We start from the raw sequence: 56402 nt of genomic DNA, 5'->3' as shown, positions 1-56402 counted from the left end.
CCGGCCAGTCTACGGAGGGTCCCTGAGAGTCTTCCGTCCGCCGCGTCACGGGTCACATGTCAGAAAATCACCACTCGGCACCCGACGGTGTGAACATGGTCTCTTTTGCCAAGTAGCGGTCACGTCGGGTGGCCGTAATAATCGCTGATCGACGGTTGAGCAGGAGCCGGTTGCGGAGGGCTTGATGGCGGACTTTTTCATCGATGGCGAGTGGGTCGACGCGGTCGGCGGTGGTCGCCGGGAGATCCGCTGCCCCGCGGACGGATCGCTGGTCGCGGAAGTCGCCGAAGGCACCCGTGAAGACACCGAAGCGGCCATCGCCGCCGCGAGGAAGGCGTTCGACTCCGGCCCGTGGCCGGGCACGCCCGCTCCCCAGCGCGGTGACCTGCTGTTGAAGGCCGCGGACCTGCTCGATCGCGACGCATCGGCCTTCGCCCGCGCCGAATCGCTCGACACCGGGAAACGGCTGGTCGAGAGCGAATACGACATGGCCGACATCGCCGCGTGCCTGCGCTACTTCGGCAAGCTCGCCGCCAACGACGCCGGTCGCGTGGTCGACACCGGCAACCCGGACGCGTTCAGCCGGATCGTGCACGAGCCGGTCGGCGTCTGCGGGCTGATCACGCCGTGGAACTACCCGCTCCTGCAGACCATCTGGAAGGTCGCCCCCGCGCTCGCGGCGGGCAACACGTTCGTCCTCAAGCCCAGCGAGCTGACCCCGCACACGTCGATCATGCTGATGAAGCTGCTGACCGAGGCCGGGCTGCCCGGCGGCGTCGCGAACCTGGTGCTCGGGGCGGGCGCGCAGGCCGGGGCTCCTCTTTCGGAGCATCCGGATGTCGATCTCGTCTCGTTCACCGGCGGCCTCGCGACCGGCAAGATCATCGCCGCCTCGGCCGCCGCGACCATCAAGAAGGTCGCGCTGGAGCTGGGCGGGAAGAACCCGAACGTCGTCTTCGCCGACTCGGATTTCGACACCGCCGTCGACTACGCGCTGACCGCGGTGTTCCTGCACTCCGGGCAGGTCTGCTCGGCGGGCGCGCGGCTGATCGTCCAAGAGGAGTGGCACGAGGAGTTCGTCGGCGAACTCGTCCGCCGCGCCGAACTGATCCGACTGGGTGGACCTTTCGACCCGAAGGCTGAAACCGGTCCGCTGATCTCGGCCGCCCATTTGGAAAAGATCGAACGCTACGTCGCGGCGGCGCTGGAAGAGGGCGCCGTCCTGCGCACCGGCGGCAAACGACCCGACGATCGCGAGCTCGCGAAGGGCCACTACTACCTGCCGACCATCCTCGACAACGTGAAGCAGGGCAGCAGCGCCGTCGTTGACGAATCGTTCGGCCCGGTGCTCACCGTCGAGACCTTCACCGACGAGGACGACGCCGTCCGCATCGCCAACGACACGCACTACGGCCTCGCGGGCGCGGTGTTCACCTCGGACGCCTCCCGCGCGCAGCGGGTCGCGAACCGGCTGCGGCACGGCACGATCTGGATCAACGACTTCCACCCGTACCTGCCGCAGGCGGAATGGGGCGGCTACAAGCAGTCCGGCTTCGGGCGTGAGCTCGGCCCGACCGGGCTCGCCGAGTACACGGAGGCGAAGCACATCTACCAGAACCTCCGGCCCGCACCACAGCGCTGGTTCTCCGGGGAGCCCGCGTCCAACTAAAGAGGGGAAATTGCCGATGAGCAATCCTTCCGACGACGGCCTCGCCGGTTTCGGCTACAAACAGGAACTCGAAAGAACGCTCGGCAATTTCCACACCTTCGCCGCCGGGATCAGCTACATCTCGATCCTGACCGGGACCTTCCAGCTGTTCTACTTCGGCTTCAGCTTCGGCGGGCCGGCGTACTGGTGGTCGTGGCCGATGGTGTTCGTCGGCCAGCTGATGGTGGCGTTGTCGTTCGCCGAACTGGCCGCGCACTATCCGGTCGCCGGTTCGATCTACAACTGGTCGAAACGGCTCGGCAGCCCGCACGTCGCCTGGATGGCCGGGTGGATGATGCTGACCGCCTCGATCGTCAGCATCGCCGCGGTCGCGCTGGCGTATCAGATCACGCTCCCGCAGATCTCGTCGTTCTTCTCCTTCTCCGGCGACAGCGCGGTGAACGCGGTCATCCTCGGCACCGTCCTGATCCTGTTCACCACGCTGGTGAACGCCTGGGGCGTCAAACTGATGGCGCGGATCAACAGCGCCGGGGTGTTCATCGAACTGATCGCCGCGGTCCTGCTGATCGTCGCGCTCGCGGTGAACATCACGCGCGGCCCCGAGGTCGTCATGCAGACCAACAACACCGGCGCCGACCAGCCCTGGGGGTATTTCGGAGCGTTCCTGGTCGCCTCGCTCGCGTCGACCTACGTCATGTACGGCTTCGACACCGCCAGCTCGCTCGGCGAGGAATCCCACGACCCGCGCAAGAACGCGCCCAAGGCGATCCTGCGCGCGCTGATCGCGTCGTTCGTCATCGGCGGGCTGATCCTGATCCTGGCGCTGATGGCCGTCGGCGACATCAACAACCCGCAGATCGCGACCGGCGGGCTCCAGTTCATCGTGCTCGACGTCCTCGGCAGCACGATCGGCACGATCTTCCTGCTCGCGGTCGTCATCGCGATCACCGTGTGCAACCTGGCCGTGCAGTCGGCGGCGATCCGGATGATGTTCGCGATGGGCCGCGACAACAACCTGCCCGCCGGGAAGCATCTGGCGCGGGTGTCGCCGAAGACCAAGACGCCCGTGATCCCCGCGATCGTGTCCGGCGTCATCGCGGTCCTGATCCTGGTGGTCAACGTCGGCCAGCCGCAGATCTTCACGGTGATCACCAGTATCGGCATCATCATGATCTACCTGGCGTACCTGCTGGTCACCGTGCCGATGCTGGTCAAACGCCTGCGCGGGCAATGGCCGCCGCCGAAGGTGGCAGGCACCAAGTACTTCTCGCTCGGCAAACTGGGACTGCCGGTCAACATCCTCGGCGTGCTGTGGGGCGGCGCGATCGTGGTGAACCTGGCGTGGCCGCGGCGTGAGGTCTACAACGCGACCGAGCCGTATCACTGGTACCTCGAATGGGGGGCCGTGCTGTTCGTCGGCGCGGTGGCCGTCGTCGGTTTCGCGTATTACTGGTTCGTCCTGCGGCACAAGAGCGGCGTCCTGGCCGATCACGCCGCGGAAGCACTTCCCGAGGAGGCAGCACAGTGACCGGAGAGTTCGACTACATCGTCGTCGGCGGCGGGACGGCGGGTTCGGTGGTCGCGGCGAGACTCTCGGAAGACCCGGACGTCACCGTGGCGCTCCTCGAAGCCGGTCCGTCCGATGTGGACGATCCGGCGGTGCTGGAACTGACGAAGTGGATGGCACTGCTGGAATCCGGCTACGACTGGGACTACCTGGTCGAACCGCAGGAGTCCGGCAACTCCTTCCTGCGCCACGCCCGCGCGCGGGTGCTCGGCGGCTGCTCGTCGCACAACTCGTGCATCGCCTTCTGGGCGCCGGCGGAAGACCTCGACGAATGGTCGTCGCTCGGCCTGCCCGGCTGGTCGGCCAAGGATGTTTTCCCGCTATACCAACGCCTCGAGACCAACGACGGCCCCGGAAACCACCACGGCCGTTCCGGTCCGGTGACCATCCGCTCGGTGCCGCCGAACGACCCGACCGGCGTCGCGCTGCTGCAGGCATGCGAGCAGGCGGGCATCCCGAGGACGCAGTTCAACTCGGGCAAGACCGTGACACACGGGGCGAACTGGTTCCAGATCAACGCGCGCGAAGACGGCACGCGGTCGTCTGCGTCGGTCTCGTATCTGCATCCGATCATCGGCAAGCGGCCGAACCTGGAGATCATCACCGGCGCCCGCGTCCGGCGGCTGCTGTTCGACGGCAAACGCTGCACCGGCGCGGAGTACCTCGCCGACGACCTGATCCACGGTGTCCCGCTGCGGGCGCGGCGCGAGGTCATCCTGTCCTCCGGCGCGATCGACACCCCGAAACTCCTGATGCTGTCGGGAATCGGCCCCGCCGAGCATCTGCGCGAGGTCGGAGTGGAAGTTCTGGTGGACTCCCCCGGCGTCGGCGAGAACCTGCAGGATCACCCGGAAGGCGTCATCCAGTGGGACGCCCTGCAACCGATGACGACCGAGTCCACGCAATGGTGGGAGATCGGCATCTTCACCACCACCGAGGAAGGGCTCGACCGGCCGGACCTGATGTTCCACTACGGCTCGGTGCCGTTCGACATGAACACCCTCCGGCAGGGCTATCCCACCACGGAGAACGGCTTCTGCCTGACCCCGAACGTCACCCGGTCACGGTCGACCGGCACCGTGCGGCTGCGCAGCCGGGACTATCGGGACAAGCCGAAGGTGGACCCGCGCTACTTCAGCGACGAGCACGACATGCGCGTGATGACCTACGGCATCAAACTGGCGCGCAAGATCGCCGAGCAGCCCGCACTGGACGAATGGGCGGGCACGGAACTGGCGCCCGGCAAGGACGTCAAGACCGACGACGAGATCGCCGACTACCTGCGCAAGACGCACAACACGGTCTACCACCCTTCGTGCACCGCGAAAATGGGCGGCGACGGGGATCCGCTGGCCGTACTGGACGCGCGGCTGCGGGTGCGGGGCGTCGAAGGCCTGCGCGTCGCGGACGGTTCGGCGATGCCGTTCCTGGTCGCCGTCAACCCGTGCATCACGACGATGGCGATCGGTGAGAAGTGCGCGGACATGCTGAAGGAGGACGCGCGCTCCTAGCGCTCGCTTGAGTGAGGCCCCCTTCGACCGGAGGGGGCCTTCGCTTTGCCCGGAAACCGGTGGAGCGGCCACCCTCAGGCCATTACCGTGCTGCCGGACCATGTGTCGAGCCCGAGGGCCTGCCTGCCTTTCGTCCTCCGCCGTTGCCACGCTTGCGTGTCCGGGCGTTTCCGGGCGAACGGCAAGTTCCGCGTCAACGCCGACCACAAACTCCTCGACGTCTGGCTCCTCGTGCGCTGCATCGGATGCGGGGACACCGCGAAGCTCACGATCCTGGAGCGGGTGGCCGTGCGCTCCGTCCGGCCTGAACTGCTGAACCGCCTGCACGAGAACGACCTCGCCTTGGCGGCGGAACTGCTCCAAGATCCGGTCGTGCGGCGCCGTAACCGCATCGCCCTCGATTGGGAGGGTGCCTGGCGCCTCGACACCGGCTCCTCGGGTGCCCGCGACTTTCGCGACGTCTCGGTTCACTTCGACGCTCGGATCCCGGTCCGGCCGGCGCGGCTGATCGCCGAGGGGTGCGGTCTTTCGCGAGGTGAGGTCGAGAGACTGATCGAGGAAGGGAAGGTGGTTTCGGCGGTGCGGTTGACCGGGAAGGTTTCCGGGGACTTCACTTTCACACTGAAACGCTGAGCTTGGGCTTGTGAGTGGTAAGGACGGTTAGAACCAAGGCCTGCACGCGCAAAACCCAGTACATGAAGGACCCCATCCTTGCGCCTAGGTACAGGAAGGGGTCCTTCATGTACTTCAGGCATCACGCAAGGAGCGCCGCAGGTCACGCAGTAGGCAACCAAGAGGGGCCTCGCCAGAACCGCCCTTACCACTCACGAGCGTCACGATGCACGGCACCCATATCACCCATCAGTGGTAAATGTGCAATTACCGTTGTTGCTTAAAATTACGAATGATTTCACGCACATTTTTCGGTAATATGGAGACGTGCCCGAGACGACCATTCCCCCGCTGCCGCAGGAACTGTGGCGCGCCGGCAAGCTGGAGCTTGCCCACGGCGTGACGCACCTGCTGCAGGCGATGAGGGTGGCCTCGGCCGGGTTGGGGAAGTACCTGGCTGAAGTCGAGTCGCGGGGCGCGGAAGACTTGTTCGGCTACGGGAGCGCGGCATCGTGGCTCGCCGATGTCGCCCGGATCTCCCGGGGTGACGCGCAAGACATGGTGGACCGGGCCCAGGCCCTGAACCCCGCACCGGGTGTCGGTGGTGAGGGGGCCGTGTTCGCGCCCGCGACCGCCGCCGCGGCCGAGGACGGCGCGCTCGGGGAGCAGCACATCGACCTGATCCTGGAGATCCTCCGCAAGATCCCCTCCGATGTGCCTGCGGAGGAACGAGCCGGGGCGGAGAAGATCCTCGCCGATCTCGCCCGCGAGGCCGGGCCGAAAGAGATCGCCGACGCAGGCGTGAACCTTCTCGCGCATCTCGACCCCGATGGCAACGAGCCGAAGGACCCCGAACCCACGCCGCCGAGGCGGGAGGTGTTCGTCGAGCGCCGCAAGGACGGCTTCTGGAAACTGTCCGGGCTCCTGGACCCCGAGACCGGTGCCCGCACCGCGGCCGCGCTGGACGCCTACGGGGCGAAGCGGCCGGTCGACGAGTTCGGCCAGGCCGACCACCGCACCCTGCCCCAACGCCGAGGAGACGCGTGGACCGACCTCGTCGACCTCGCCATCGCCTGCCCCGACCAACCGGGCACCTCCGGCTACCGCACGCTGGTGCATGTCACCGTCGGACTCGAAGCCTTGGAGACCGGACTCGGGACCGCGTGCCTCGACTTCGTCGGGAAGATCACCGCCCGCGAAGCCCGTTTGGCAGCTTGCGACTGCCTGATGATCCCCGTCGTGCTCAACGCCGCCGGTGAACCTCTCGATGTCGGACGGATGAAACGGTTCGTCACCCCAGGCCAACGCCGGGCCTTGAACATCCGCGACGGTGGCTGTGCGTTCCCTGGCTGCCATCGGGCGCCGAAGCACTGTCACGCCCACCATGTTCACCACTGGGCGGACGGCGGACCGACCGACCTGCGGAACCTGGTCCTGCTCTGCGGCTTCCACCATCGGCTCATCCACCATGGCGACTGGCAGGTTCGTATGGCGCCGGACGGGATACCGGAATTCGTGCCGCCCCAATACCTCGACCCGCTACAAGTGCCACGGCGCAACACACTCCATCGCGTCGTGACTTGATCCCGCACAACCCGAGGAGCCCGCCGTCCGCACCGGCGACGGGCTCCTCGGCATGCCCACGTTCAAAAGCGCCGTGCGTTCCCACGCCATTTACCACTCACGAGGGCTTGGCCGTCTCGGGCCTTGCCCGCCTGAGTACATGAAGGCCCCTTTATGTACCGAGTGTCCCGAGTCGGAAGTTCGTGTGGTAATTCGGCGTGGTGCCGAAGGATCTTGTTCTTGCTTCGCGCGGTGAAGATGCTGTCGCCTGAGGCCGTGAGCATTCCGCTGATTCAAGGTGTCGAGTCGCGGGGATTCGCTCGCGGGCCGTGGGGCGACCGTGCCGCGAAAGCCACTTTCGCGACCCCAGGCGTCGCGAAAGTGGCTTTCGCGACACACCTCATGCCCCCCGGTCCAGGCGCGAAACGGCCGGCTATCGATACGGATTAACGGCGCGAACTTCCGGTGCAGGACGCTAGGTACAGGAAGGGGTCCTCCATGTACTCAGCGTGGCGTGAAGCCTGGGAGCAACCGGCCGGAATCCGGCTTCCTTTCCCGAGAAGGTCAAATGGAAACGACGGCCGGGGTGCCCCGATTTCCGGACATCTGCTGCAGCGCCCACGCCTGCCCGAATTCCGCCAGCGCCGGACCCGACCAGTACGCCGAAATGCCGACTCCCTTCCACAACGGCATCGTCGGTCCGCTCAGCGTTCCGTGACCGACCTGCACCTGGACCGCGCCTTCCACCCACGTGAAGACGAAATGCGCGTACATGAACATCCACGCTTGCCTGCCCAGCAGATCCCGCGCGAGCACCGGCCCCTCTGACGGATAGGGCGCCGTGTAGATGACTTGTTTCCGGCCGTTCCGGTAACTGATCTCCTGCGCCGTGACACCGGGAGGAAGAACTGACGGTTCCATTCGTCAGTCCTCCACGATGGTGATCGTGCCGTGCCCGTCACAGCCGGCACAGCCTTTACCGTCACAATCACCGCATACCGAAGTGAGATAATCCATGATTCGGAAGTCCGTTCGCGTCGAATTGAGCTCAAGTTAGCGAGCACTCCGACACCCGGACAAGCCAAACGAAGCCAATCCATTCCGATGGATTACCGATAAGCCGTTATTGCAGCAAAGCAACGCATTCGACGTGGTGCGTCATCGGGAAAGCGTCGAAAGCGCGGAGATCCACCAACCCGTACCCGTGCCCCGCGAACAGCGCGATGTCGCGGGCCAAGGCGGCCGGGTCGCACGCCACGTAGACGATCCTGTCGGGTGAGCCTTCCACGATGGAATCGACGACGGCCTTGCCCGCACCCTTGCGCGGCGGGTCGAGGACGACGACGTCGACCGGTTTCGGTGCATCGGCCAGCAGGTGCTCGACGCGGCCGGAGCGCCAGCGGACCTGCGGGAGGTCGGCCAGGTTCTCCTCGCCGTCGGCGACGGCGCGACGGCCGGATTCGATGGCGAGCACGCGGCCACCCGGGCCGACCTGCTCGGCTAGCACCGACGCGAAGAGGCCGACGCCGGCGTACAGGTCCCAGGCCACGCCGTCGCGCGGCGCCTCGGCCCATTCGGTGACGACGGCGGCCAGCGTGTCGGCGGCGGCCGGGTGGACCTGCCAGAAGCCGTGGGCGTCGAGGCGCCAGTCGCGCCCGGCGGCGTGCTGGACGGCGAGGCCGCCCGCCAGCTGCCGCGACTTGGTCTTCCCGTGGACCGTCGACAGGTCACGGACGTGCACGTGCCCCGCGCCGTCCTTGGTGACCTCGATTTCACTGCCGGGGCGCCAGTTCCGCGACACGACGTCGTCGAGCGCGCCGGGGACGGTGATCGGGCAGTCGTCGATGGCGATCACGCGGTGACTGTGGTGCGCCCGGAAGCCCGCCTTGCCGTCCTTGCCCGCGACGAGCCGGACGCGGCTGCGCCAGTCCAGCGGTCCACCGTCGAGCGCTTCGACGACGACATCGCGCTCGATCCCGGCCAGCCTCTTCAGCTGTTCCGCGACGACCGCGGCCTTGAGTTCACGCTGGTGACCGGGAGTGGCGTGCTGCCAGTCGCAACCACCGCACTCCCCCGGCGCCGCGAGCGGGCACGGCGGCTCCACCCGTTCCGGGGATGCCTCCAGGACCTCGATCGCGTCGGCACGGCAGAACGACCCGCCCTTGTCCTCGGTGACCGAGGCGAGGACCCGCTCGCCGGGCAGCGCGTGCCGCACGAACACGACCCGCCCCTCCGCCCGCGCGACACAGTGCCCGCCGTGGGCGACCGCGCCGACCTCCAGCTCGATCGTTCGCCCGAGCCAGGTGCCGGTCGACGCGTCCACACTCATTCTGATTTTTCCTTGTCCTTCGTTTTTTCGATCTGCTTGACCACGGGGGAGAATCCACGCCGGACGTCGCCGGCCGCGGGCCGTGCCTTCCGGTCGCGTTTGATCGCCTTTTCCGACGATTCGAGCTGCCACGGCACGCTCGTCACCATGACGCCGGGCTGGAACAGGAGCCGCCCCTTGAGACGCAGCGCGCTCTGGTTGTGCAGTACCTGCTCCCACCAGTGCCCGACCACGTACTCGGGGATGAACACGGTCACCACGTTGCGCGGATTGTCGCCGCGGACGCGCTTCACGTAGTCCAGCACGGGTTTCGTGATCTCGCGGTACGGCGATTCGATCACCTTCAGTGGCACCTTGAAATTGTGGTCGTCCCATTCCTGGACGAGTTTGCGCGTCTCGACGTCGTCGACGTTCACCGTGACCGCTTCGAGGACGTCCGGCCGCACGGCCTTGGCGTAGGACAGCGCGCGCAGGGTCGGCAGGTGCAGTTTCGAAATCAGCACGATCGCGTGGTTGCGCGAAGGCAATACGGTCGGTTTGCGGTCCATCTCGCGCAATTCCTCCGCGACCCGGTCGTAATGCTTCCGGATCGCGGTCATCAGGATGTAGATCGCCACCATGGCCGCGATCGCGATCCAGGCGCCGAGCAGGAACTTCGTGACCAGCACGATGATCAGCACGGTGCCGGTCATGGTGAGGCCGATCGCGTTGACCGTCTGCGATCGCCGCATCCGCCGCCGCACCGCCGGATCGGTTTCCCTTGCCAGCAACCGGTTCCAATGCCGGATCATGCCCGCTTGGCTGATCGTGAAGGAGACGAACACGCCCACGATGTAGAGCTGGATGAGCTTCGTGACCTCCGCGTCGAACGCGATGATCAGCACCAGCGCGAACGCCGAGAGGAACAGGATGCCGTTGGAGAAGGCCAGCCGGTCGCCACGCGTGTGCAGCTGACGTGGCAGGTAACGGTCCTGGGCGAGGATCGAGCCGAGCACCGGGAAGCCGTTGAACGCGGTGTTCGCGGCCAGCAGCAGGATGATGCCGGTGGCGAAGGAGATGTAGTAGAACGCGGGGGTGAAGTCGGCGAACACCGCCTGCGCGATCTGCGCGACGATCGTCTTCTGCTCGTAGCCCGCCGGAGTGCCGGTGAGCTGCGTTTGCGGATGCTCGGCGAATTTGACGTCGGTGATGATCGCCAGCGTGATGATGCCGACCAGCATCGTCACCGCGAGCACGCCCATCATCAGCAGCGTGGTCGCCGCGTTCTTCGACTTCGGCTTCTGGAACGCCGGGACACCGTTGCTGATCGCCTCGACCCCGGTCAGCGCCGCCGCGCCGGAGGAGAACGTGCGCAGCAACAGGAAGAAAAAGGCGAAACCGGTCAAAGAGGCTTCTTCGTGCAATTGGAAGTCCGCGCTCTCGGCCCGCATGTCGGCGCCGGAGGCGGCCTCGATCAGGCCCCAGATCACCATGCCGAGGATGCCGATGATGAACCCGTAGGTCGGGATCGCGAACGCTTTGCCCGATTCGCGCACTCCGCGCAGGTTCAGCGCGGTCAGCACGACCACGATCACGACCGCGGCGATCACCTTGTGCTGCGCCACCCACGGAATGGCGGAACCGATGTTCGCCACGCCGGACGACGTCGACACCGCCACGGTGAGCACGTAGTCCACCAGCAGGGCGCTGGCGACGGTGAGCCCGAATTTGCCGCCGAGGTTGGTATTGGCGACTTCGTAGTCACCGCCGCCACTGGGATAGGCGTGCACGTTCTGCCGGTAGGAGGCGACCACGACCAGCATGACGAGGGCGACGGCGACGCCGATCCACGGCGCGAAGGCGTACGCGGACAGGCCCGCGACGCTGAGGGTCAGAAAGATCTCCTCAGGCGCGTAGGCGACGCTCGACAACGCGTCGGACGCGAAAATCGGCAGCGCGATGCGCTTCGGCAGGAGCGTATGCGAGAGGCGGTCACTCCGGAATGGACGTCCGAGGACGAGCCGCTTCAATACGGTCGGGAACTTCGACACCGCAGAAGCGTAACGGGCGGCCCTCACGGTAGGTTCGGCGCTGGTGTGTCTGGGTACCTGCGGACGGGTGAAACGTTCGCTGACTAAGGAGGCAGTGCGTGCACGTGGTGATCATGGGATGCGGCCGGGTCGGCGCATCCCTGGCCGCGGCGCTGGAGCGGCTGGGGCACGACGTCGCCGTCATCGACAAGAGCAGGCAGGCGTTCCGGCGGCTCGGCAGTGATTTCCACGGTCAGCAGGTGGTCGGCGTCGGCTTCGACCGGCAAGTACTGATCGAGGCCGGAATCGAACGCGCGGGGGCCTTCGCGGCGGTATCCAGCGGCGACAACTCCAACATCATCTCGGCGCGCGTGGCCAGGGAGAACTTCGGCATCGACAAGGTCGTCGCCAGGATCTACGACCACAAGCGCGCGGCGGTCTACGAACGGCTCGGCATCCCGACCGTGGCGACCGTGCCGTGGACGACCGACCGGTTCCTGCGCACCCTCCTCCCCGACGGCGTCGCCTCGGTGTGGCGGGACCCGTCCGGCAGCGTGGCGCTCCTGCAACTCCCGCTGCACGAGGGCTGGGTCGGGCGCAGCGTGCGCGAACTGCAGGACACCACCGGCGCCCGGGTCGCGTTCATGATGCGGTTCGGCACCGCCGTGCTGCCCGACACCAAGGCCGTGATCCAGGCCGACGACGTCGTGTACGTCGCCGCGAAATCGGGCACTGTCAGCGACGTGACCACCGTCGCCGCTCGCGAACCGGAAGAGGAGAACTGATGCGGGTCGCGATTGCCGGGGCCGGCGCGGTGGGCCGGTCGATCGCCGCGGAGCTGATCGACGGGCGCCACCAGGTGATGCTCATCGAACGTGAGGCAGACCAGTTCGAGCCGCACACCGTGGAGCAGGCGGATTGGGTGCTCGGTGACGCGTGCGAGGTGTCGATCCTGGAGGAGTCCGGGATCGAGGAATGCGACGTCGTGATCGCCGCGACCGGCGACGACAAGGCGAACCTGGTGGTGTCGCTGCTGGCGAAGACCGAGTTCGCGGTGCGCCGGGTGGTGGCGCGGGTGAACAACCCGGCCAACGAATGGCTGTTCAACGACGCCTGGGGGGTCGATGTCGCCGTGTCGACCCCGCGGATGCTCGCGGCGATGGTCGAGGAGGCGGTGAGCGTCGGCGATCTGGTGCGGCTGATGACGTTCCGGCAGAGCCAGGCGAACCTCGTCGAACTCACCCTCCCGGAGGAGACGCCGCTGGCGGGCAAGGCGGTCAGCGAGCTCAACCTGCCGCGTGACGCGGCGCTGGTGACGATCCTCCGCGGGGACCGGGTGATCGTGCCGCAGCCGGAGGATCCGCTCGAGCCGGGTGACGAACTGCTGTTCGTGGCGACCTCGGACGTGGAGCCGGAGATCCGGACCGCGCTGGGTTACTAGAACGACCCTTTCACTCCTCCTCGAACGCTATGAAAGGTCCTTTCCTTGCAAATTTCGCAAGGAAAGGACCTTTCATAGCACGCGGGGCTTGACGGAAGAGGCTAGTTCTCCACACCGGGCGCCTGCGCGTACTTCTCGCGCAGGCGGGCCTCGACCTCGGCGTCGGTCTCTTCACGCGGGGCCTCTTCGGCCTGCGCCTTGAGGTGCTTGTCCGATCGCCGCACCGCCCACACGACGGTGAGCAGGCCGAGCGCGTACAGCGGGTATCCCATCGCGATCTTGGCGAAGGCCAGCCAGCCGGTGTAGTCCTCGTCGTACAGCCAGCGCTGCACGACGAACCGGGCACCGAAGATCAGCGCCATGGCGCCGGTCGCGATCGAATAGGCGATCAGGGACTTCTTGTCCTTGCGCCAGGCGTGGCCGGTGCCGTTGAGCGCGTTCCACACCACCCCGGCGAGCGGCCAGCGGACGACGATCGAGAGCACGAAGACGCCGCAGTAGACCAGGCTCGTCCAGATGCCGAACAGGAAGAAACCCTTGGCCGATCCGGTCCGGTAGGCGATGAACGCCGCGATCGCCACCCCGAAGAATCCGGAGATGGCGGGCTGGAGCGGCTCCTTGCGCACGATCCGCAGCACGGTGATCGCCACCGCGCTGCCCACGGCGGCCCAGATGCCCACCGTGAGCCCGAAGATCGCGTTCGCGATCACGAACACGATGACCGGCAGCGAGGAATAGAACAGTCCTGACAGCCCGCCCATCTGTTCCAACAGGGTGGGCTGGGGCTTCTTGTCGTCGGTCTTCTGCTCGCCGCCGGCGGGTTCAGTCACGATGCGGGATCAACTCACAGGGCTCTGAAGTTCGTAATAGGGGTTGTACAGCACCTTCTGACCATCACGTTCGGCCATCCGGCCGCGCACCTTGATGGTTCGCCCGGGTTCGATTCCGGGGATCCGGCGGCGTCCGAGCCAGATTAGCGTCACACCCTGTGTGCCGTCGAACAGCTCGGCCTGCAGTGTCGCGGCCTCGTTGGTCGGGCAGAGCTCCACGCTGCGGAGTCTCCCGAGCACCGTCACCTCTTGACCCGACCGGCAGTCGCAGGCCCGCTGCGCTCCGCCGGCCTCGGATTTTTCGGACAGGTCGTCGGCGTCGAGATCCTCGACGTCGCTGGTCAGCTTGCGGACCAGCCGGCTGAAGTAGCCGCCGTCTTTGGCGGACATAACGGTGCTCCTGTGCTCCGGGGCCCCCGACTTGAACGGCCCGTGCGTAATCCAGCGTAACTGTGCTCCGACCAGGAGAACGGGTTTAGGGGAATATCGCAACGTGACCTCCGCTATTCCGCCTACGACGGCAGTAGTACTCCCCGGCACCGGGTCCGACGAAGTGTTCGTGCGCGCCGTGTTCGCCGGTCCGCTGCGGGCGCTCGGCATCCGGCTGCTCGCCCCGCCCCCGCCCCCCGGGGTCCGTCTCGCGGACGGCTATCTCCAGGAGCTGGACAGGCTGGCCGACGAGCACGGTCCGCTGCTCGTCGGCGGAATCTCGTTCGGCGCGCATCTGTCGGCGGAGTGGGCGGCCCGCAATCCGGGCCGCTGCACCGGCCTGCTGGCCGCGCTCCCGGCCTGGAACGGCCCGGCCGGACAAGCACCCGCGTCGCGCGCCGCACGGCTGTCAGCGGATCTGGTGGCCGAAAACGGGGTCGAGGGCGCGCTGGCGAAATCGGCGGACGGCGTCCCCGGCTGGCTCTCGGCGGAACTCGGCCGCGCGTGGCGGCGACATGGCGACGGCCTCGCGGCGAGCCTGCGGACGGCGGCGAGCCATCCCGCCCCCACGCTCGAAGACCTGAAGGGCCTCGACGTGCCCGCGGGGATCGGCGCTTGCGTGGACGACCCGATCCACCCGGCCGCGGTCGCGCACGCCTGGGCGGACGCCCTCCCCCACGCCGAAGTCGGCGAGTCGACCCTCACCGCCCTCGGCGCCGACCGGGAATCCCTGGGCCACACAACCGTCCAAGCCTGGCTGACCGCAACCAACGCTTAGCCCCGGCATGCACCACAGGTTTCCCGACCCGAACGACGCCACCGAACGGTCTCCCAAAGGGCGCCCCGCGCCCGACGGAGACTTCACCCGTCGCGCGCCCTCTCTTGGGCCGAAGGCCCACGGAAACGTGATGAAGGGGCGCCCTCCGCACCCAACCTGAGTTGCAAGCGGCCCCGGCGCCCCTTCGGCACGTTTACGTCAGCGCGCGACAGATCAACTCTGCTCGGCGATGTGCTGCGCGACGGCGTCGGGCAGCGTGATGGTGAGCGGGGTGCGGACCGGCATCGGCGCGTCGCCGCGGTCGACGATGGTGTGCCGCACGATCTCGCGCAGCACCGCGGGCGCCTGGGACGCCTGCGACTGGGGGCCGGCGATGACGCCGCGGAGCATCCAGCGGGGCCCGTCGACCCCGACGAACCGCAGTGCGACGTCGCCGACGATCGCGGACAGCTCCAGGCCCCATTCCCCCATGCCGACCGAGACTTTGGCGCCGTCGGCGCGCAGTTGCTCGGTGAGTTCGGTGCTGACGTCCTTCCACAGGCCGCCGGACCGCGGTGCCGCGTAGCCGCTCACGGTGATCTGGCCCTGTTCGGTGACGACGTGCACCGCGCGGACGCCGCCGCTCTCCGGGTCCATCTCGACCTGGACCTGGGAGCCGTCGGGTACCGGCACCTTCACCGAACCGAGGTCGATCCTCGGGATGCCGTCCTCGGGCGCGTCGGCGAGGTCGAAGGGGCCGTCGGAGGTCTCCGACAGCTGCGACTCGATCTCGTCGGCGCCGTCGTCACCGGGACGGTCTTCGACCTCGGGCGCGGCGTGCCGTCCGCTCGGCTTGGCCTCGCGCTTGCGTCCGAAAATCCCCACTAGTTCTCCGTTCCTTCCCTGGCTCCGGCTCCCAGTGTGGCGTGTCCGCCCGTGGAGCCATACCCGCCCTCGCCGCGCTCGGACGGCTCGAGTTCGGCGACCTCGACGAAGTCGGCCTGTTCGACCCGTTGCACGACCAGCTGCGCGATCCGGTCGCCGCGGGTGAGCACGACCTTCTCGGAGAGATCATGGTTGATCAGGCAGACGCGGATCTCACCGCGGTACCCGGAGTCGATGGTGCCCGGCGTGTTGACGACCGAGAGGCCGACGCGGGCGGCGAGACCCGAGCGCGGGTGGACGAAGCCCGCGTACCCGGGCGGCAGCGCGATCGCGACGCCCGTTCCGACGACGCCGCGTTCGCCGGGCGCGAGCACGAGATCCGAGGTGGTGACGAGGTCGGCGCCCGCGTCGCCGGGGCGCGCGTAGGCGGGGAGTGGGACCGAAGGATCGATCCGGGAAAGCAGTACCTGAACGGTGGACACGGGCGGCGAGACTACCCTGAAGGCGTGGGTGAAAGCGTGAACACGGCCGAAGGCGGCGCCGTCAAGCATTCAGAGCGGCTCTACGTCCCGTGGTGGGGCTGGCCGTTGCCGCTGCTGGGCGGCGGGCTGCTGGCGGCGGAGATCGACATGGGCTATCCGGGGCTCCGCGGCTGGCTGCCGTACGTGGTGCTGATCCCCGCGGTGATCGCGCTGATGGTTTCGCTCGGCCGGTCCCGCGTCCGGGTGACCGGTGGCGCCGAGCCGGAGCTGTGGCTGCGCGACGCGCATCTGCCGCTCAAGTTCGTCGGCGACGTCGACGTCATCGACAAGGAAGCGAAGCGCAAGGCGCTCGGCCGCGACGCCGATCCGGCGGCCTTCGTGCTGCACCGGGGCTGGGTCGGCCCGGTCGTGCGGGTCTGGCTCACCGACCCCGAAGACCCGACGCCGTACTGGCTGTTCAGCACCCGGCATCCGGAGAAGGTGGCCGCACTGCTGCGGCAGACCGCCTCGAAGTCCTGAGCACAGGAAAGGGGGCCGGCCACTCGGCCGGCCCCCTTATTCCTGTTCGAACCCCGAAACCCCTGTCGCGCCGTCCCCTGTGCCCGTAGGCTCAGGCGCAGTCGCGGCAGATGAGCCGTCCGCCACTCTCTTCCGCCAGCCTGCTGCGGTGGTGCACCAGGAAGCAGACGGAGCAGGTGAACTCGTCGGCCTGCTTGGGCACGACCTTGACGGTCAGGTCCTCCCCGGAAAGTCCGGAGAGGTCCGCGCCCGGCAGCTCGAAGTTCTCGGCGGTCGCGTCCTCGTCGACGTCCACGACGCCGGACTGGTTTTCGTTGCGCCGTGCCTTGAGCTCTTCCAACGAGTCTTCGGCCAGCTCGTCGGCTTCGCTGCGGCGCGGAGCGTCGTAGTCGGTCGCCATTTGTCCCTCACCCCTGCGATGCTTTCGATGTCAGATGGCCCGGACCCAAGAGCGCGCGGCTCGTGAGTCCTTCGTGCCGCTGGTTAACGTCCCAGCGCCCCTGTTTGTGCCCGGCTGGGCAGTGAGCGAGGTCTCTCTTTTGCGCCTCTTACTGCCGCCTGAGCCCGCGAAGGGTAGCTCACGTCGATACCGGCTCTGCAACGAGTCAGACATAGCCGGGATTACGTCACCCAACAGGGGGAACCCTGCTGTCAAGACGCCTGTCGTCCGAATGGGTTGCGCCTCCGTCGGGTACCTCACCCCTTGGGCCCGGCCGCTTGCCCGGAGTGGCCATCGCGTGGTGCTATCCGGAGGCCCGCGCCGATCGCCTTCGCCACAACGCATAGGCTGATCGGACACGATGGTGAGATGAAGCACCGTCCGGGGATCCGGGCTTTGGGGAAGGGACTGGCAGGTGGCGTCGGGGAACGGCATCGGGGACCGCGGGGCGAGGCCGTATCGCAAACGCAAGCCGCTGCCCGCGCTCATCGTCATCGGCGTGATGGCACTCGGCGCGGTCATCGTCTGGGTGAACGTCGTGGCGAGCAACGCCGACATCGATGCCAAGATCCGCTGCGATCCGCCGCCCGTCCCGCAGCAAGGCGTCACCTACACGCCGCTGGCGCACGACGGGCTCGACGACCGGGCGCCGGTCCCGCCGGACAAGGTCGCCGTCCAGGTGCTCAACGGATCCCAGGTCCGCGGCCAAGGCGGCATCGTCACCAGCACGCTCCGGGAACTCGGTTTCTCCCAGGTGCTCGAGCCGGACGTCGACCCGGCCTACAAGAACGCGGAAGCCAAGTGCCGCGGCCAGATCCGCTTCGGCGAGAACGGCGCGGCCGCGGCCCGCACGCTGAGCCTGGTGGTCCCGTGCGCCGAACTGGTCAAGGACAACCGCAAGGACGCCTCGGTCACGTTCACCACCGGCACCCTGCTCGGCGACGTCCGCCCGAAGGCGGAAGCGCGCCAGGTGCTCGACCAGCTCACGCGGTGGTCGAAGGCGCAGCAGGGCAGCGGCGGCGGTGAGCAGTCGGCGGGCGGCGGTGCCCCGGTGATCGACCAGACGCTGCTGAAGGCCGCTCGCGAAGCTCCCTGCTGACACCCCTTTCAAGCGCTATGAAGGACGCTTTCATTGCAAAATTTGCAATGAAAGCGTCCTTCATAGCGTGTGCCGGACCGGCTCAGATAGCGCCCACACCCGAGTCGAGCAGCGCCTGACGCAACGGAGCCTCGATCGACGGCGCGACCGCGAAGGTCGCGTCCGGCCCCAGTTCGGTGTCCTCCCCCGGCAGCGACACTCGCGCGCCCGCCTCGGCGGCGATGAGCGCCCCCGCGGCCCAGTCCCAATGCCCGAGGCCGTGTTCGACGTAGGCGTCCAGCCAGCCCGCCGCGACCGCGCACAGATCGAGCGAGGCGGCCCCGTTGCGCCGCACGTCCCGAACCCTGGTCGCCAGTTCCGCGACGAACCGGGCCTGCTTGGTCCGCCGTTCGACCTTGTAGGCGAACCCGGTGCCGACGAGGGTCAGGTCGAGTCGCCGCGGGGCGTTGACCGACAGCCGCCGCCCGTCGAGGAACGCGCCCTGTCCGCGCGCGGCGGTCCAGCGGCGGCCGCTGACCGGTTCGACGACGGCGCCCGCCACTGACACCCCGCCGACCTGCGCGGCCACCGACACGGCGAACCACGGCAGCCCGTAGAGGAAGTTCACCGTCCCGTCGATCGGGTCGACCACCCAGGTCACCCCGTCGCCGGCGATCCCGCCGCCCTCCTCGCCGAGCACGGCGTCGTCGGGCCGCAGTTCGGCGAGCCGGGCGCGCACCAGCCGTTCCGACTCGTGGTCCACCGCGGTCACCACATCGGTGTCGGCGGATTTGGTGTCCACCCGCACCTCGCGCCCCGCGTTCATCCCGGTCCAGGCCTCTCGGACCAGTTCGGCGGCCTCGCCCGCGACACGCTCGGCGACACTCTTCAGCAACGTCTCGTCAACTCCCACGTCCGCCATGTCACCACATCCGGTTAAAGTCTCCGAGGCAGGCTTCTGAATCGTGCGAGAAGGGACCACGTCCGTGGTGGAGGCGACCCGAGGTTTCGGTATCGACATCGGCGGCAGCGGGATCAAGGGCGCGCTGGTCGATTTGGCGGAGGGACAGCTGATCGGCGACCGGATCCGCATCGACACGCCGAAGCCGTCGACCCCGGAGGCGGTGGCGGACGTCGTCGCCGAGATCACCGGCCAGGCCGGCTGGGACGGCCCGGTGGGCGTCACGCTGCCCGCGGTGGTCAAGAAGGGTGTCGCGCGCACCGCGGCGAACATCGACCGCAAATGGATCGGCACCGACGCCGACGCCCTGTTCGCGAAACGCCTCGGCCGCGGCGTGGACGACATCGCGATGCTCAACGACGCCGACGCCGCCGGGATGGCCGAGATCCGCTGGGGCGACCCGATCGCGAAACGCGGTGTGACGGCGCTGCTGACCTTCGGCACCGGCATCGGCAGCGCGGTCTTCCAGGACGGCAAGCTCGTGCCCAACACCGAGTTCGGCCACATCGAGGTCGACGGTTTCGACGCGGAGAAGAAGGCCGCGGCGTCGGTGAAGGACAACGAGGACCTCTCGTATCCCGAATGGGCGGAACGGGTGAACAGGTATCTCTCCGTGCTGGAAAACCTGATCTGGCCGGATCTGTTCATCGTCGGCGGCGGGGTCAGCAAGAAGTCGCACAAATGGGTCCCGCTGCTGGACATCCGCACGCCGGTGATCGTCGCGTCCTTGCAGAACAACGCGGGCATCGTCGGCGCGGCGGCCGCCGCCGCGGAGGGCATCGAGCACTGACGCGCCCACGCTGACATCCGCGCCGCGGATGTCACTTCGGCGGGTCGCACGGCGTGTCGCGCCCGCCGGGTGGTGGTCCGCGCCGCGACGCTGTCACGTATCGTCGTTACAATGGAACACGGCCCCCGGCGGCGGCACCCACGAGAACGAGGGAAACCGCAGGCCGAGGGGTGTTCCCCGAAGTTTGAGGCAGCCGAGACCATCACGCCTCGGCTCGTCATGATCGACCGCTGCGAAAGGGCGTAAGTGGCAGCCGCAAGAACCGCAACCCGAAGCGGGACGAAGACAGCGACCGCAGCCGGCGAGCCGGCCGACGAGGCAGCCACCGACGCGGCGAAGCCCGCGGCGCGCAAGACCGCCGCCAAGGCGGCAGGCGCGAAGAAGGCCCCGGCGAAGAAGGCTCCGGCCAAGAAACCCACCACCAAGGGCGCCAAGACCGAAGACGGCGATCCGGAAGACGGTCCGGTAGAGCTCGACGAAGCCGACCTCGAAACCCCGGATCTGTCCGACCTGGAAGAGGTCGAGGTGGACGTCGTCGACGCGACGGTCACCGAGGACACGGAAGAGGACGCGGAGTCCGAGGAGGACGTCGAAGAGACGCCCCCGCGCGGGCGCCGCACGACGGCCGACAAGAACGCCGGAAAGACCTCCGACAACCCGGACTTCGTCTGGGACGAGGAAGAGTCCGAGGCGCTTCGCCAGGCCCGCAAGGACGCCGAGCTCACCGCTTCGGCCGACTCGGTCCGCGCGTACCTCAAGCAGATCGGCAAGGTCGCCCTGCTGAACGCGGAGGAGGAGGTGGAGCTCGCCAAGCGCATCGAGGCCGGGCTCTACGCCGCCGAACGCGTCCGCAACGCCGAGGAGGAGGGCGAGAAACTCGTCACCCAGATGCGGCGCGACCTCAAGTGGATCGTGCGCGACGGTGAGCGGGCGAAGAACCACCTCCTGGAGGCGAACCTCCGGCTCGTGGTCTCGCTGGCCAAGCGCTACACCGGCCGTGGCATGGCGTTCCTGGACCTGATCCAGGAGGGCAACCTCGGTCTGATCCGCGCGGTCGAGAAGTTCGACTACACCAAGGGCTACAAGTTCTCCACGTACGCCACCTGGTGGATCCGTCAGGCGATCACCCGCGCGATGGCCGACCAGGCCCGCACCATCCGTATCCCGGTGCACATGGTCGAGGTCATCAACAAGCTCGGCCGCATACAGCGTGAACTCCTGCAGGACCTCGGTCGCGAACCCACCCCCGAAGAGCTCGCGAAGGAAATGGACATCTCCCCGGAGAAGGTCCTCGAGATCCAGCAGTACGCCCGCGAGCCGATCTCGCTCGACCAGACTATCGGCGACGAGGGCGACTCGCAGCTCGGTGACTTCATCGAGGACTCCGAGGCCGTCGTCGCGGTCGACGCGGTGTCGTTCACGCTGCTGCAGGACCAGCTCCAGTCGGTGCTGCAGACGCTGTCCGAACGTGAGGCGGGTGTGGTGCGGCTGCGGTTCGGCCTCACCGACGGCCAGCCGCGCACGCTCGACGAGATCGGCCAGGTGTACGGGGTGACCCGTGAGCGCATCCGGCAGATCGAGTCGAAGACGATGTCGAAGCTGCGTCACCCGTCGCGTTCGCAGGTGCTGCGCGACTACCTGGACTGATCCCAGGTTCACGTCACGGAAGACCCCGTCACCGTTCGGTGGCGGGGTTTTTCGCGTCCGGTGTCGAATCGCGGCTCGCCCGTTCGACGCGTGGGTATGACGACGAACCCGATTTCGACCAGGAACCTCGACCGCTACGGCTCCGCGGAGCTGCCGTGGAGCCGCCCTCGCGACATCCTCGCCGAAGACACGCCCACGGCCGACCTGACCTTCTTCGTGTCGACCGTGCGCCCCGGCGGACGCCCGCATTCGGCGGGTGTCGGTGCCGTCTGGGTGGACGACGCCCTGTACTTCAAAGGCGGGCCGGGCACCCGTCGGTCCCGCAACCTTGCCGCGAACCCAGCGTGCGCGGTTTCGGTGCGCCTGCGGGGAATCGACCTCACGATGGAGGGTGAGGGGTACCGGGTCACCGACCCGGCGACGCTGGAGCGGGTGGCGGCGGTCTACCGGACGGGCGGCTGGCCCGCGTCGGTGGAGGGCGACGCGCTCACGGCCCCCTTCAGCGCGCCCAGCGCGGGACCGCCGCCCTGGTACCTGTACCGCCTCACCCTGCGCCGCGCGATCGGCGTGGCCGGCGGCGAACCGCACGGCGCCACGCGCTGGGACTTCGCCCCTTGATCTCGTGACTGGTCAGGCCGGTCAGGAACCGACCGTGTCTTATTGAGGGGTAAGCAAAGGTGGCGTGGTCGGTGCCGGGGGTCGTGAGTGGCGATTCTCTCTCAACAAGTACCTACTGCAGGTGCACGGATGGCGCTTTCGCGTGCCTGAACGGACGACACACGTGATGGGATGGACGACACGCGTGATCAGGTGGACGCCTCGCGGCGGAACCCGGCCGCGGTCGTGTCGTCCGTCCAGTCACGCGTGTCGTCCATCAGATCACGCGTGCCGTCCCTCCGATCACGTGACATCGCCGGTGCTGGACCTCATGAGTGGTAAGGACGGTTATTGAGGGGTGAGGCAAGGTGGCGTGATGCCAAGGCGTGTCGCGAAAGCCACTTTCGCGACGCCTACCGTCCCGAAAGTGGCTTTCGCGACACGGCCGCGGGGGGGGGCGGGGGCGGGGCGGCCGGGGCGGGGGGGGCCCCCCCCCCCGGCGCCCCCCCCCCCCCCCCCCCCCCCCCCCCCCCCCCCCGCGCCCCCCCCCCCCCCACGGCCGCTGGGTGGTCCGGGTCAGGGCCTGCCGGTCAGGGTCGTCCACGGCACGTGCACCGTCACCCGCTCCCGGAGCTGTTCGTTCATCAGCCACAGCTCCCCCGTCGCCGGCCAGTACGACAGGTTCTGCGAGTTCACCGGCGCCCGGCCGCTCAGCCTCGACGTCGAGGTCCCGCCGACCCCGCCGTGCAGGCACGACGGGTGGTCGCCCGCCACCCCGGCGTACTCGGGGCACACGCCGGTCATCACGAAGTACCCGTTGCGTGCCACCGCTCCCTGCATGCCCCACACCGGCGACACGAATCCTTCCTTCGCGTGCACGGTCCCGTCGGCCGACACCTTGGGCAGGCCGGTCGCGCGGTCGAACGGCCACCTCAGCACGCGGCCGCCCGCGGCATTCGGAATGTGCTCCGCGGTCACGATCGAACCGTCGCTGTGGTCGAACGACATCGTCGCGAGACACGGCCGCGTCCCGGGGGCGTTGGTGCAGGTTCCGCCGCCGGGATACCAATAGGCGCCGATCTGCGGCATCGCGTAGTCGTAGAACGCCGCGTGGTACTTGCCGTCCGGGCCCTTCCCGACGACGCCGGAGCTGTCGTCGACCTTCCAGAAGTGCGTCGTGTCGAAGACCCGCACCACTCCCCCGGTGGTCGCGACGAACAGCCGGTTCCCGATCCAGGTCATCCCGTGCCCGTGCCCCTGCACGACGGCGAAGTTGTCGTTCGACGTCGGTTCCACGAGCAGCACGTGCCGGTAGCCGAGGCCGGTGGCGTCCACAAAGGACAGCCGGACCATGGTGTCGCCGGGGGTGTGCCAGGAGGCCGCCACGACCCGTTTCCCGCCGACCTTCCCGGTCGCCGCGTCGGCGTCGCCGGAACCGGTCAGCCCCTGCGGGATCCAGTCGTTGGTCTTGTCGTCATTGGCGTCCTCCCAGCAGAATCCCGCCGGTTTCAGCGCCGCCGCGAGATACGTGCCATGGCACAGCGGGCGCGCCTTCCGGTTCGCCGACGACAGGATCTCCGGCAGGCCGCGCGGCGGGAGGTGTTTCTCCAGCGCGGCGATCCGGGCGCCGTAGGTGTCGAAGGACGAACCGGACGTCCAGCGGAAGCCGTCGACCGTGGCCGCGTCCATCTTCGGGAAGGCGGCCGCGGCGGAGGCGACCCCGGGGATGAACGCGAACACCAGCAGCAGCAGCAGCAGTGAAGCGAGTAGTCCCAGCCTCTTCATGTCCGCGAGCCTCCCGGCCACGCGTATACATTCGATACAAAACCCGCGTCAGGACACCGAAAGCCCACGCTCGGCCAGGGATTCCTCGACGCGCAACCGTTCGATCGCGCGGTCGAAGCCCTCCGGCAACTCGTCCAGCCGGTGGTCGACCTCGACCTCCCGGCAGGCCTGGACGAGCAGCGCGTCGTACGCCTGCCTGGTGCCGTACCGGCGGACGGCGGAAGCGCCGGACGGAAGTTCCGCCAGCAGCCGGTGCACCCGGCGGAGATCGGCGGCGAGCTTCTCGATGGGCGGCCCTCCCGGCGCCTCCGGTTCCCGGCGCCGCCGCCACCGGCGCACCACGGCGGGCACTTTCAGCGCGCACCAGAAGAGAACCGACGGCGCCACGGCGACAACGGTGTACAGCGCGACAGGCCCGGTGGCCACGCCCCCATGGTAATCCCCGCTACGAGCGCCGGCGTTGCTTGCGGGCGCGCTCGGCGAACAGCAACCCTGCTCCGGCGGCCACCATCAGCGCGCTCACCACCACGTGCATCCCCGGCGGGAGCAGGTGGAGCTGGACGAACCAGCTCGGATTCGTACTGCCCAGCAGCCGGTTGATCAGTCCTCCCCCGCCCTGCACCAGCAGGAGGATCCCCAGTAGTTCGATCATCGTCGTGCCCCTTCCGAAACCCGGTCGTCGTTCTTGGGTGAAAGCTCCTGCCACAGCGGCCCGGTGGCGAACCAGATGGCTGTCACGACCCCCAGCCGCGGCAACCAGCCCCACAACGGCGCGACCTGTTCGCCGTTGCCCACCAGGAAGATCAGCCCCAGGAGCACCGCCGCGGCGATCCCGCACGCCAGTACGCATTTGCCCCATTCACGCCACTCGACGCGGGCCTTCTCCCGTCCCCTCGGCTTGGGCGGCGGGGGCGGCCCGCCCGCGAACCGGTGCGCGAACCGCACGTCGGCCCACCGGATCATCGACGGCCCGAACACCACGCTGAAGCCGAGATACACCGCGGCGAGGCCGTGCACGAAGTTCGCCTTGCCGCCACCTTGGAGGTCGAGCACCGTCGCGACCAGCACCACGATGTCGATCACCGGGGTGAGGGCCAGCAGCACGGTGCTCGTCCGCTTGAGCCGGAGCAGGTAACGGGCCAGCAGGCCGGCCCCGATGGCGACCCAGAAACCGATCTCCCCCGCGGCGATCACCGCCGCCATCGGATTCTCCGCGAAAAAGTCCCAGATCTTGTTCACCCTCCGAGCTTCGCCCCCGACGGCGGTCCGGCACGTCGGTGAAGGGCAGGAGAGCATCGTCATCAGTTCGTAGGACCCCGCCGCCCGCCCCGGTGTGCTGGGATGGAGCGGTGCCCACGTTGGTCCCGCGCCTGAGTCACCTTCCGCTGTGGAAGCAGGACCTCGTCATCGCGCTCGGCACCTGGCTCATCGGTGTCCTGGTCTACCTGAGCGGCACGCAGGTGCTGCTCAACGGCCCGGACCCGACGCCACTGTGGATCCGGCTGACCGAGCTGACCGCGTTGTGCGCGCTGGAGATGCTGCGCCGCAAGGTCCCGTGGGCGCTGCTCGGCGCGCTGGTCGTGGTCGCCGTGGACGTGGCGATCAGTCCCTCGCTGCCGATCCTCGTCGTCTTCACCGACTTCCTCTACGCGACGACGCTCTACGGCTCGCGGCGGACGAGCAGGGTGATGATCGGCATCGCCGCGATCGGGACACTCGCGGTGATCTGCCTGGCGCTCGTCCTGTCCTCGCAGTGGCGGACGGCGATCCTGGTGGCGTTCGCGTTCCTGCCGTTCCTCGTCACCCCGGTGTGGTGGGCGGCGAACGTGCGGCAGCAGCGGGACATCGCCGAGAACGAACGGGCGAACGCGGTCCAGCTGGCCACGATCGGCGAACTGGACCGGAGGGCGGCCGTCGCGGGGGAACGCTCGAAGATGGCGCGGGATCTGCACGACGTCATCGCCGGGCATCTTTCGGCGATCGCGATCCAGTCCGAGGCCGCGTTGTCGATGGCCACCGCCGACCCGAAGCTGTCCAGGAAGGTGCTGGAATCGGTGCGGGAGAACAGTGTGAGCGCGCTGGACGAGATGCGCGCGATGATCGGGCTGCTGCGCGCGGACACCGAGATCGAGCCGACGGCGCCCGCGCGGCTGGCCGAACTGTCCAAACTGGTCGAATCGGCGCGGGCGAGCGGGCTGGAGGTCGAGCTCGGTTCCGTGCCGGACCCGTCGTCCTCGCTGCCCGCCGCGGTCGATCTGACCGCGTACCGGATCGCGCAGGAGGCGCTGACCAACGCGGTGAAACACGCCCCCGGTGGACGCGCGGTCCTCGACATCCGCTCGCGCGGCGGCATGCTCACCGTCGAGGTGCGCAATGATCTTCAGCCGGGCCGCCTCGACGACGGCGGGACCGGACTCGGTCTGCTGAACATGCGGGAACGCGCCGCCGCGGTGGGCGGCACCCTCGCCGCCGGGCCGTCCGGCGGTGGCTGGCTGGTCCGCGCCGAACTACCTCTGGAGGGGTCTTGACCGTCAAAGTCCTGGTCGCCGACGACCACGGCGCGATCCGTGCCGGGTTGATGATGATCCTCGGGAACGCCGAGGGTATCGAGGTGGTCGGCGAGGCCGCGGACGGCGCCACCGCCGTCCGCCAGGCGAAGGCGCTGAAGCCGGACGTCGTGCTGATGGACGTCCGCATGCCCGGCGTCGACGGCATCGCGGCCACGCGGGAACTGACCGCGGAAGGGCTGTGCGAAGTCCTCGTGCTGACCACCTTCGATCTCGACGAGTACGTCCACGCCGCGCTGCGGGCGGGCGCGGCCGGGTTCCTGCTGAAGTCGGTGGAGGCAGCGAGGCTGATCGAGGCCGTGAAGCTGGTCGCGGCGGGCGAAGGAGTGCTCGCCCCGCAGGTCACCCGGAAGCTCATCGCCGCCTTCGCCGCGGGGACGCGCGAGCCTTCCCTCGTCCCCGCCGGGCTCGGGGACCTGACCGAACGCGAGCGCGAGGTGCTGGCGTGCCTGGGCGGTGGCCTGTCCAACGCGCAGATCGGCACGCGGCTGCACATCGGCGAGACCACGGTGAAAACGCACGTTTCGCGAGTGCTGACGAAGCTGGACCTGCGGTCGCGGGTGCAGGCGGCGATCCTCGCGCAGGAGAACGGCGTCGTACTGGAACGATGACCGCGCACCGATCTGCGAGGTGGTCGGTGATCTTCTAGCGTGACCTTTCATGCGGCGAACTCTGGACGTGGACGAGGTCCTGAAACGGCAGGATTCCGGTGAGCTGAAACGCCGTCTGCACGGACGGGACCTGGTCGGCTTCGGGGTCGGCATCATCATCGGCACCGGCATCTTCACCCTCGCCGGGGTCGAAGCGAAATCCCACGCGGGCCCGTCGGTCACGCTCTCGTTCGTGCTCGGCGCCGTCGTGGCCGGGATGGCCGCCCTCTGTTACGCCGAACTCGCCTCCAGCGTGCCGACGGCGGGAAGCGCCTACACCTACGCTTTCGCCACCCTCGGCGAGACTTTCGCCTGGATCATCGGCTGGGATCTGCTGCTGGAGTTCGCCCTCGGCGCGGCCGTCGTGTCACGCGGGTGGTCCGGCTATCTCGCGAATCTGATGGGGCTCTCCCCCGACTGGTTCGGCGAAGACGCGAAGGTGAACATCGGCGCTGTCGCGATCATCGCCGTGCTGACCGTGATCGCCGTCCTCGGGATCAAGGAATCGGCGCGGGTGACGAATCTGCTCGTGCTGGTCAAGGTCGCGGTGTGCGTGCTGATCCTCGCGGTCGGCGTGTTCTACATCCGCGGCGAGAACCTGACGCCGTTCATCCCGCCCGCGCAGGCACCGGCGGAGACGGCGAGCACCCTGCATCAGCCGATCGTGCAAGCCGCGCTCGGGCTCGAACAGTCCGTCTACGGAATCGCCGGAATGGTGACGGCCGCCGCTGTCGTCTTCTTCGCCTACACCGGTTTCGAGGCGCTCGCCAACCTCGGCGAGGAGACCGTGAACCCGAAACGCGATCTGCGGGTCGGCATCCTCGGCGCGCTCGGGGTCTGCGCGCTGCTCTACATCGGTGTCTCGCTGGTGCTGACCGGGATGGTGCCGTTCGCCGAGATCGACGCGGGCGCCCCGCTCGCCGACGCCTTCGACCGGGTCGGGCAGCACTGGGTGGGCGCGCTGATCTCGCTCGGCGCGGTCACCGGGCTGACGTCGGTGATGATGGTGGAACTGGTGACGATCGGCCGGATCGGCTTCGCGATGGGCCGCGACGGCCTGCTGCCGAAGAAGTTCGGCACGGCGCATCCGCGCTGGGGCACCCCGCACCGGATGACCGTCGCCGGCGCCGTGCTGATCGCGGCGCTGGCCGCGTTCGTGCCGATCTCCGAACTCGCCGACATGGTCAGCATCGGCGCGCTGTCGGCGATGATCATCGTCGCCGTGGCCGTCCCGGTGCTGCGCAAGCGCCGCCCGGATCTGGAGCGCCCGTTCACCGTGCCGTTCTCGCCCTACCTGCCCATCGCGGCGGCGCTGGCGTGCTTCTACCTGATGCTGAACCTGGACGTGATGACCTGGCTGCGGTTCGCCGCGTGGCTGCTGCTCGGCCTGCTGATCTACGTCTTCTACGGGCGCCGGCATTCACGGTTCGCGAAGGACGAAGTCAGCTCCACAGACCTGCCGTCGTGATCGCGCCGAGGGCGGTCTCGGCGTCGGCGTCGTCCACCACGATCAGCATCCGTTTCAGCGCCGCGGCCATCCATTCCACCGGCTGGTCGTGCAATCCGTTGTCCCCCAAGGACGGATAACCGTCCATAACGGACACGAGGGTTCCTTCGGCGCCGATCCGCATCCCGGTCGCCAGCACGAAATGCCCGGCGGGCGGACGCCAGCGGGACGACCACAGCGGCGGGATACCGGTGTCGAGGTAGTCGAGCAGCGCTCGCGCCGGCGTGTCGTGGGCGCCGAATTCGGCGGGGTCGACCTCCGCGATCAACGCGACCCTAGGCAGCCGCCACAACGCGGCAAGGAGCATGAACACCGACTGCGGCGCCCAGTTCCCGGTGGCGGGCACTGCGGCGAGCCGTCCGCCCGACAGCGTCCCGATCGCCCGCGACAGGCCCTCCGGCGTGGTACCCGCCAGCGCCGCGACCTCGTCCTGGCCAGCGACGTCGAAGCCCGCCGCGCGCAGGGCGGCCAGCGCGGTGAACGGCCCGGCGAGCCCGTCCTTCTGCGGCAGTTCGGCCCGCGCGACGGCGACGAGATGCTCGCCGCCGGGCAGCCAGCGGCGGCCGGACAACCCCGTCCGGTCGCCGTCGATTCCGGAGGACATCAGTCTTCGAACGTCCATGACCGCATGATGAACGGTCCGTCGTTCGACGCCCCGGCCGAGGCGTAGGTCGCCAGTGCGGCCTCGTTGTCCGTTTCGACCCCGACCCACATCCCGCGGCAGCCGCGTTCCCGCGCGATCCCGGCCAGCGCGTCGACCAGGTCACGGCCGATCCCGCGGCGCTGGTAGTCCGGGCTGACGTCGAGTTCGTTGAGGAACATCTCGGTGCCCTTGTCCGGATGCGTCACCTCGGTGCCGGTGATCATCCCCGCGGGTTCGCCGTCCTCGTAGGCGATCAGGAGATGGTTCTCCTCCGCCGCGAGGAACTTCTCGGACGCCGCCCGTTGCGCCGGGCCGTCGAACAGGTGCTGGGCGGCGACGATCTCTTCGACGGTACCGGCCCGCCGGATCTCGGCCACGTGTCCTCCTGGTGCTCGAAGCGCCACAGACTGGTCAGTATCCCGCTCAGGAAGGCGCCGGGCCATCGCGTTTCCCCGGCGAACGCAGCGCGACCCCGGCGACGACGGCCAGTGTGCCGATCGCCTCGGGCAGGGTCGGGACCTGCCGGAGCCACAGGAAGCCGATCAGCCCCGCCGTGACCGGCAGCAACGCCAGCAGCAGCGCGAACCGCGCCCGCCCGGCCTTGCGCAGGACCACCTGGTCGAGCGCGTACGGCACGACGGTCGCGAGCACGCCCACCCCGATGCCCAACAGCAGCAGACGTGGCGAAGCCCACACCGCACCGGTGCCGAACGCCAGCGGCGACAGCACCACGGTGCCGACGGCGAACCCGACGGCCAGCCCGTCGATCCCGTTCCCGCCGACCGCGACGCGCTTCCCGAGCAGGATGTACCCCGCCCAGGCGGCCGCCGCGGCCAGCGCGAACAGCACACCGAGCAGGCTGCCTTCGAGCCGGACGTCCGCGATGGCGATCACCCCGGCCGCCACCAGCAGCAGCGCGAAGACGTCCCGGCGGGTGCGCGAACCGAACGCCGCCACCACCACGGGCCCGGTGAACTCGAGGGCGACCGCGGTGCCGAGCGGCAACCGCGCGATCGACTCGTAGAACAGCACGTTCATCCCGGCCGTGACGACGCCGAAAGCACCCGCGAGCAAGAACGTGCGCCCGGTCCACGCCGAGCGCGGTGGCCTGCGCCACGCCAGGAGGACCACCGCCGCCCCGAGACAGCGAAGCCAGGCCACCCCCGCGGGGGAGGCGACCGAAAAGAGACCTACGGCGACGGCCGCACCGGCGTACATGGAAATTCCGCTGAGAACGAACAAGACCGGCGCCGGCACGCTCGGAAGACGGTTCCGGACGACTGCGATACCCACGCCTGCATGGTGCCTGACGTGGGAAAAGACGGTTCGGCGGGGAGTCTTCTCCTACGTTGCGTGATTACGCTACGGCATACGAGGTAATTACCAGTGACAAATGAGACACCCGCACGGGAACACTTGCGGGCTGCCAAACGTCTGGAAGAGTGGAAGCACGAACACGGCGGGGCCGGGAACGAACGTTGCCGGCATCAGTGCCGAAGTGGTCGTAGCTGGATCGATGGCACCGGGCCACCGGTGCCGGGACGGAGGGAGACTCCAATGACTTCACCGACGCTCACCCGCCCCGAACTGACCGCTGCCGACCGATGCGACCGGTGTGGAGCTGCAGCCCAGGTTCGGGCCATTCTCAGCACCGGTGGCGAGTTGCTCTTCTGTGGTCACCACGCCCGCGCACACGAAACGAAGCTCAAGGAAATGTCCGCGGACATTCAGCGGTAGCCCACCAGTACACGACCACCCGGCGGCCGGCCGCTCCCCATGGAGCGCGCCGGCCGCCCTGTTTTTGTCCTGGAGTCCTGGCACCCTGGGGCTCGATCGGTGCGCCCAATGTGGCATTGGGGCCCCTGAGCGTCCCCAATGCCACATTGGGCGCGTCTCAGGAGCGGCCTAGGTCATCGTGCGGCTTCAAAAACATACAGACAGCATGTATGTTAGTTGCCATGACGACCAGCGACCTCCTCGGCGAGGTGCACATGGCTGACCTCGGCAGTGCCCGCGTCCGCTACCGCGATCGCGGCGAAGGCCCTCCCGTGGTCTTCGTGCACGGCCTGCTCACCAACGGCCTGCTCTGGCGGAAGGTGGCCCCAGCGGTCGCCGACGCCGGTTTCCGCTGCCTGACCCCGGACTGGCCGCTGGGCTCGCACGAGATCCCGGTCCCCCATGCGGACCTGAGCCCGCCCGGGGTCGCCGCGCTCATCGCGCGATTCCTCGAGGTGCTCGACCTGACCGACGCCACCGTGGTCGCGAACGACACCGGCGGCGCGCTCACGCAGCTGCTCATGACCACGAGCCCGGAACGGGTGGGCCGGGTCGTGCTGACCCCGTCGGATTCCTTCGAGCGCTTCCTGCCGCCGATGTTCAAGGGGCTGAGCACGCTTGCCAGGATTCCCGGCGGTGCCCGGCTGATGGTCGAGGCGCTGCGCTGGCGGTGGCTGCTGACGAAGACGGACTTCCTCTGGCTGGCCAAACACCCGGTCCCGGACCACGTTCTGGACGCGTACCTGCTGCCCAGCCGCCGGAGCGCGGAGATCCGGGATGATCTGCGCCGGTTCACGGCGAGCGTCGACAACCGGTACACGCTGACCGCCGCCGAGCGGCTGCCCGCCTTCGGGAAACCCGTCCTGCTGGCCTGGGCGACCGAAGACCGGCACTTCCCGCTGTGGCTGGGCGAGAAGCTCGCCGGGGTCCTGCCGAACGCCGAACTGAAGACGATCGAGGACTCCTACGCCTTCGTGCCGGAGGACCAGCCGGAGCGGTTGAGCGCCGTGATGGTGGAATTCCTGCGTGCCCACGCCACGACGTAGCCAGACCGAACGATCGCGATCGACGCGGGCCGCGCTGATCACGGCGGCGCGGACGTTGTTCGCCGAACAGGGTTACGCCGCCGTACCCGCCGACGAGATCGTCCGGGCGGCCGGCGTCACCCGCGGCGCTCTGTACCACCATTTCGGCGACAAACAGGGCCTGTTCCGCGCCGTGATCGAGCAGATCGAAACGGAGATCACCGAGGAACTCCAGACCGTGCTGCGGGCGACGGAGGATCCGTGGTCGGGGGCGCTGGGGGTACTGAGCCGGTTCCTGGACCTGTGCCTGCGGCCCGAGGTGGTGCGGATCGCACTCACGGACGCCGTCTCCGTCCTCGGCTGGCAGGAATGGCGTGAGCTCGAGAACCGGTACGGGCTGGGCCTGATCACGGAAATCCTGGAAGCCACCGCCGCGGACGGCCTGCTGATCGAGGCGCCGATCCCGGAGCTGGCGCAACTCACGCTGAGCGCCTGCGCGGAGGCGGCGCTGATGATCGCGCACGCCGAAGACCCCGAAGCGGCGAAGGAGAAAGCCCTGGCCGCCCTGGTGGCCCTGCTGTCCGGCCTCGTGAAGCCGCCACCGGTGTCATGAAAGGGTCGTTCAGGACGTTTTTTGTCCTGAACGACCCTTTCATGACACTCGCGTGCCCCCTAAACCGTGTCCAGGATCATCTCGAAGGCGGCCTCGGCCGCACCCAGGAGCTTCACGTCGGCACCGAGCGCCGAGCTCACGATCTGCGTCCCGCCCACGGCCCGGCTGACCAGGCTCCGCCGCCGGACCTCGGCCGCCACCGACTTCACGACCGACTCGGGCAGCACGGTGAGCAGGTCACCCAGCACGACCAGCTGCGGGCCGAGCAGGTTGACCACGTTCACCAGGCCGAGCGTCAGCCATTCCGCGAACTCCGAGAGCCGCTCCTCGGCCGCGCGCGGGTCTCGGCCCAGTTCGCGCAGTTCGAACATGATCGCCCCGCGCGGGGTGTCCTCGGGCAGGCCGAGCGCGCGGCACAGCGCCGCCTCGCCGACCTCGGTCTCCCAGCAGCCGCTGGACCCGCAGTAGCAGGGGCGGCCGCCCGGCCGAATCGCCATGTGCCCGATCTCGCCGACGTACCCGGCGCCGCCGCGCAGCGACGAGCCGTCCGCGATGATCCCTCCTCCGACACCGACGTCGGCGGAGACGTACACGGCGTCGGACGAGCCTCGCGCGGCGCCGCGCAGGTGTTCGGCGATGGCACCCAGTTCGGCGTCGTTGCCGACCAGGATCGGAATACGCAGCACACCGCCCAGCCGTTCCCCGAGCGCCACGTCGGTCCAGCGCAGGTTGGGCGCCTCGTGGACGTGTCCGTCGGCCCGGCGGACGACGCCGGGCACGGACACCCCCGCGGCGATCGGCTGCACACCGAGGTCGCCGGCCAGCACGGCGGTCGACTCGATCACATGCGTGATCACCTCGCCGGCCTCCCGCATGCGGCCGTGGAGGTTCCAGCTGTTGCGCCCGAGGATCTGGCCGCCGAACCCGACCAGCGCGATCGCCACGTGTTCCACCTGGAGGTCGACCGCGAGCACCACCGCCGCGTGCGGCTGCGGCAGGACCAGGAGCGAAGGGCGGCCCGCCCCTCGTCCCGGCCTCGGGACCCGCTCCTCGACGACCCCCGCTTCCGCGAGGCCGTCGACGAGGGTCTTGATGGTGCTGCGGTTGAGCCCCAGCTCGGTGGCGAGGGTCGCCCTGGTGCTCGGGCCGCTGACGTGCAGCAACCGGAGCAAGGTCGTGCGGTTGTGCCTGCGCACCTCGTCTGGTCGTGCAACGGGTGTGCTGGTCACGGGCTTCATCATTCCATGCGGACTCAGCGCGGCGACGCAGCCGCGCGGCGCCGGGACAGCGCGTCCACCGTGGCCGCGAGAAGCAGCACCAAACCGGTGACGATGTTGACCACCGCCGCCGACTGCTTCAGCAGGCCCAGCGCGTTCTCCACGACGGCCAGCACGAGGCCACCGATCACCGCGTCGACGACCCGGCCCTTGCCGCCGAACAGCGACGTACCACCGATGACGGCGGCACCGACCGCGAACAGCAGCGTGTTGAGGCCACCGGCCTGCGGGTCGACCGAACCGACCTTCGACGAGTAGACGATCGCGCCGATCGCCGCCACCGCCGAGCAGATGACGAACACCGAGGCGCGGATCTTCTCGACGTTGATACCGGCGCGGCGGGCCGCCTCGCGGTTGCCGCCGACCGCGTAGATGTGGCGGCCGTACTGCGTGCGGTTGAGCACGTAGGTGCCGAGCACCAGCAGGCCGAGCACGATCGGCACGACGTACGGGACGCCGGAGATCACGATGTTCGGGTTCGGCGCGCGGTTCAGCGTCAGCAGATAGGTCGCGATCGCGGCGACCACGCCGATGGCGCCGACCTTGAACAGCACCATCGGCGTCGGCTGGGTGACCAGACCGCGTTTGAGCCGGGAGAAGTGCTGGCCCAGTGACACCGCGGCGAAACCGCCGGCCGCGATCAGGAAGAGGATCCAGCTGCCCACGGTGGACAGGTTGCCGTTGGCGACCTTGAACAACACGTCCGAAGTGCTGATGCCGAGCGTGCCGCCCTCACCGATGAACTGGAGGATCACACCTTGCCAGGCGAGGAAGAGCGCCAGCGTCACGACGAACGAGGGCATCCCGATCTTCGAGACGAGGAACCCGGTGAGGACACCGATCGCGCCACCGACGCTGATCGCGAGCACCATCTCGATCCACGGGTTGGCCGCGGCTCCCGACAGCACCAGCGCGATGGCGAGCACGGCGAATCCGACACCCGCCCAGATCCGCAGGATCACGCCGAGCAGCGCGGCGATCGCGAGCACCACGAGGAACGCGATGAACACGCCGTTCCCCATGCCGCCCAACAGGTTTCCGTTGCGCACGTAATGCATCGCGAGGACGGCGGCGGTGACGCCGGACGCGGTGCCCGCGGACAGGTCGATCTCGCCGAGCAGCAGGACGAACACGATGCCCATCGCGATGATCGCCTTGCCGGCGCCCTGTGCCATCAGGTTCGCGATGTTGTTCATGGTCAGGAAGGTGTCCGACAGCGAGGCGAACACGATCACCAGCACGAGCAGGCCGAGCAGTGCCGGGAGGGAACCCAGCTGCCCCGCCTTGAGCCGGGAGAAGTAGTCACCGACCGCCTCGCGCGTTGACATCGATGTCGTGTCGATGCCGAAATCCGTGATGGCCGCCGACGGGTTGAGCGCGGCGGACGACGGCTTGCCCCCCTCCGGCGAGGCGGGCTTTGCGGGTGTCTCAGTCATTTCCGGTTCTTTCTCGCCTGGTTCTAGAGGACGGCGGCTTCGGGGCGGGCAAGGCCGAGGTCGCCGGATCGGCCGGCGGTGATCAGTTCCACGACCTGGCCGTGGGTGACGTCCTTGGTGTGCACCTCGGCGACGAGACGGCCGAGGTAGAGCACCGCGATACGGTCGGCGACCTCGAAGACGTCGGCCATGTTGTGGCTGATCAGCACCACACCGAGGCCCTGCTCCGCGAGGCGGCGGACGAGGTCGAGCACCTGACGGGTCTGCGCGACACCGAGCGCGGCGGTCGGCTCGTCGAGCAGCACCACCTTCGAGTCCCACAGCACGGATTTGGCGATCGCGACGGTCTGCCGCTGCCCGCCGGAGAGGGCCGAAACGGGCGTGCGGACGGACTTCACGGTGCGGACCGAAAGCGAGGCGAGCGTCTCGCGGGCGGCCTTCTCCATGCTGGCCTCGTCGAGCAGCCATTTGCTGCCGCGTTCCCGGCCGAGGAACATGTTCTGCACGATGTCGAGGTTCTCGGCGAGGGCGAGGTCCTGGTAGACGACCTCGATCCCCAGATCCGCGGCGTCACGCGGGCCGTGGATGTTCACCGGTTCGCCCTGGAACTTCACCGTGCCCGAGTCGTAGCCGTGGATCCCGGCGATCGACTTGACCAAAGTGGACTTTCCGGCACCGTTGTCGCCGACCAGCGCGGTGACCTCGCCTGCCCGCACGTTGAAGTCCACGTCGTGGAGGACGTGGACCGGCCCGAAGCTCTTGTTCAGCTGCTTCAGTTCGAGGATGGGTTCGCTCATGGGGGTTCTCGAATTCTCCCGGCTGGAGACCGGGCCGGGGCGCTTGTGTCCGAGAAGCGCCCCGGCCCGGTTGTCTGGATTTAACGGATCAGGAGATACCGAGCTGCGTGCACGCCGCGGCCAGGTCGCCGCCGCAGATCTCGGCCGCCTTGACGTAGCCCTGCGTCACGACCTCCTTGACACCGTCCTTGGTGGTCATCTTCGGCTCGAGGAGCACGGACTTGACCTCCCGGTTGCCCTTCGGGTCCTTCGCCTTGCCGGTGGCCAGCGCGTCGGCGCCCGCCTTGTCGCCCTTGGCCAGCAGCACGGCGAGCTTCGCCGCGGCCTCGGCCTCTTCCTTGATCGGCTTGAACACGGTCATGTACTGGTCGCCGCGCAGGATCGCCATGAGGCCGTCCGCGGTGGCGTCCTGGCCGGTGACCGGGACCTTGCCGTTGAGGCCGTTCTTCTTCAGCACGGTGATGACCGCGCCGGCGAGACCGTCGTTCGCGGCGACGACGCCGTCGACCCTGCCCTTGTTGTCGGTCAGGATCTGCTCGAAGGTCTGGCCGCCCTTCTGGTTGTCCCAGTTGTCGATGGCCTGTTCCCGCACGAGCTTCAGGTCGCCGGCGGCGAACTTCGGCTGCAGCACGGACTTCTGGCCGTTGGCGAACAGCGTCGCGTTGTTGTCGGTCGGGGCACCCTCGATCATGACGACCTCGGCGCCCTTCTTGTCCTTCAGCGCGTCGGCGAGACCCTGGCCCTGCAGCTGGCCGACCTTCTCGTTGTCGAACGAGACGTAGTAGTCGGAGCTGCCGCCGAGGTTCAGGCGGTCGTAGTCGATCGTCGGGATACCCGCGGCCTGCGCCTTGCGGGCGACCGCCGAGCCGACCTCGCCGTTGATGGCGGCGATGATCAGGACCTTGACGTTCTGCGCGATCATGCCGTCGGCCAGCGTGGTGAACTTCTGGACGTCACCCTGGGCGTTCTGGACGTCGGCGTCGAAGCCCGCGTCCTTGAGCGCCTTGGTCAGGAACGGCTTGTCGAAGGACTCCCAGCGCGCGGAGGTGGCGGTCTCCGGCAGGATGACGCCGACCTTGCCGCCGGCGGCGGCACCGCCGGGGGCGGGCGCGGACTGCGAGGAGTTGCCGCTGCCCGAGTCGGCGCTGTTGGCACCGCAGGCGGAAAGCACCAGGCCGGCGCCCACCGTCGCGGCGAGGAGGGTAAGGGTTCTGCTGCGCATCCTCGTTCCTTCTCCGATCTTGCTCGCGGGCGGCGATCCTGGAGGACCCGTCGCACCATCGCGCATATGTTGTGGGCGACAACATATGCCGCCGAATGTGTCCCGGGGAAGACGGCTGAATCGATTAAGCCTCATCAAATGGACACGGTTTGGCAACGTGGCCGTAGCAAGCCGTACGAAGTCCGGGTTCGCTGACGGTGTGACCGTCACCACTCACTCACCGTGACGGCGCCAGCGGCGTGGCGCGCTGACCGGCGCGTTCGCTAGACCGAGCTGGTGATCACACGTGACCGGGTGGACGACACGCGTGATCCAACGGACGCCTCGCGTGACTGAGCGGACGGCTCACGTGACTGGGTGGACGACACGCCTGGCGTCCGTCCGATCACGCGAGTCGTCCGAACAAGCAGTCAGTACCTCGGACACTAACGACGCCGCTCACGCGTGCCCCGTGCAATGAAGGGGCCTTTCATAGCAAAATTTGCTATGAAAGGCCCCTTCATTGCACGGGGCGGGGAGTGGTCACCAGGAACGCAGGGTGACGATCCGCTCTTCGAGCTGTTCGACCGAAGCCATCGCGGTCGGCGGTCCGCCGCAGACGCGGCGCAGTTCGTTGTGGATCGCGCCGTGCGGCTTTTTGGTCCGGTGGTGGTGCACGCCCACCAGCGCGTTCAGTTCCTTGCGGAGGCTGCCGAGCCGCTCACTGACCGACTGCGGCCGCGCGACCGGGGCGGCTTCCTCGGCCTTGGGCTTGCGCCGCTTCTCGTCGGAGAGCTGCTCCTCCTGCCGTTTCCGCAGCAGGGCACGCACCTGGTCCGGCTCCAGCAGCCCCGGCAGGCCGAGGTACTCCTGCTCCTCGTCGGAACCGGAGAACACCGCGGTGCCGAAGGAGTTGCCGTCGTAGATGACCTGGTCGAGCTCGGCGGAGGCGCCCAGCGAGGTGAACGCCTTCTCCTCCTCGCCCGGCTCGTCCTCGGTGCGGTTGGCCTGGGCCAGGAGTTCGTCCTCCCAGCCTTCCTTCTCGCGGTGCGGCTTGCCGAGGACGTGGTCGCGCTGGGCTTCCAGCTCACTGGCCAGTTCCAGCAGTACCGGCACACTCGGCAGGAAGACCGAAGCCGTCTCACCGGGTTTGCGCGAACGCACGTACCGGCCGATGGCCTGCGCGAAGAACAGCGGGGTCGACGCGCTCGTGGCGTAGACGCCGACGGCGAGCCGCGGGACGTCGACGCCCTCGGACACCATCCGGACAGCGACCAGCCAGCGGTCGGTCGAATCGGAGAACTCCTTGATCCGCCCGGACGCCTTGGGGTCGTCGGAGAGGACGACCGTCGGGGTCTGGCCGGAGAGGCGCTCCAGGATCTTGGCGTAGGCGCGCGCCGAATCCTGGTCGGTGGCGATCACCAGACCGCCCGCGTCCGGGATGCCGTTGGCGCGCAGCTGCGCGAGACGGGTGTCCGCGGCCTGCAGCACCGACGGGATCCACTCGCCGGCCGGGTCGAGCGCCGTGCGCCAGGCCCGCGCGTTCTGCTCGGCCGTCAGCGGCTCGCCGAGCCGCGCGGTGAACTCCTCCCCCGCGCTCGTGCGCCAGGAGGCCTCACCGGAGTAGGCCAGGAAGACGACCGGCCGGACGACGCCGTCGGCGAGCGCGTCGGCGTAGCCGTAGGAATGGTCGGCCTTGCTGCGCTGGAAACCCGAGCCGTCGGGCTCGTAGGTGACGAACGGGATCTGCGAGTCGTCGCTGCGGAACGGTGTCCCGGTCAGCGCGAGACGGCGGACGGCGGGCGTGAACGCCTCGCGGACCGCGTCGCCCCAGGACTTCGCGTCACCGCCGTGGTGGATCTCGTCGAGGATGACCAGGGTCTTGCGGTTCTCGGTGCGCACGCGGTGCAGCGTCGGATGCGCCGCGACCTGCGCGTAGGTCACCGCGACACCTTGGTAGTCCCGCGAGGTGACGCCGGTGCCGTTGCGGAAGTTCGAGTCGATCGCGATTCCCGCGGCCGCGGCCGAGGCCGCCCACTGGTGCTTGAGGTGCTCCGTCGGCGCGACGATGGTGATCTTCTCGACGGTCCGGTCGCTCAGCAGCTCGGCCGCGATCCGGAGACCGAACACCGTCTTCCCCGCGCCCGGCGTCGCGACGGCCAGGAAGTCCTTCGGTTTCTTCGTCAGGTACTTCGTCAGCGCTCGCCGCTGCCAGGCACGCAGCGGCCGGGCGGTGCTGTCCTTCGCCGCGGGAGGCGCGCCCAGCTCGCCCCGATCGCGTTCAACCGTTTCCGCCATGCCGGTCCCCTCCTCCCACACCCGAAAACACCTGGTCATCCGCCCTGTCACAAGCGAAAACCCCCACTTGGGTATCCGGCGGCGACGCCGGCGCCTGAGGTGAGGGCACTTCGAAGAGACTACCTGCCGCGCCCATGGAACGCCGGAAGCGCCACCCCCGTTGTCGGGTTACTCACCCGAAAACCCAGGGGTGACGAGCCGAATGCCGCAGCATGGACCATGCTGGACACCGTCAAGGGCGCTCGGCGCCGGCGGAGGAGCTGCATGAGCGAGGAGAACGGCCGTCCGGATGCGGCCGCCGAGGTCGCGAAGGGCCGCAGGGGTCCGTTGCGCCTGCTCAGCCGCACGCTCAGCAAGGCGTGGGACGGCAACATCTTCTCCGAGGCCGCCGAAGCCGCGTTCTGGCAGACGCTGTCACTCCCGCCGCTGCTGCTGGGTCTCCTCGGTTGCCTCGGTTTCGTCGGCGACTGGTTCGGCCAGGAGGTCGTGACCGCCGTCCACGACCGGATCATCACCTTCAGCAAGACGATCTTCAGCGACAACGCCGTCCACGACATCATCGAGCCGACGGTGAACAGCATCCTGTTCGTCGGCAAGGGTGAGATCGTCTCGGTCGGTTTCCTGATCTCGCTCTGGGCGGGTTCGTCGGCGATGTCGTCGTTCGTCGACGCGATCACCGTGGCGCACGACCAGTACGGCGTCCGCAACGACGTCTGGCAGCGGATCTTCGCGCTCCTGCTGTACCTGGCCGGGCTGGTCATCCTGGTGGTCGGGCTGCCGCTGCTGGCGATCGGCCCGGATCTGCTCCCCCAGTTCTTCCCCACCGACTGGCGCGGCACGGTGTCCTACTGGGTCGGCACGCTGTACTACCCGGTGCTGGCCGTGATGATCGTGCTGGCGCTGACGACGCTGTACAAGCTGGCCCTGCCGCGCAGGCTGCCGTGGCACCGCGGGCTGCCGGGCGCGATGCTCGCCATGGTCGTGTTCCTGCTCTCCAGTATCGGGCTGCGGATCTACCTGAACTGGATCACCAAGACCGGCTACACCTACGGCGCGCTCGCCGCGCCGATCGCGTTCTTGTTGCTGATGTTCTTCATCGGGCTCGCGGTCGTCTTCGGCGCGTACTTCAACAGCGCGATCCAGGAACTGTGGCCCGCCAAGGCGACGAAACGCCAGCGCCGGAAATGGCGGCGGCTCGAAATGGAACGCGCCAGCGAACGGATCCGCGCCGAAGAGGGCCGCAAACTGTGGGAACGGACGACCGTCCCGCTCCGCCGTCCCCGCCAGAACGACGAGAGCGAACCGGAACAATCCGTGAACGAAGAAACGCAGAGCGAAGCCGATCAGGTGACAGAACGGCGAAGTTGAGCGCGGCCGGGGTGAAACCTCATCCCGAAGTCGTACTCCGGTTCCACCCGTGGTGTGAATCCAGTCCACCCTCCGCCATGAAAAGCTCGCGGTAACCCGCCCGTCCCGAGCTATTCCTGGGGGATCCCGCCATGTCCACGCTGGCCAGACTGAGCCTGCGCAACCGAAGTCTCATCGGGCTGCTCGCCCTGGTGGTGATCGGCTTCGGCGCCTTCGCCCTGCCGCAACTGAAGCAGCAGCTGTTCCCGTCACTGCAGTTCCCGCAGGCGCAGATCATCACGCCGTACGCGGGCGCGTCACCGGACGCGGTCGACCGCCAGGTCACCGAGCCGCTCGAAGGCGGCCTGCAGGGCCTGAAGGGGCTCGAAGAGCTGAGCTCGACGTCGTCGGAGGGACTGTCGCGGATCACCGCGCAGTTCGAGTTCGGCACGGACATCGACGCGGCCGTCGGGCAGATCCAGCGGGTCGTCGACGGGCTGAAGGCACGGCTGCCGCAGAACAGCGAGCCGTCGGTGTCGGCGGGGTCCACCGACGATCTCCCGGTCGTGCTGCTCGCCGCCGGGACCACCGGCGACCCGCAGGCGCTCGCGCCCGCGCTGACCGGGGAGGTCGCGCCGGAACTGCGCAAGATCGACGGCGTCCGTGAGGTAGACGTGACCGGCGCGCGGCAGCCGCGAGTGACCATCGCGCTGGACTACGCGAAGCTGGCCGCCGCGGGTGTCGACCCGTCGTCGATCGCCACGACGCTGCAGACCGCCGGTGCCGCCGTCCCGGCAGGGACGCTGACCGAAGGCGACAAGACGCTCACCGTCCAGGTCGGCGGCGGACCGACCACAGTGGACACGATCAAGAACCTTTACCTGACACCGGCCGCGACGCCGGCATCGCGCCCCGGTGCGGCGGCGGGCAAGCCGGTCGCGGTCAAGCTCGGTGACGTCGCCGACGTCCAGGCCGGATTCGCGCCGCCGACGTCGATCACCCGCACCAACGGCAAGCCGAGCCTCGGCCTCTCGATCACCATGGTGGAGAACGGGAACGCGGTCGCGATCTCGGAATCGGTGCGGGACAAGCTGCCCGAGCTGTCGAAGAAGATCGGCGCCGAGATGAGCGTCGTCTTCGACCAGGGCACCCCGGTCAAGGACGCGATCAGCGGACTGACCACCGAAGGCCTGCTGGGGCTGGCGTTCGCGGTCGTGGTGATCCTGCTGTTCCTGCTGTCGGTGCGGTCCACGCTCGTGACGGCGGTGTCGATCCCGCTTTCGGTGGTCGTGGCGCTGCTGGCGCTGTGGACCGGCGATCTGTCGCTGAACCTGCTCACCCTCGGCGCGCTCACCATCGCCATCGGGCGGGTGGTCGACGACTCGATCGTGGTGCTGGAGAACATCAAACGACATCTGGCGTACGGCGAGGAAAAAGAGCGCGCGGTGCTCGACGGCGTGCGCGAGGTCGCGGGCGCCGTGACGTCGTCCACGCTCACCACGGTCGCGGTGTTCCTGCCGATCGCCTTCGTGGGCGGGTTCGTCGGCGAGCTGTTCTCGCCGTTCGCGATCACGGTCACCGTGGCGCTGCTGGCGTCGCTGCTGGTGTCGCTGACGATCGTGCCGGTGCTGGCGTACTGGTTCCTCAAGCCGCCGAAGACCCCGGCGAACGAGCAGGAAGCCGAGCTCACGCGTCAAGCCGCCGAGGACAAGGAACGCCGCGGGCTGCTGCAGCGCGGGTACGTTCCGGTGATCCGGTTCGCCACCCGCCGCCGCGTCACCGTGGTGCTGCTGGCGCTGATCATCTTCGGTGGCACGGTCGGGCTGGCGTCGCAGCTGAACACCAACTTCCTCGACCAGTCCGGCTCGACGACGCTGAGCCTTTCGCAGAAGCTGCCGCCCGGCACCAGTTCCGAGGCCAAGGAGAAGGCAGCCGGCGCGGTGGAGCAGGCGCTCGCCGCCGAACCCGCCGTCGAGACCTACCAGGTGAGCATCGGCGGGGGCGGCTTCTTCGGAGGCGGCGGGACGGCGACCAGCATCCAGGTCACCGTCGCCAAGGACACCGACCTCGACGCGCTCTCGGAGCGGTTGCGGGGCAAGCTCGACAAGCCGGAGCTCGGCGAGGTCAAGATCGGCGCGGAAGCGGGCGGGTTCAACTCGGACCAGGTCTCGATCACCGTCACCGCACCGGACGAGGCGGCGTTGAAGCCCGCCGCCGAGCAGGTCCGCCAGGCCCTGTCCGGAGTGCCGGACCTGACCGAGGTGACCAGTGACCTCGCGCAGGGTTCGCCGCGGGTGCAGGTCGAGGTCGACGCCGCCAAGGCCGCCGCGAGCGGGCTTTCGGCGACCACGATCGGCCAGATCGCGAACCAGGCCATCGCCGGCCGCACGGTGACCCAGTTGCCGGTGGACGGTCAGCGCACGGACATCGTGCTGCGCGCGGGCACCGCCCCGGTGTCGGTCGACGCGGTCAAGGCGCTGCCTATCCCGAGCGCGACCGGCGTCGTCCGGCTCGACTCCGTCGCGAACGTGTCCACAGTGGACGGCCCGGCGGCGGTGCACCGCACCTCCGGCGAGCTGAGCACCACGGTCACCGCCAAGAACACCGGCGCGGACCTGGCCGCCACCACGAAGGCCATCCAGTCCAAGTTGGACGGGCTGAACTTCACCGGCGGCGCGGCGTACAAGCTCGGCGGCGTCAGCGAGGACCAGCAGGAGGCCTTCGGGAACCTGTTCCTCGCGCTGCTGGCCGCGGTCGCGATCGTGTACCTGATCATGGTTGCGACGTTCCGCAGCCTGCTCCAGCCGCTGATCCTGCTGGTGTCGATCCCGTTCGCGGCGACCGGCGCGATCGGGCTGCTGCTCGCCACCGGGACCGCGCTGGGCCTGCCCGCGTTGATCGGGATGCTGATGCTCGTCGGCATCGTGGTGACCAACGCGATCGTGCTGATCGACCTGATCAACCAGTACCGGGCTTCGGGGATGAGCGTCGCCGACGCCGTCGTCGAAGGCGGCAGGCGACGGCTGCGGCCGATCCTGATGACCGCGGCGGCGACCATCTTCGCGCTGGTCCCGATGGCGCTCGGGCTGACCGGCCAGGGCGGGTTCATCGGCCAGCCGCTGGCGATCGTGGTCATCGGCGGCCTGGTCAGCTCGACCCTGCTGACGCTGATCCTCGTGCCGACGCTCTACACGATGGTCGAAACCCGGAAAGAGAAGCGCCGCGCGAAGAAGGACGCCCGGCGGTCTTCGGCCCCGGCTTCCGAGGCGCTGACGCCGGAGCCGACCGCGTAGACCCAGGCGTGACGGAACGCGTAACTCGCGTGATCGAAGCCGTAACTCGCGTGCTTGGAGCAGGTACGCCTTCAAGCACGCGAGTTACGCGTCTGATCACGCGAGTCACGCCTTCCGGAACCGCCAGGTCTTGCTGTCGAACGCCACGCACCACGACGGCGACAGCACCACGACCCGCAGCATCCCGTCGGCGGCGACGTCGACGCCCTCGGTCTCGAAGTTCCCGCTGCAGGTGCTCTTCAGGGGCAACTGCCCCAGCGAGGTCACCCGCCCGGTCACGTCCGAACCGGACAGCGCGCCGGAAAGATCCACCTGCAGCAGCGGCTTCGTGGTCCCGAAGAGCGAGCCCTCGGGGTCGTCGGACGCGCACAGCAGCCGGGTCGCGGTGACGAAGTCGCAGCCCTGGATGTCCCGCACCGGCTTGTCGAGCCGGATCGCGGACGCGTACGGCAGGTTCGCCGACGGATTCGTGTGCGCGACGCCGGGCATCGGGTGCACGAGGAGCCGGTCCATCGTGCCCCACTCACCGGCCACCAGCCAGCGGGCGTCGGGGGTCACTGCGGCGAACGAGTTGTTGTTCGCTTCCCACGACTCCAGCGTGTGCGTGTAGTTCGCCCACGTCCCGTTTGGCGACTCGACGCGGAAGAGCTTCGCGCCCCTGTCGTCACGCTGGTACGGCTCGACGTACCAGCCCTGCGCGGAGCCCGGATCGCCGACGTGGTTCCAGCCCTGCGACGAGAGGTTCACCGGAACCGTCGCGATCCCGGTGTAGCGGTAGCTGGTCCCGGACGGCCGTTCGATGGTGGCCAGGCCCTGGCCCTCGTCGAGCGGGCGGGCGTTGTCCGAGCCGACCGTGGTCCAGCCTGTGACGGCTTGGGCGGCGGGTGAGAACACCGCGACCAACGCGGTGATGGCGAGCACGATCCCGGTTCTACGCATGAAGGCTCCGTCCCGGCGGGGTTTCGCTGGCGGTAATGAATTACCAGCGAAAACCGGGACGGGCAGCCACCATGTGAAGGATTTTCAGATTTTGTCCGGTTTCGGACAACGGTCAGGCGTCAGTCGCCCGGCTTGAGACCGTCGTAGATCTTCTTGCAGTCCGGGCAGACCGGCGAACCGGGCTTCGCCGACTTCGTCACCGGGAAGACCTCGCCGCACAGCGCCACCACGTGCGTGCCCATGACCGCGCTTTCGGCGATCTTGTTCTTGCGCACGTAGTGGAACATCTTCGGCGCGTCGTCGTCGGTGCTGTCGGTGCCCTCGGGACGGGTATCCGGCTTCGGAAGGGTCTGTGTACTCACCCCTCCATAATGCCCCAAATCCTCCTGCGCACACCGGCGACCTGGCAGGATCTCGCCCATGTTCTCGAAGGTGCTCGCGACGTTCGGTTCCGGTGGGGCGAAGATCGACGCCCGGCTGCTCGACCGCACGGTCTCCCCCGGCCGCCCGTTGCGCGGCGAGGTCCTGCTGCTCGGCGGCGAAGTCGATCAAGAGATCAACGGTCTCTCGGTGAAGCTGCTCGCCAGGGTCACGCTGCCGGACGAACGCCGCCCCGGCGTCGAAGACCTCGAGTTCGGCGTCCAGCAGCTGGCAGGCAGCGAGCGGATCGCGCCGGGTCAGCAGATCCGCCTCCCGTTCGAGGTGGCCCTGCCCTGGGAGACGCCGATCTCCAGCATCTTCGGCAAACCGCTGAACGGGATGGCCGTCGGCCTCCAGACCAGCCTCGACATCGCGAACTCCGTCACCGACCCGGTCGACGTCGACGGCGCCGCGATCGAGCCGCTGCCCGCGCAGAAACGGATCTTGGACGCCTTCAGCCGGATCGGCTTCGTCTTCCGCGAGGCCGTGCTGGAACGCGGCCGGATCAACGGCGCGATCCAGCAGCTCCCGTTCTTCCAGGAGATCCGCTTCACCCCTTCACCGCGGTTCGCGCCCGTCTTCACCTCCGTGGCGGTGACCTTCCTGTCCTCGCCCTCGGAGACGCAGGTCGTGCTGGAGGTGACCAAACGGGTCCGGGTGTCCAAGAGCGGCGGGTTCGGCGGGCGCGGCCAGGAGTTCCTCGGCCTGTTCAAGGTCGACCACGCCGCGCTGGAGCGGGTCAAGTGGGAGCCGCAGCTCGAGGGCTGGCTCCACGAGGTGGCCAAAGCACGCGGGATCTTCGACTGACGTTTCCCGACGCCGTGAACGGCAAACACAAGACCACGTACGGAATGGACATGCTCGACCCCGCTTCGAACGCGTCGATCCGGGTCCGGCCACGGAAGGTGTTCGGCATGCTGGAAAAGGACTTCTCGGGATCTCCGGCTCGCTGGGTGTTCCCGGCATGATCTGGGCCACCGCCGTCACCAGGCTCGGCGGCGATCACCTGATCGCCGCCGTCGCGTGGAACGACCTCGAAACCCGCTACGCCGAGCCGCATCGCCACTACCACGATCTCCGGCACGTCAAGGCCGTCGCCCGGGACAGCGGGGACCTCGCCGTCGCCTTTGGTTTGGGCTCCCGCGAGCGAGCACTCGTCGCCATCGCCGCCTGGACGCACGACGTCGTCTACGACGCCCGCCCCGGCGAGGACGAACGGGCGAGCGCGGCCTGGACCCGTGCGGAGCTCACCAACGCCGGCGTCCCCCGGGCCGACGTCGAGCGCGCCGGGGAACTCGTCCTCGGCACGATCCACCACTCCGCCCCGGACGACGACCTCCTCGCCACGGCGCTGCTCGACGCCGACCTCGCGATCCTCGGCGCCACGCCGGAGCGTTACGAGGAGTATGCGAACGGTGTCCGGGCGGAGTATTCGATCTACTCGGACGAGGAGTGGCGGACGGGACGCTCGGCCGTGCTGGAGAACCTGCTGGCCCGGCCGCGGCTGTACCGCAGCGACATCGCGCGGGCACGCTGGGAGAGCAAGGCGCGGGAGAACCTCGCGAACGAACTGACCCGATGGCGTGACGCGGACCCACATCACCGATGATGTTCGTTCGTGACTCCGCAACTGTCCCTTCACGAAGAGGTCGCCTCCGCCCTCGCCGCCGGTGATCCCGTCGTCGCACTGGAGAGCACCATCCTCTCCCACGGCCTCCCGCCCGGCCGCAACCTCGACGTCGCCCGGCGGCTGGAGAAGGTCGTGCGCGACGGCGGCGCCGTCCCCGCGACCATCGCCGTCCTCGACGGCGTCCCCCTGATCGGCCTCTCGGGTGAGCAGCTGGAACGCGTCTGCGCGCCCGGCGCGGACCTCGACAAGCTGTCGCTGCGCGACATCGGCCCGGCCGTCGGCCTCGGCCGGTCCGGGGCGACGACGGTCGCGAGCACCGCGGCGCTGGCCGCCGCGGCCGGGATCGGCATGTTCGCCACCGGCGGGCTCGGCGGCGTACACCAGGGCGCGGCGCGGAGCTGGGACGTCTCGGCTGATCTGGGCGTACTCGCGAAGGTGCCGACCACGGTCGTCTGCTCCGGGGTGAAGTCGGTGCTCGACATCGCCGCGACACTCGAAGTGCTGGAGACCAACTCGGTACCCGTGCTGGGGTACCGCACCGGCGAATTCCCCGCGTTCTACCTCCGCTCCTCCGGTTACGAGGTGCCGTGGCGGGTCGACGACGCCGCGCAGGCCGCCTCGGTCATCTCCGCCCATCGCGCGCACGCGAATTCCGGTGTGCTGCTGGCTAATCCGATCCCCGAAGCGTCCGAAATGGACAAAGAGCTGCACGACCGGCTGCTCGCCGAAGGGCTGGAGCTGCTGAAGTCGCGAGGCGTGCACGGCAAGGACGTCACGCCGGTACTGCTGGAGCACTTCCACACCGCGAGCGACGGGGTGAGCCTCGACGCGAACGAGGCACTGGTGCTCTCCAACGCGGAACTGGCCACCGAGGTGGCCGTCGCGCTCGCCGGGACCGCGGCATGAGCGGCATCGTGGTCGTCGGCGACGTCGGCCTCGACGTCGTCGCGCGGCACGAAGGCCCCATCCCGCACGGTGGCGACATCCGCGCGAAGGTCCACTTCACCAGCGGCGGCGCGGGCGCGAACACCGCGCTGTGGCTGCGGGCCGAGGACGCGGAGACCACGCTGGTCGCGCGGATCGGCGACGATTCCGGTGGCCGCATGGTGAAGGGCGAACTGGAAGCCGCCGGCGTCCGCTGCGAATTCGCCGTCGATCCCGAAGAACCGACGTTCTGCGTCGTGGTGCTCGTCGACGGCGCCGGTGAGCGGAGCATGCTCGCCGACCGTGGCGCGAACGCGCGGTTCAGCCCTTCCGACATCACGGAGGCGGCGCTGAGCGGCGCGAGCCACCTGCACCTCTCGGGCTACGTCCTGCTGTACCCGTCTTCACGGCCCGCGGCGCTCGCCTCGCTGGCGGCGGCGAAGAAGGCCGGGCTGACGACGTCGGTCGACCCGCAGGCGGCGACGCTGATCACCGACCCGGCGGCCTTCCTCGACGACGTGCGCGGCGTCGACCTGCTGATGCCGAACACCAGCGAACTGGTCGCGCTGACCGGGTCGAGTGATCCCGAGGCGGCGAAGGAACTGCTGGACTACGTCGGTGAGGTCGTGGTCACCGCCGGCCTCGACGGCGCCAGCTGGGTGGACGCGAGCGGCGTCATCACCTCGGTGCCCGCGCAGCCCGCGGAGTGCGTCGACTCGACCGGCGCCGGGGACGCCTTCGACGCCGGTGTGCTGGCGGCGTGGCTTCGCGGCGAGTCCACCGTGGAGGTCCTTCGGGCGGGGACCCGGCTGGGAGCGCGTGCGGTGGCGAAGGTCGGGCCGCAGCCGTAGCCGCCCGTGAAACGCAGCCGAAAAACTGAGATGAAAGGCCCCTTCATTGCAAAATTTGCAATGAAGGGGCCTTTCATCTCACGCGACTGCACGCGCGAAACGCGTCAGCCGCCGTCGATGACGCGATGACCGCCGCTTTCGAGCCGCGTCGGTTCGGCCTCGTACCGGTTGACCTTCTCGCTCTTGCGAGGCGGCCGGTCGTTGGCCACGAGGACGGCGATCCAGGGCAGCGGGATCGAGATCGCGATGAGGGCCAGCGCGAGCCACCAGGTCTCGTAGAAGATCCCGGCGAGGATCAGGCAGGGGATGCGGAACGACATCATGATGATGTACTTCCGCTTCCGCTTGGCGAGCTGGTCTTCGTAGGACGGGGCGGCTTCGGTGATCAGCACCGGAGCGGGTTCCCTCGGTTCGGGACCGTGGGCGGGCGCGTTCACAGCACCACCTCCGGCTTCCATGCTCCCACTCGCCGGGCTCATCCGACACCCGGGTGGGTGAGCCGATGCAGAGCGGCGACCACGAGTGTCTCGACGCCGGCCGAAAGCGTCGGGTGCGGGATCGGCGCGAAGAGCGGCGAGTGGTTCGACGGAATGTCCTGTTCGAAGCGACCGGCGGTCATCGCGGCGATCACCTTGCCCTCTTCCAGGCCGCCGACCAGCCAGAACACCGAAGGTACGCCGGCGGCGCGGCCGAACTCGCTGAAGTCCTCGCTGCCGGTGACCAGCGGCGCGGGCATCACCCGGCCCTCGCCGAAGTGGTCGCGGAAGGCGGCGGTGAGTTCTTCGGTGGCCGCGTCGTCGTTCTCGGTGACCGGGAACGCGCCGATCCGCTCGATCTCCGGCGCTTTCGGCGCGCCCGCGGTGGCCGCCTCACCCTGGACGATCCGTTCGACCGCCGCGACGACCTTCTCCCGCACGGCCTGGTCGAACGACCGGATGTTGACCTCGAGGACGGCGTGGTCGGCGATGATGTTGTGCGCGGTGCCGACGTGCAGCGAGCCGACGGTCACCACCGCCGACTCGGTCGCCGGGATCTCCCGCGAAACGATCGTCTGCAGCTTCAGCACCACGGACGCGGCGAGCACGGCGGGGTCCACCGTGGTCTCGGGACGCGAGCCGTGCCCGCCCCGGCCGTGCAACGTGATGCGGAGCGCGTCCGTGGCCGCCATGATCACGCCCGGCCTGGTCAGCACCCAGCCCGCCGGACCGGGCACCACGTGCTGGCCGAGTACGACGTCGGGTTTGCCGGCGGGCCCGAAGACCCCGTCGCGGACCATGCCGGCGGCGCCGTCCCCGGCCTCCTCCCCCGGCTGGAACACGACCATCAGCGTGCCGGACCAGTGTTCGCGGCCGGACGCGAGCAGCGACGCGGCCCCGGAGAGCCAGGTGGCGTGCATGTCGTGCCCGCAGGCGTGCATCACCGGGACTTCGCGGCCGTCGGCGTCGACACCGCGCGCGGTGCTCGCGTACGGCAAGCCGGTCTTCTCTTCGACCGGCAACGCGTCGATGTCGGCGCGCAGCATCACCTTCGGGCCGGGGCCGTTGCGCAGTACCCCCAGGACGCCGGTGCGCCCGATGCCGGTGTGCACCTCGTAACCGTCGGCCTCCAGACGCCGGGCCAGTTCAGCGGCGGTGCGGGTTTCGGCGAACGACAGCTCCGGATGCCGGTGGAGGTCGATGTACAGGTCTTCCAATCCGGGCAGCGCCGCCTGCAGCGGTGCCAGGACACTTTCGAGGCTCACCACCTCATCCTGGCAGTATTACTCATCGTGAGCAGATGCCCCGTCGCACCCGATCCGTCGCAATTACCCACCGTGAGCACACGAGCCGCCCTCCCCGACCTGTCCGACGACGTCTGCGCGAGGCTGCGGGACGCCTTCCGCCGGACGGGGTACGACACCGACGGCGTGGTCGGCGCCCTCGGCTCCGCGCACGCCGCCCTCGGCCGCGGCGAACCGGAACTCGCCTACCGCGCGACCCGCGACGCGGGTGAGCTCGGCACGCTGATCCGCCTGTTCCTGCTGGGTTCGACCGAGCCGGAGAAGGACGTCGAGGCCGCTTTCGCGCCACTGCCCCTCGATGACGCGGTCGCCGCGACGCTGCTCATGCCCGCCGCGGACGGCTACCGGGCCGGGCTCGACGTGCGCCCGCACGGCGACGACGAAGGCTCCTGGTGGGTCGTTTCGGATCTCGACGCCGACGTCCTCGGCAAGAGCGTGCCCGAGGACCACGTGCTCGGCGTCGGGCACGCGTCCCTCAGCCTGATCCGGGCGGCCAGCCGCCGCGAGGTCGGCAGCCTGCTCGACGTCGGCACGGGCAACGGCGTCCAGGCGCTGCACGCCACCCGCCACGCGAAGAAGGTGACCGCGACCGACGTCTCGGCCCGCGCGCTGGCCCTCGCCGCGGCCACCTTCCGGCTCAACGAACTGGACGTCGAACTCGTGCGCGGCGAATGGTTCGCGCCGGTCGCGCGGCGCCGGTTCGACCAGATCGTCTGCAATCCGCCGTTCGTGGTCGGCCCGCCGCGCGTCGACTACACCTACCGCGACTCCGGTCTCGCCGGTGACGACGCCAGCGCGCTCGTGGTGCGGCAGCTGCCCGGGTTCCTCAATGACGGCGGCACCGGCCAGCTCCTGGCGTCGTGGCTGCACGTGAAGGGCGAGGACTGGGGCGATCGGGTGACCCGCTGGCTGCCCGCCGAGACCGACGCGTGGTTCGTCCAGCGGGACATCGCGGATCCGGGCCTGTACGTCGGCACGTGGCTGCGGGACGCCGGAATCGATCCCCGGTCCCCCGAAGGCCGCGCGAAATCCGGCGCCTGGCTCGACTGGTTCGCCGAGAACGACGTCCAGGGCATCGGTTTCGGCTTCGTCACCCTTCGCCGGGCGGACGGCGCGACGCCGACGATCGTGTGCGAGGACCTTCGCCAGGCCTACGACGATCCGCTGGGCGCGGAGGCGGCGAACTGGCTGGATCGGGTGGAATGGCTGCGCGCCAACGGCGATTCGCTCCTCGATGTCCGATTCCGCGTCCCGGAAAGCGTCCTTCTGGAGAGTGTCGCCGAGCCGGGCGAGGAGGGCTGGGCCACGACCGTCCAGCGGCTGCACCGCACCGACGGCCCCGGCTGGTCGCATGAAGTCGACGAACTGGCGACGAGGCTGCTCGCCGGCTGCCAGGGCGCGCTGCCGCTGGAAGACCTGATCGTGCTGCTGGCGGCCGCTCAAGGACTCGAACCGGAGGAGCTGGCCGAAGCCGCGCTTCCCGTGGTCCGTGAACTGGTCCGCCACGGCATGCTCCTCCCCGCCGCCTGATGCGGGCGGTGGTGGCGAGGGTCACGGAAGCGAGCGTGACCGTCGGCGACGAGGTGACCGGCGCCATCGAAGAGCCGGGTTTGCTGGTGCTGCTGGGAATACACGTCGACGACGACGTGACGAAAGCCGCCACGATGGCTCGCAAACTGCACGAAGCTCGCATACTTCGCGAAGAGGAATCCTGCGCCACTACCGGCGCTCCATTGCTTGTCGTAAGCCAGTTCACCCTCTACGGCGACACCCGCAAAGGCCGCCGTCCTTCCTGGACGGCGGCCGCCCGGCCCGAGGTCGCGGAACCGCTCGTGACGGCCGTGGTCGACGCTTTGCGCGAACGTGGCGCCCGGGTCGAAACCGGCCGGTTCGGGGCCATGATGGCGGTCCGGAGCGTGAACGACGGTCCGTTCACCCTCCTCATAGAGGTCTAGACCACGTTTGTTTCTCCCGGGCACGGGCATTCTCAGGAAAAGCTCAGGGTTGGTGGAGCAACGCCCCAGGTCAGCCACCCGTCTCCTCTGTAGCGGCCGGGAACGTTTTCGGACCTCCCGGCGTTGAGCAAAGTGTCCAGCCAAGCTGGGCCGACGAGGAGTAGCGGGTTTTCCACAGGGCCTGCTACGCCGAGGCGGATCCGGCGGACACACCGCACGTTCAGCCCGTGACCGGGGAGGCAGAATGTCAGTCCAGACTCTCGAACGCGAAGCGCGCGGGATTCGCGAGCGCCGTATCCCGGCGCAGTCCACCGAGGAGCCGGTGATCGCGGGGGCGTTCACCGATGCAGCAGCAGACCTCGACGCACAGAGCCCGGCCGCGGACCTCGTTCGCGTGTACCTCAACGGAATCGGCAAGACGGCGCTGCTGTCCGCCGCCGACGAGGTCGAGCTGGCCAAGCGCATCGAAGCGGGCGTTTTCGCCCAGCACATGCTGGACACGGCCGAAAGCCTCACGCCGAAGCGGCGTTCGGAGATGTCCGCCCTCGTGCGTGACGGCCACGTCGCGAAGAACCACCTGCTGGAGGCCAACCTCCGCCTCGTGGTCTCGCTCGCGAAGCGTTACACCGGCCGGGGGATGCCGCTGCTCGACCTGATCCAGGAGGGGAACCTGGGTCTGATCCGCGCGGTGGAGAAGTTCGACTACTCCAAGGGGTTCAAGTTCTCGACCTACGCCACCTGGTGGATCCGCCAGGCCATCACCAGGGGAATGGCCGACCAGGGACGCACCATCCGGCTGCCGGTCCACCTGGTGGAACAGGTGAACAAGCTGGCCCGCATCAAGCGTGATCTGCACCAGCAGCTCGGCCGGGACGCCACCCACGAGGAACTCGCCGCCGAGTCGGGTATCCCGGCGCACAAGATCTCCGACCTGCTCGACCACTCGCGTGACCCGGTGAGCCTCGACATGCCGGTCGGCACCGAGGAGGACGCCCCGCTCGGTGACTTCATCGAGGACTCCGAGGCGACCGACGCGGAGAGCGCCGTGATCTCCGGTCTGCTCCAGGACGACCTGCGCCGCGTGCTCGCGACGCTGGACGACCGCGAGTCCCAGGTGATCCGCCTGCGCTACGGCCTCGACGACGGCCAGCCGCGCACGCTTGACCAGATCGGCAAGCACTTCGGGCTCTCCCGTGAGCGCGTTCGGCAGATCGAGCGAGAGGTCATGTCGAAGCTGCGTCAGGGTGAGCGAGCGGACCGCCTGCGCGCCTACGCTTCGTAATGCCACAACCCCTTTCGACGCGGAAAAAGCAACACCCGTTCGGCAGCGTTGACTTATGACCTGCGTCACGAGACCGTCGAGCAGGTAATAAGTCTTCGCGGTCGGGTGTTCGCGCCCGGATCGCTTTCCCCGGGAGGTCGGGTCCGTCGGGGTGGGCCCGGCCTCCCGAACCAATTTGTGGGGCCCGGCGACAAAATGCGGGATGCGAATTGCATTCTCCTCACCTTCACCCCGGACGTGACGCCGGTCACTCGGGACCCGCCTAGTACCGTGGGCGGGTTCCCGATGCCGGCAAAGGAGCCCGCGCAGTGGCGCCCACCACGTTCCAGCACACTGAAGTCCTTCCGCTCGCGAAGGACACCCACACCGAGTACCGGCTGCTCGGCACCGAAGGTGTCGAGGTCGTCGAGGCCGCGGGCCGGAAGTTTCTCCAGGTCGAGCCCGAAGCGCTGACCAAACTCGCCAAGACCGCGATCACCGACATCCAGCACCTGTTGCGCTCGTCGCATCTGGCGCAGCTGCGCGCGATCGTCGACGACCCCGAGGCCAGCGGCAACGACCGGTTCGTCGCGATGGACCTGCTGCGCAACGCGGCGATCTCCGCCGGCGGCGTCCTCCCGATGTGCCAGGACACCGGCACGGCGATCGTGATCGGCAAACGCGGCGAAGGCGTGCTCACCGGCGCCGACGACGAGCGCGCGCTGTCGCGAGGCATTTTCGAGGCCTATCAGGAGTTGAATCTGCGCTATTCGCAGATGGCGCCGGTGAATTTCTGGGATGAGCGCAATACCGGCACCAACTTGCCCGCGCAGATCGAGCTCTATCACAAAGACGGCCAAGGCGACCCCAGCTATGAATTCCTGTTCATGGCCAAGGGCGGCGGCAGCGCGAACAAGACGTTCCTCTATCAGGAAACGAAAGCTGTCCTGAACCCGAAGCGGCTCGCGAAGTTCCTCGACGAGAAGCTGCGCAGCCTCGGCACCGCGGCCTGCCCGCCGTACCACCTCGCGATCGTCGTCGGCGGCACGTCGGCGGAGTTCAACCTGAAGGTCGCGAAGCTGGCCTCCGCGCGCTATCTCGACGACCTGCCCACCGAGGGTTCCGAGCTGGGCCACGGTTTCCGCGACGTCGACCTCGAACAGCAGGTACTGGAGATGACGCGCCAGTTCGGCATCGGCGCGCAGTTCGGTGGCAAGTACTTCTGCCACGACGTCCGCGTGATCCGCCTGCCGCGCCACGGCGCGTCCTGCCCGGTCGGCGTCGCCGTCTCGTGCTCGGCGGACCGCCAGGCGAAGGCGAAGATCACCGCGGACGGCGTGTTCCTGGAGCAGCTGGAGCGCGACCCGGCCCGCTTCCTGCCGGACGTCACCGAGGACGACCTGTCCGACGAGGTCGTGAACGTCGACCTCAACCGTCCGATGGCCGAGATCCGCGCCCAGCTCTCGCAGCTGCCGGTGAAGACACGCCTGTCGCTGACCGGCCCGCTCGTCGTCGCCCGCGACATCGCGCACGCGAAGATCGCCGAGCGGCTCGACGCGGGCGAAGAGATGCCGCAGTACCTTCGCGACCACCCGGTGTACTACGCGGGCCCGGCGAAGACGCCCGAGGGCTACGCGTCGGGTTCCTTCGGGCCGACCACCGCGGGCCGCATGGACTCCTACGTCGAGCAGTTCCAGGCCGCGGGCGGCTCGCTGGTGATGCTGGCGAAGGGCAACCGGTCCAAGAAGGTGACCGCCGCGTGCAACGAGCACGGCGGGTTCTACCTCGGCTCGATCGGCGGCCCGGCCGCGCGGCTCGCGCAGGACTGCATCAAGAAGGTCGACGTCCTCGAGTACGCCGAGCTGGGGATGGAGGCGGTCTGGAAGATCGAGGTCGAGGACTTCCCCGCGTTCATCGTCATCGACGACAAGGGCAACGACTTCTTCGAGGCCACGTCGGAACCGGTGCTGCAGATCAGCTTCCGGTGAGATGAAAGGTCCTTTCCTTGCGAATTTTGCAAGGAAAGGACCTTTCATGGCGCACGTAGAGGCCTCCTTCACCACTTTGAGGGTCAGGGTCCCGGCAAAAGTCGCAAAACCGCTGTTCGGTTCAGGGGCGTGAGCTACTCGAGGCATGCGTCAAGCCTCCGAACGTCCACAAGGGACACTTTCGAGCGGTGAAATGTCTGATTGATGGCTCGATGTGCGGTTCTTGATGGGGGTCGTTGGGGTGGGAGGTTTATTAGTAAAAAAATATGCAAGCGAAACCAAAAAGCAGTCGGACAACAAGAACCAACCCCAACCAACACACAA

Annotated in this window: 55 protein-coding genes; 30 read left to right on the top strand and 25 right to left on the bottom strand. The window is 68.6% G+C overall.

Annotated elements, in window-relative coordinates:
• Positions 1 to 184: 184 nt before the first annotated feature.
• The 5 genes from ACIHAO_RS13370 (at position 185) to ACIHAO_RS13350 (ending at position 6943) form a co-directional block, all read left to right on the top strand.
• Complete coding sequence (locus ACIHAO_RS13370; protein WP_396557488.1) at positions 185 to 1669, top strand: aldehyde dehydrogenase family protein; 1485 nt, start codon at positions 185 to 187, stop codon at positions 1667 to 1669.
• Positions 1670 to 1685: 16 nt separating this feature from the next.
• Positions 1686 to 3197 carry an APC family permease gene (locus ACIHAO_RS13365; RefSeq protein ID WP_396557486.1) on the top strand — a complete coding sequence of 504 codons (1512 nt, stop codon included), beginning with the start codon at positions 1686 to 1688 and terminating at the stop codon, positions 3195 to 3197.
• Positions 3194 to 4747, top strand: coding sequence for a GMC family oxidoreductase (locus ACIHAO_RS13360; protein ID WP_396557484.1), 1554 nt, complete (start codon positions 3194 to 3196; stop codon positions 4745 to 4747). Before ACIHAO_RS13365 ends, ACIHAO_RS13360 begins: the two co-directional genes overlap by 4 nt.
• 156 nt (positions 4748 to 4903) lie before the next feature.
• Positions 4904 to 5380, top strand: a complete 477-nt coding sequence (locus tag ACIHAO_RS13355) for a DUF1062 domain-containing protein (RefSeq protein ID WP_396557482.1) — start codon at positions 4904 to 4906, stop codon at positions 5378 to 5380.
• A gap of 306 nt (positions 5381 to 5686) precedes the next feature.
• Entirely contained in the window at positions 5687 to 6943 is a 1257-nt protein-coding gene (locus tag ACIHAO_RS13350; protein ID WP_396557480.1) for a DUF222 domain-containing protein, read from the top strand.
• A gap of 543 nt (positions 6944 to 7486) precedes the next feature.
• On the opposite strand, the gene ACIHAO_RS13345 is transcribed toward ACIHAO_RS13350, so the two are convergent.
• From ACIHAO_RS13345 to ACIHAO_RS13335, 3 genes are all read right to left on the bottom strand, one after another.
• Entirely contained in the window at positions 7487 to 7843 is a 357-nt protein-coding gene (locus ACIHAO_RS13345) for a hypothetical protein (RefSeq protein ID WP_396557478.1), read from the bottom strand.
• A 202-nt stretch (positions 7844 to 8045) separates the two neighbouring features.
• Positions 8046 to 9251, bottom strand: coding sequence for a class I SAM-dependent RNA methyltransferase (locus ACIHAO_RS13340; protein ID WP_396557476.1), 1206 nt, complete (start codon positions 9249 to 9251; stop codon positions 8046 to 8048).
• Positions 9248 to 11281, bottom strand: a complete 2034-nt coding sequence (locus ACIHAO_RS13335) for an APC family permease (RefSeq protein WP_396557474.1) — start codon at positions 11279 to 11281, stop codon at positions 9248 to 9250. Before ACIHAO_RS13335 ends, ACIHAO_RS13340 begins: the two co-directional genes overlap by 4 nt.
• A gap of 98 nt (positions 11282 to 11379) precedes the next feature.
• Between ACIHAO_RS13335 and ACIHAO_RS13330 the strand changes: the two genes are divergently transcribed.
• Both ACIHAO_RS13330 and ACIHAO_RS13325 read left to right on the top strand, forming a co-directional pair.
• On the top strand, positions 11380 to 12045 hold the full coding sequence (locus ACIHAO_RS13330; protein WP_125675257.1) for a TrkA family potassium uptake protein: 666 nt from the start codon (positions 11380 to 11382) through the stop codon (positions 12043 to 12045).
• On the top strand, positions 12045 to 12701 hold the full coding sequence (locus tag ACIHAO_RS13325; protein WP_125780267.1) for a TrkA family potassium uptake protein: 657 nt from the start codon (positions 12045 to 12047) through the stop codon (positions 12699 to 12701). Before ACIHAO_RS13330 ends, ACIHAO_RS13325 begins: the two co-directional genes overlap by 1 nt.
• Before the next feature lie 101 nt (positions 12702 to 12802).
• Here the strand turns inward: ACIHAO_RS13325 and ACIHAO_RS13320 are convergent, their stop codons facing one another.
• Together ACIHAO_RS13320 and ACIHAO_RS13315 are read right to left on the bottom strand one after the other, a co-directional pair.
• The gene (locus tag ACIHAO_RS13320) at positions 12803 to 13531 is read right to left on the bottom strand and encodes a DUF3159 domain-containing protein (protein ID WP_396557471.1); all 729 of its coding nucleotides are present in this window, start codon (positions 13529 to 13531) and stop codon (positions 12803 to 12805) included.
• 9 nt (positions 13532 to 13540) lie between these two features.
• Positions 13541 to 13921, bottom strand: coding sequence for an OB-fold nucleic acid binding domain-containing protein (locus tag ACIHAO_RS13315; RefSeq protein ID WP_034316985.1), 381 nt, complete (start codon positions 13919 to 13921; stop codon positions 13541 to 13543).
• 103 nt (positions 13922 to 14024) lie between these two features.
• Between ACIHAO_RS13315 and ACIHAO_RS13310 the strand changes: the two genes are divergently transcribed.
• Positions 14025 to 14738, top strand: coding sequence for an alpha/beta fold hydrolase (locus ACIHAO_RS13310; RefSeq protein WP_396557469.1), 714 nt, complete (start codon positions 14025 to 14027; stop codon positions 14736 to 14738).
• Between the two features lie 213 nt (positions 14739 to 14951).
• On the opposite strand, the gene ACIHAO_RS13305 is transcribed toward ACIHAO_RS13310, so the two are convergent.
• Both ACIHAO_RS13305 and dut read right to left on the bottom strand, forming a co-directional pair.
• The gene (locus ACIHAO_RS13305; protein ID WP_396557467.1) at positions 14952 to 15602 is read right to left on the bottom strand and encodes a DUF3710 domain-containing protein; all 651 of its coding nucleotides are present in this window, start codon (positions 15600 to 15602) and stop codon (positions 14952 to 14954) included.
• Positions 15602 to 16084 (bottom strand): dUTP diphosphatase, encoded by a 483-nt coding sequence (gene dut, locus ACIHAO_RS13300; RefSeq protein WP_396557465.1) that lies wholly within the window; start codon positions 16082 to 16084, stop codon positions 15602 to 15604. The genes ACIHAO_RS13305 and dut overlap by 1 nt, the downstream gene beginning before the upstream one ends.
• Positions 16085 to 16108: 24 nt before the next feature.
• Here dut and ACIHAO_RS13295 point away from each other — a divergent pair, with 24 nt between their 5' ends.
• Positions 16109 to 16603, top strand: coding sequence for a DUF3093 domain-containing protein (locus ACIHAO_RS13295; RefSeq protein ID WP_199748950.1), 495 nt, complete (start codon positions 16109 to 16111; stop codon positions 16601 to 16603).
• Positions 16604 to 16694: 91 nt separating this feature from the next.
• On the opposite strand, the gene ACIHAO_RS13290 is transcribed toward ACIHAO_RS13295, so the two are convergent.
• Positions 16695 to 17003, bottom strand: coding sequence for a DUF4193 domain-containing protein (locus ACIHAO_RS13290; protein ID WP_005164528.1), 309 nt, complete (start codon positions 17001 to 17003; stop codon positions 16695 to 16697).
• Positions 17004 to 17457: 454 nt separating this feature from the next.
• Here ACIHAO_RS13290 and cei point away from each other — a divergent pair, with 454 nt between their 5' ends.
• Positions 17458 to 18141: an envelope integrity protein Cei gene (cei, locus tag ACIHAO_RS13285; protein WP_396557462.1), complete on the top strand. Its 684-nt coding sequence runs from the start codon at positions 17458 to 17460 to the stop codon at positions 18139 to 18141.
• An 82-nt stretch (positions 18142 to 18223) separates the two neighbouring features.
• Here cei and ACIHAO_RS13280 read toward each other — a convergent pair whose 3' ends face one another.
• Positions 18224 to 19042, bottom strand: coding sequence for an inositol monophosphatase family protein (locus ACIHAO_RS13280; protein WP_396557460.1), 819 nt, complete (start codon positions 19040 to 19042; stop codon positions 18224 to 18226).
• A gap of 67 nt (positions 19043 to 19109) precedes the next feature.
• On the opposite strand from ACIHAO_RS13280, the gene ppgK reads away from it, so the two are divergent.
• The 3 genes from ppgK (at position 19110) to ACIHAO_RS13265 (ending at position 22136) form a co-directional block, all read left to right on the top strand.
• Positions 19110 to 19871, top strand: coding sequence for a polyphosphate--glucose phosphotransferase (gene ppgK / locus ACIHAO_RS13275; protein ID WP_396557702.1), 762 nt, complete (start codon positions 19110 to 19112; stop codon positions 19869 to 19871).
• A 246-nt stretch (positions 19872 to 20117) separates the two neighbouring features.
• The gene (locus ACIHAO_RS13270) at positions 20118 to 21518 is read left to right on the top strand and encodes an RNA polymerase sigma factor (protein ID WP_125793648.1); all 1401 of its coding nucleotides are present in this window, start codon (positions 20118 to 20120) and stop codon (positions 21516 to 21518) included.
• A 96-nt stretch (positions 21519 to 21614) separates the two neighbouring features.
• On the top strand, positions 21615 to 22136 hold the full coding sequence (locus ACIHAO_RS13265) for a pyridoxamine 5'-phosphate oxidase family protein (protein WP_396557458.1): 522 nt from the start codon (positions 21615 to 21617) through the stop codon (positions 22134 to 22136).
• Between the two features lie 555 nt (positions 22137 to 22691).
• Here ACIHAO_RS13265 and ACIHAO_RS13260 read toward each other — a convergent pair.
• From ACIHAO_RS13260 to ACIHAO_RS13245, 4 genes are read right to left on the bottom strand one after another with little or no spacing between them, the layout of a single operon-like run.
• The gene (locus tag ACIHAO_RS13260) at positions 22692 to 23900 is read right to left on the bottom strand and encodes a hypothetical protein (protein ID WP_396557456.1); all 1209 of its coding nucleotides are present in this window, start codon (positions 23898 to 23900) and stop codon (positions 22692 to 22694) included.
• A 48-nt stretch (positions 23901 to 23948) separates the two neighbouring features.
• Complete coding sequence (locus ACIHAO_RS13255; protein WP_396557454.1) at positions 23949 to 24326, bottom strand: hypothetical protein; 378 nt, start codon at positions 24324 to 24326, stop codon at positions 23949 to 23951.
• Positions 24327 to 24345: 19 nt separating this feature from the next.
• Positions 24346 to 24552 (bottom strand): hypothetical protein, encoded by a 207-nt coding sequence (locus ACIHAO_RS13250; RefSeq protein WP_396557452.1) that lies wholly within the window; start codon positions 24550 to 24552, stop codon positions 24346 to 24348.
• Complete coding sequence (locus ACIHAO_RS13245) at positions 24549 to 25139, bottom strand: hypothetical protein (protein ID WP_396557450.1); 591 nt, start codon at positions 25137 to 25139, stop codon at positions 24549 to 24551. Before ACIHAO_RS13245 ends, ACIHAO_RS13250 begins: the two co-directional genes overlap by 4 nt.
• Positions 25140 to 25249: 110 nt before the next feature.
• On the opposite strand from ACIHAO_RS13245, the gene ACIHAO_RS13240 reads away from it, so the two are divergent.
• The 3 genes from ACIHAO_RS13240 (at position 25250) to ACIHAO_RS13230 (ending at position 28585) form a co-directional block, all read left to right on the top strand.
• Positions 25250 to 26428: a sensor histidine kinase gene (locus ACIHAO_RS13240; protein ID WP_396557448.1), complete on the top strand. Its 1179-nt coding sequence runs from the start codon at positions 25250 to 25252 to the stop codon at positions 26426 to 26428.
• The gene (locus tag ACIHAO_RS13235) at positions 26425 to 27078 is read left to right on the top strand and encodes a response regulator transcription factor (protein ID WP_125780244.1); all 654 of its coding nucleotides are present in this window, start codon (positions 26425 to 26427) and stop codon (positions 27076 to 27078) included. The genes ACIHAO_RS13240 and ACIHAO_RS13235 overlap by 4 nt, the downstream gene beginning before the upstream one ends.
• Positions 27079 to 27145: 67 nt before the next feature.
• Positions 27146 to 28585, top strand: coding sequence for an APC family permease (locus ACIHAO_RS13230; protein ID WP_396557700.1), 1440 nt, complete (start codon positions 27146 to 27148; stop codon positions 28583 to 28585).
• Here ACIHAO_RS13230 and ACIHAO_RS13225 read toward each other — a convergent pair.
• From ACIHAO_RS13225 to ACIHAO_RS13215, 3 genes are read right to left on the bottom strand one after another with little or no spacing between them, the layout of a single operon-like run.
• Positions 28560 to 29228, bottom strand: a complete 669-nt coding sequence (locus ACIHAO_RS13225; protein WP_396557698.1) for a DUF6885 family protein — start codon at positions 29226 to 29228, stop codon at positions 28560 to 28562. The genes ACIHAO_RS13230 and ACIHAO_RS13225 overlap by 26 nt on opposite strands.
• On the bottom strand, positions 29228 to 29644 hold the full coding sequence (locus ACIHAO_RS13220; protein WP_396557445.1) for a GNAT family N-acetyltransferase: 417 nt from the start codon (positions 29642 to 29644) through the stop codon (positions 29228 to 29230). The genes ACIHAO_RS13225 and ACIHAO_RS13220 overlap by 1 nt, the downstream gene beginning before the upstream one ends.
• Before the next feature lie 46 nt (positions 29645 to 29690).
• On the bottom strand, positions 29691 to 30485 hold the full coding sequence (locus ACIHAO_RS13215) for an EamA family transporter (RefSeq protein ID WP_396557696.1): 795 nt from the start codon (positions 30483 to 30485) through the stop codon (positions 29691 to 29693).
• Positions 30486 to 30824: 339 nt separating this feature from the next.
• Here ACIHAO_RS13215 and ACIHAO_RS13210 point away from each other — a divergent pair, with 339 nt between their 5' ends.
• From ACIHAO_RS13210 to ACIHAO_RS13200, 3 genes are all read left to right on the top strand, one after another.
• Positions 30825 to 31004 (top strand): hypothetical protein, encoded by a 180-nt coding sequence (locus ACIHAO_RS13210; RefSeq protein ID WP_016332937.1) that lies wholly within the window; start codon positions 30825 to 30827, stop codon positions 31002 to 31004.
• 221 nt (positions 31005 to 31225) lie between these two features.
• Positions 31226 to 32089 carry an alpha/beta fold hydrolase gene (locus ACIHAO_RS13205; RefSeq protein WP_396557443.1) on the top strand — a complete coding sequence of 288 codons (864 nt, stop codon included), beginning with the start codon at positions 31226 to 31228 and terminating at the stop codon, positions 32087 to 32089.
• Complete coding sequence (locus tag ACIHAO_RS13200) at positions 32070 to 32681, top strand: TetR/AcrR family transcriptional regulator (RefSeq protein WP_396557441.1); 612 nt, start codon at positions 32070 to 32072, stop codon at positions 32679 to 32681. The genes ACIHAO_RS13205 and ACIHAO_RS13200 overlap by 20 nt, the downstream gene beginning before the upstream one ends.
• Before the next feature lie 59 nt (positions 32682 to 32740).
• Here ACIHAO_RS13200 and ACIHAO_RS13195 read toward each other — a convergent pair whose 3' ends face one another.
• The 5 genes from ACIHAO_RS13195 to ACIHAO_RS13175 form a co-directional block, all read right to left on the bottom strand.
• Positions 32741 to 33922 carry an ROK family protein gene (locus ACIHAO_RS13195; protein WP_396557439.1) on the bottom strand — a complete coding sequence of 394 codons (1182 nt, stop codon included), beginning with the start codon at positions 33920 to 33922 and terminating at the stop codon, positions 32741 to 32743.
• A gap of 11 nt (positions 33923 to 33933) precedes the next feature.
• The gene (locus ACIHAO_RS13190) at positions 33934 to 35394 is read right to left on the bottom strand and encodes a sugar ABC transporter permease (protein WP_396557437.1); all 1461 of its coding nucleotides are present in this window, start codon (positions 35392 to 35394) and stop codon (positions 33934 to 33936) included.
• A 23-nt stretch (positions 35395 to 35417) separates the two neighbouring features.
• The gene (locus tag ACIHAO_RS13185; protein ID WP_125793637.1) at positions 35418 to 36191 is read right to left on the bottom strand and encodes an ATP-binding cassette domain-containing protein; all 774 of its coding nucleotides are present in this window, start codon (positions 36189 to 36191) and stop codon (positions 35418 to 35420) included.
• 88 nt (positions 36192 to 36279) lie between these two features.
• The gene (locus ACIHAO_RS13180) at positions 36280 to 37413 is read right to left on the bottom strand and encodes a sugar ABC transporter substrate-binding protein (protein ID WP_125780228.1); all 1134 of its coding nucleotides are present in this window, start codon (positions 37411 to 37413) and stop codon (positions 36280 to 36282) included.
• A 522-nt stretch (positions 37414 to 37935) separates the two neighbouring features.
• A complete protein-coding gene (locus tag ACIHAO_RS13175; RefSeq protein WP_125780226.1) occupies positions 37936 to 39690 on the bottom strand; it encodes a DEAD/DEAH box helicase in 1755 nt (584 codons plus the stop codon).
• 264 nt (positions 39691 to 39954) lie between these two features.
• Between ACIHAO_RS13175 and ACIHAO_RS13170 the strand changes: the two genes are divergently transcribed.
• Both ACIHAO_RS13170 and ACIHAO_RS13165 read left to right on the top strand, forming a co-directional pair.
• Positions 39955 to 41058 (top strand): YihY/virulence factor BrkB family protein, encoded by a 1104-nt coding sequence (locus ACIHAO_RS13170; protein WP_396557434.1) that lies wholly within the window; start codon positions 39955 to 39957, stop codon positions 41056 to 41058.
• 131 nt (positions 41059 to 41189) lie between these two features.
• Entirely contained in the window at positions 41190 to 44330 is a 3141-nt protein-coding gene (locus ACIHAO_RS13165; RefSeq protein WP_396557432.1) for an efflux RND transporter permease subunit, read from the top strand.
• Between the two features lie 105 nt (positions 44331 to 44435).
• On the opposite strand, the gene ACIHAO_RS13160 is transcribed toward ACIHAO_RS13165, so the two are convergent.
• Positions 44436 to 45269: a hypothetical protein gene (locus tag ACIHAO_RS13160; RefSeq protein ID WP_396557430.1), complete on the bottom strand. Its 834-nt coding sequence runs from the start codon at positions 45267 to 45269 to the stop codon at positions 44436 to 44438.
• 119 nt (positions 45270 to 45388) lie between these two features.
• Entirely contained in the window at positions 45389 to 45631 is a 243-nt protein-coding gene (locus ACIHAO_RS13155; RefSeq protein ID WP_199746296.1) for a DUF3039 domain-containing protein, read from the bottom strand.
• A 58-nt stretch (positions 45632 to 45689) separates the two neighbouring features.
• On the opposite strand from ACIHAO_RS13155, the gene ACIHAO_RS13150 reads away from it, so the two are divergent.
• The 5 genes from ACIHAO_RS13150 to ACIHAO_RS13130 are packed head-to-tail and all read left to right on the top strand — an operon-like array spanning position 45690 to position 49094.
• On the top strand, positions 45690 to 46496 hold the full coding sequence (locus tag ACIHAO_RS13150) for a sporulation protein (RefSeq protein WP_396557428.1): 807 nt from the start codon (positions 45690 to 45692) through the stop codon (positions 46494 to 46496).
• Between the two features lie 14 nt (positions 46497 to 46510).
• Complete coding sequence (locus ACIHAO_RS13145; protein WP_396557426.1) at positions 46511 to 46657, top strand: hypothetical protein; 147 nt, start codon at positions 46511 to 46513, stop codon at positions 46655 to 46657.
• The gene (locus ACIHAO_RS13140) at positions 46654 to 47298 is read left to right on the top strand and encodes a hypothetical protein (RefSeq protein ID WP_125793630.1); all 645 of its coding nucleotides are present in this window, start codon (positions 46654 to 46656) and stop codon (positions 47296 to 47298) included. Before ACIHAO_RS13145 ends, ACIHAO_RS13140 begins: the two co-directional genes overlap by 4 nt.
• A 9-nt stretch (positions 47299 to 47307) precedes the next feature.
• Entirely contained in the window at positions 47308 to 48225 is a 918-nt protein-coding gene (locus ACIHAO_RS13135) for a pseudouridine-5'-phosphate glycosidase (protein ID WP_396557424.1), read from the top strand.
• A complete protein-coding gene (locus ACIHAO_RS13130) occupies positions 48222 to 49094 on the top strand; it encodes a carbohydrate kinase family protein (protein WP_125780209.1) in 873 nt (290 codons plus the stop codon). Before ACIHAO_RS13135 ends, ACIHAO_RS13130 begins: the two co-directional genes overlap by 4 nt.
• Before the next feature lie 104 nt (positions 49095 to 49198).
• Here ACIHAO_RS13130 and ACIHAO_RS13125 read toward each other — a convergent pair whose 3' ends face one another.
• Together ACIHAO_RS13125 and ACIHAO_RS13120 are read right to left on the bottom strand one after the other, a co-directional pair.
• On the bottom strand, positions 49199 to 49552 hold the full coding sequence (locus ACIHAO_RS13125; RefSeq protein WP_125780206.1) for a DUF3099 domain-containing protein: 354 nt from the start codon (positions 49550 to 49552) through the stop codon (positions 49199 to 49201).
• 17 nt (positions 49553 to 49569) lie between these two features.
• Entirely contained in the window at positions 49570 to 50835 is a 1266-nt protein-coding gene (locus ACIHAO_RS13120; protein ID WP_396557421.1) for an amidohydrolase, read from the bottom strand.
• 72 nt (positions 50836 to 50907) lie between these two features.
• On the opposite strand from ACIHAO_RS13120, the gene ACIHAO_RS13115 reads away from it, so the two are divergent.
• The 4 genes from ACIHAO_RS13115 (at position 50908) to ACIHAO_RS13100 (ending at position 56078) form a co-directional block, all read left to right on the top strand.
• Positions 50908 to 52404, top strand: a complete 1497-nt coding sequence (locus tag ACIHAO_RS13115; RefSeq protein ID WP_396557419.1) for a methyltransferase — start codon at positions 50908 to 50910, stop codon at positions 52402 to 52404.
• Positions 52404 to 52829, top strand: a complete 426-nt coding sequence (gene dtd, locus ACIHAO_RS13110; protein ID WP_396557417.1) for a D-aminoacyl-tRNA deacylase — start codon at positions 52404 to 52406, stop codon at positions 52827 to 52829. The genes ACIHAO_RS13115 and dtd overlap by 1 nt, the downstream gene beginning before the upstream one ends.
• Before the next feature lie 244 nt (positions 52830 to 53073).
• Positions 53074 to 54111 (top strand): sigma-70 family RNA polymerase sigma factor, encoded by a 1038-nt coding sequence (locus ACIHAO_RS13105; RefSeq protein ID WP_125780198.1) that lies wholly within the window; start codon positions 53074 to 53076, stop codon positions 54109 to 54111.
• 308 nt (positions 54112 to 54419) lie between these two features.
• On the top strand, positions 54420 to 56078 hold the full coding sequence (locus tag ACIHAO_RS13100; protein WP_396557415.1) for a fumarate hydratase: 1659 nt from the start codon (positions 54420 to 54422) through the stop codon (positions 56076 to 56078).
• The last annotated feature ends 324 nt before the right edge of the window (positions 56079 to 56402 follow it).

It is taken from the genome of Amycolatopsis sp. NPDC052450, assembly GCF_044547565.1.
Taxonomy (GTDB): domain Bacteria; phylum Actinomycetota; class Actinomycetes; order Mycobacteriales; family Pseudonocardiaceae; genus Amycolatopsis.
This window is presented reverse-complemented; position numbering and strand designations above follow the sequence as displayed.

Coding starts and splice junctions, on each gene's coding strand:
- ACIHAO_RS13190 (WP_396557437.1), bottom strand. CDS start 35,394: ATGACTGAGACACCCGCAAAGCCCGCCTCGCCGGAGGGGGGCAAGCCG.
- ACIHAO_RS13340 (WP_396557476.1), bottom strand. CDS start 9,251: ATGAGTGTGGACGCGTCGACCGGCACCTGGCTCGGGCGAACGATCGAG.
- ACIHAO_RS13160 (WP_396557430.1), bottom strand. CDS start 45,269: ATGCGTAGAACCGGGATCGTGCTCGCCATCACCGCGTTGGTCGCGGTG.
- ACIHAO_RS13250 (WP_396557452.1), bottom strand. CDS start 24,552: ATGATCGAACTACTGGGGATCCTCCTGCTGGTGCAGGGCGGGGGAGGA.
- ACIHAO_RS13185 (WP_125793637.1), bottom strand. CDS start 36,191: ATGAGCGAACCCATCCTCGAACTGAAGCAGCTGAACAAGAGCTTCGGG.
- ACIHAO_RS13210 (WP_016332937.1), top strand. CDS start 30,825: ATGACTTCACCGACGCTCACCCGCCCCGAACTGACCGCTGCCGACCGA.
- ACIHAO_RS13175 (WP_125780226.1), bottom strand. CDS start 39,690: ATGGCGGAAACGGTTGAACGCGATCGGGGCGAGCTGGGCGCGCCTCCC.
- ACIHAO_RS13260 (WP_396557456.1), bottom strand. CDS start 23,900: ATGAAGAGGCTGGGACTACTCGCTTCACTGCTGCTGCTGCTGCTGGTG.
- ACIHAO_RS13325 (WP_125780267.1), top strand. CDS start 12,045: ATGCGGGTCGCGATTGCCGGGGCCGGCGCGGTGGGCCGGTCGATCGCC.
- ACIHAO_RS13290 (WP_005164528.1), bottom strand. CDS start 17,003: ATGGCGACCGACTACGACGCTCCGCGCCGCAGCGAAGCCGACGAGCTG.
- ACIHAO_RS13180 (WP_125780228.1), bottom strand. CDS start 37,413: ATGCGCAGCAGAACCCTTACCCTCCTCGCCGCGACGGTGGGCGCCGGC.
- ACIHAO_RS13125 (WP_125780206.1), bottom strand. CDS start 49,552: ATGGAAGCCGGAGGTGGTGCTGTGAACGCGCCCGCCCACGGTCCCGAA.
- ACIHAO_RS13165 (WP_396557432.1), top strand. CDS start 41,190: ATGTCCACGCTGGCCAGACTGAGCCTGCGCAACCGAAGTCTCATCGGG.
- ACIHAO_RS13365 (WP_396557486.1), top strand. CDS start 1,686: ATGAGCAATCCTTCCGACGACGGCCTCGCCGGTTTCGGCTACAAACAG.
- ACIHAO_RS13105 (WP_125780198.1), top strand. CDS start 53,074: ATGTCAGTCCAGACTCTCGAACGCGAAGCGCGCGGGATTCGCGAGCGC.
- ACIHAO_RS13130 (WP_125780209.1), top strand. CDS start 48,222: ATGAGCGGCATCGTGGTCGTCGGCGACGTCGGCCTCGACGTCGTCGCG.
- ACIHAO_RS13150 (WP_396557428.1), top strand. CDS start 45,690: ATGTTCTCGAAGGTGCTCGCGACGTTCGGTTCCGGTGGGGCGAAGATC.
- ACIHAO_RS13265 (WP_396557458.1), top strand. CDS start 21,615: ATGACGACGAACCCGATTTCGACCAGGAACCTCGACCGCTACGGCTCC.
- ACIHAO_RS13370 (WP_396557488.1), top strand. CDS start 185: ATGGCGGACTTTTTCATCGATGGCGAGTGGGTCGACGCGGTCGGCGGT.
- ACIHAO_RS13225 (WP_396557698.1), bottom strand. CDS start 29,228: ATGTCCTCCGGAATCGACGGCGACCGGACGGGGTTGTCCGGCCGCCGC.
- ACIHAO_RS13345 (WP_396557478.1), bottom strand. CDS start 7,843: ATGGAACCGTCAGTTCTTCCTCCCGGTGTCACGGCGCAGGAGATCAGT.
- dtd (WP_396557417.1), top strand. CDS start 52,404: ATGCGGGCGGTGGTGGCGAGGGTCACGGAAGCGAGCGTGACCGTCGGC.
- ACIHAO_RS13280 (WP_396557460.1), bottom strand. CDS start 19,042: ATGGCGGACGTGGGAGTTGACGAGACGTTGCTGAAGAGTGTCGCCGAG.
- ACIHAO_RS13315 (WP_034316985.1), bottom strand. CDS start 13,921: ATGTCCGCCAAAGACGGCGGCTACTTCAGCCGGCTGGTCCGCAAGCTG.
- ACIHAO_RS13140 (WP_125793630.1), top strand. CDS start 46,654: ATGATCTGGGCCACCGCCGTCACCAGGCTCGGCGGCGATCACCTGATC.
- ACIHAO_RS13215 (WP_396557696.1), bottom strand. CDS start 30,485: ATGTACGCCGGTGCGGCCGTCGCCGTAGGTCTCTTTTCGGTCGCCTCC.
- ACIHAO_RS13170 (WP_396557434.1), top strand. CDS start 39,955: ATGAGCGAGGAGAACGGCCGTCCGGATGCGGCCGCCGAGGTCGCGAAG.
- ACIHAO_RS13205 (WP_396557443.1), top strand. CDS start 31,226: ATGACGACCAGCGACCTCCTCGGCGAGGTGCACATGGCTGACCTCGGC.
- ACIHAO_RS13195 (WP_396557439.1), bottom strand. CDS start 33,922: ATGATGAAGCCCGTGACCAGCACACCCGTTGCACGACCAGACGAGGTG.